The sequence below is a fragment of the Shimazuella kribbensis DSM 45090 genome, assembly GCF_000428065.1.
GTDB lineage: Bacteria > Bacillota > Bacilli > Thermoactinomycetales > Thermoactinomycetaceae > Shimazuella > Shimazuella kribbensis.
On sequence record NZ_ATZF01000010.1, the window covers coordinates 1 to 57,671 of the forward strand.

General features: G+C 38.3%; 54 protein-coding genes, 3 pseudogenes and 1 riboswitch (1 of these 58 running past the window's edge). Of the genes and pseudogenes, 26 read left to right on the forward strand and 31 right to left on the reverse strand.

The window, feature by feature from the left end:
- Positions 1-282 precede the first annotated feature (282 nt).
- Positions 283-417: pseudogene (locus tag A3GQ_RS28060) on the reverse strand (IS200/IS605 family transposase); the annotation flags it as partial.
- 240 nt (positions 418-657) lie between these two features.
- Between A3GQ_RS28060 and A3GQ_RS24385 the strand changes: the two are divergent.
- Positions 658-1,587: a lipase family protein gene (locus A3GQ_RS24385; protein WP_051271741.1), complete on the forward strand. Its 930-nt coding sequence runs from the start codon at positions 658-660 to the stop codon at positions 1,585-1,587.
- Here the strand turns inward: A3GQ_RS24385 and A3GQ_RS0112880 are convergent.
- Positions 1,502-2,734: an aspartate kinase gene (locus tag A3GQ_RS0112880; protein ID WP_028777389.1), complete on the reverse strand. Its 1,233-nt coding sequence runs from the start codon at positions 2,732-2,734 to the stop codon at positions 1,502-1,504. The two genes, A3GQ_RS24385 and A3GQ_RS0112880, sit on opposite strands and share 86 nt — an antisense overlap.
- Before the next feature lie 173 nt (positions 2,735-2,907).
- Positions 2,908-3,091, reverse strand: a riboswitch (Lysine riboswitch).
- A gap of 151 nt (positions 3,092-3,242) precedes the next feature.
- Positions 3,243-3,884: a helix-turn-helix transcriptional regulator gene (locus A3GQ_RS0112885; RefSeq protein ID WP_028777390.1), complete on the reverse strand. Its 642-nt coding sequence runs from the start codon at positions 3,882-3,884 to the stop codon at positions 3,243-3,245.
- Positions 3,885-4,134: 250 nt separating this feature from the next.
- On the opposite strand from A3GQ_RS0112885, the gene A3GQ_RS0112890 reads away from it, so the two are divergent.
- Positions 4,135-4,749 (forward strand): superoxide dismutase, encoded by a 615-nt coding sequence (locus tag A3GQ_RS0112890; RefSeq protein ID WP_028777391.1) that lies wholly within the window; start codon positions 4,135-4,137, stop codon positions 4,747-4,749.
- 26 nt (positions 4,750-4,775) lie between these two features.
- Positions 4,776-5,114 carry a luciferase domain-containing protein gene (locus A3GQ_RS24390; protein WP_083964228.1) on the forward strand — a complete coding sequence of 113 codons (339 nt, stop codon included), beginning with the start codon at positions 4,776-4,778 and terminating at the stop codon, positions 5,112-5,114.
- Positions 5,115-5,137: 23 nt separating this feature from the next.
- On the opposite strand, the gene tnpB is transcribed toward A3GQ_RS24390, so the two are convergent.
- Positions 5,138-6,271, reverse strand: coding sequence for an IS200/IS605 family element RNA-guided endonuclease TnpB (tnpB, locus tag A3GQ_RS0112900; RefSeq protein WP_028777392.1), 1,134 nt, complete (start codon positions 6,269-6,271; stop codon positions 5,138-5,140).
- A gap of 222 nt (positions 6,272-6,493) precedes the next feature.
- Between tnpB and A3GQ_RS0112910 the strand changes: the two genes are divergently transcribed.
- Complete coding sequence (locus A3GQ_RS0112910) at positions 6,494-7,117, forward strand: FMN-dependent NADH-azoreductase (RefSeq protein ID WP_028777394.1); 624 nt, start codon at positions 6,494-6,496, stop codon at positions 7,115-7,117.
- 49 nt (positions 7,118-7,166) lie between these two features.
- On the opposite strand, the gene A3GQ_RS24395 is transcribed toward A3GQ_RS0112910, so the two are convergent.
- From A3GQ_RS24395 to A3GQ_RS0112935, 4 genes are all read right to left on the reverse strand, one after another.
- Positions 7,167-8,663, reverse strand: a complete 1,497-nt coding sequence (locus tag A3GQ_RS24395; RefSeq protein WP_051271751.1) for a phytoene desaturase family protein — start codon at positions 8,661-8,663, stop codon at positions 7,167-7,169.
- 26 nt (positions 8,664-8,689) lie between these two features.
- Positions 8,690-9,346 carry a TetR/AcrR family transcriptional regulator gene (locus A3GQ_RS0112920; protein WP_028777395.1) on the reverse strand — a complete coding sequence of 219 codons (657 nt, stop codon included), beginning with the start codon at positions 9,344-9,346 and terminating at the stop codon, positions 8,690-8,692.
- Positions 9,347-9,916: 570 nt separating this feature from the next.
- Positions 9,917-11,683: an excinuclease ABC subunit UvrC gene (gene uvrC / locus A3GQ_RS0112930; RefSeq protein WP_028777396.1), complete on the reverse strand. Its 1,767-nt coding sequence runs from the start codon at positions 11,681-11,683 to the stop codon at positions 9,917-9,919.
- Positions 11,684-11,749: 66 nt separating this feature from the next.
- Positions 11,750-12,175 carry an HD domain-containing protein gene (locus A3GQ_RS0112935; protein WP_028777397.1) on the reverse strand — a complete coding sequence of 142 codons (426 nt, stop codon included), beginning with the start codon at positions 12,173-12,175 and terminating at the stop codon, positions 11,750-11,752.
- A gap of 242 nt (positions 12,176-12,417) precedes the next feature.
- Between A3GQ_RS0112935 and A3GQ_RS0112940 the strand changes: the two genes are divergently transcribed.
- Positions 12,418-12,999: a TetR/AcrR family transcriptional regulator gene (locus A3GQ_RS0112940; RefSeq protein ID WP_028777398.1), complete on the forward strand. Its 582-nt coding sequence runs from the start codon at positions 12,418-12,420 to the stop codon at positions 12,997-12,999.
- A gap of 24 nt (positions 13,000-13,023) precedes the next feature.
- Complete coding sequence (locus A3GQ_RS0112945) at positions 13,024-14,223, forward strand: MFS transporter (protein WP_028777399.1); 1,200 nt, start codon at positions 13,024-13,026, stop codon at positions 14,221-14,223.
- 91 nt (positions 14,224-14,314) lie between these two features.
- Here the strand turns inward: A3GQ_RS0112945 and trxA (A3GQ_RS0112950) are convergent, their stop codons facing one another.
- Complete coding sequence (gene trxA, locus A3GQ_RS0112950) at positions 14,315-14,638, reverse strand: thioredoxin (protein WP_028777400.1); 324 nt, start codon at positions 14,636-14,638, stop codon at positions 14,315-14,317.
- Between the two features lie 798 nt (positions 14,639-15,436).
- Between trxA (A3GQ_RS0112950) and A3GQ_RS24400 the strand changes: the two genes are divergently transcribed.
- The 5 genes and pseudogenes from A3GQ_RS24400 to A3GQ_RS0112970 all read left to right on the forward strand — a co-directional run bounded on the left by A3GQ_RS24400 (position 15,437) and on the right by A3GQ_RS0112970 (position 21,371).
- A complete protein-coding gene (locus tag A3GQ_RS24400; protein WP_051271753.1) occupies positions 15,437-16,453 on the forward strand; it encodes a hypothetical protein in 1,017 nt (338 codons plus the stop codon).
- A 218-nt stretch (positions 16,454-16,671) separates the two neighbouring features.
- Positions 16,672-16,824 (forward strand): annotated as a pseudogene (locus A3GQ_RS28250) (TetR/AcrR family transcriptional regulator); the annotation flags it as partial.
- Positions 16,825-16,863: 39 nt separating this feature from the next.
- Positions 16,864-17,307: a hypothetical protein gene (locus tag A3GQ_RS0112960; protein ID WP_245596791.1), complete on the forward strand. Its 444-nt coding sequence runs from the start codon at positions 16,864-16,866 to the stop codon at positions 17,305-17,307.
- A gap of 38 nt (positions 17,308-17,345) precedes the next feature.
- Positions 17,346-20,027 carry a phosphoenolpyruvate synthase gene (gene ppsA / locus A3GQ_RS0112965; RefSeq protein ID WP_028777402.1) on the forward strand — a complete coding sequence of 894 codons (2,682 nt, stop codon included), beginning with the start codon at positions 17,346-17,348 and terminating at the stop codon, positions 20,025-20,027.
- Between the two features lie 39 nt (positions 20,028-20,066).
- Positions 20,067-21,371, forward strand: coding sequence for an MFS transporter (locus A3GQ_RS0112970; protein ID WP_037464982.1), 1,305 nt, complete (start codon positions 20,067-20,069; stop codon positions 21,369-21,371).
- A gap of 177 nt (positions 21,372-21,548) precedes the next feature.
- Here A3GQ_RS0112970 and trxA (A3GQ_RS0112975) read toward each other — a convergent pair whose 3' ends face one another.
- The 4 genes from trxA (A3GQ_RS0112975) to A3GQ_RS0112990 all read right to left on the reverse strand — a co-directional run bounded on the left by trxA (A3GQ_RS0112975) (position 21,549) and on the right by A3GQ_RS0112990 (position 24,339).
- Positions 21,549-21,872: a thioredoxin gene (trxA, locus tag A3GQ_RS0112975; protein WP_028777404.1), complete on the reverse strand. Its 324-nt coding sequence runs from the start codon at positions 21,870-21,872 to the stop codon at positions 21,549-21,551.
- Positions 21,873-21,959: 87 nt separating this feature from the next.
- Positions 21,960-22,943: an electron transfer flavoprotein subunit alpha/FixB family protein gene (locus A3GQ_RS0112980; protein ID WP_028777405.1), complete on the reverse strand. Its 984-nt coding sequence runs from the start codon at positions 22,941-22,943 to the stop codon at positions 21,960-21,962.
- 17 nt (positions 22,944-22,960) lie between these two features.
- On the reverse strand, positions 22,961-23,740 hold the full coding sequence (locus A3GQ_RS0112985) for an electron transfer flavoprotein subunit beta/FixA family protein (RefSeq protein WP_028777406.1): 780 nt from the start codon (positions 23,738-23,740) through the stop codon (positions 22,961-22,963).
- Entirely contained in the window at positions 23,737-24,339 is a 603-nt protein-coding gene (locus A3GQ_RS0112990) for a fatty acid metabolism transcriptional regulator FadR (RefSeq protein WP_028777407.1), read from the reverse strand. The genes A3GQ_RS0112985 and A3GQ_RS0112990 overlap by 4 nt, the downstream gene beginning before the upstream one ends.
- Positions 24,340-24,531: 192 nt before the next feature.
- Between A3GQ_RS0112990 and A3GQ_RS0112995 the strand changes: the two genes are divergently transcribed.
- From A3GQ_RS0112995 to A3GQ_RS0113010, 4 genes are read left to right on the forward strand one after another with little or no spacing between them, the layout of a single operon-like run.
- Positions 24,532-26,007, forward strand: a complete 1,476-nt coding sequence (locus A3GQ_RS0112995) for a spore germination protein (RefSeq protein ID WP_028777408.1) — start codon at positions 24,532-24,534, stop codon at positions 26,005-26,007.
- 5 nt (positions 26,008-26,012) lie between these two features.
- Complete coding sequence (locus tag A3GQ_RS0113000; RefSeq protein ID WP_028777409.1) at positions 26,013-27,194, forward strand: Ger(x)C family spore germination protein; 1,182 nt, start codon at positions 26,013-26,015, stop codon at positions 27,192-27,194.
- Between the two features lie 4 nt (positions 27,195-27,198).
- Positions 27,199-28,302, forward strand: coding sequence for a GerAB/ArcD/ProY family transporter (locus A3GQ_RS0113005; RefSeq protein WP_028777410.1), 1,104 nt, complete (start codon positions 27,199-27,201; stop codon positions 28,300-28,302).
- A complete protein-coding gene (locus A3GQ_RS0113010; protein ID WP_028777411.1) occupies positions 28,299-28,505 on the forward strand; it encodes a hypothetical protein in 207 nt (68 codons plus the stop codon). Before A3GQ_RS0113005 ends, A3GQ_RS0113010 begins: the two co-directional genes overlap by 4 nt.
- A 54-nt stretch (positions 28,506-28,559) precedes the next feature.
- Here A3GQ_RS0113010 and A3GQ_RS0113015 read toward each other — a convergent pair whose 3' ends face one another.
- The 3 genes from A3GQ_RS0113015 to A3GQ_RS0113025 form a co-directional block, all read right to left on the reverse strand.
- Entirely contained in the window at positions 28,560-30,377 is a 1,818-nt protein-coding gene (locus A3GQ_RS0113015; RefSeq protein ID WP_342665003.1) for an ABC transporter ATP-binding protein, read from the reverse strand.
- Entirely contained in the window at positions 30,374-32,131 is a 1,758-nt protein-coding gene (locus A3GQ_RS0113020) for an ABC transporter ATP-binding protein (protein ID WP_028777413.1), read from the reverse strand. Before A3GQ_RS0113020 ends, A3GQ_RS0113015 begins: the two co-directional genes overlap by 4 nt.
- 122 nt (positions 32,132-32,253) lie before the next feature.
- Positions 32,254-33,081: a metallophosphoesterase gene (locus A3GQ_RS0113025; RefSeq protein ID WP_037464931.1), complete on the reverse strand. Its 828-nt coding sequence runs from the start codon at positions 33,079-33,081 to the stop codon at positions 32,254-32,256.
- A 245-nt stretch (positions 33,082-33,326) separates the two neighbouring features.
- On the opposite strand from A3GQ_RS0113025, the pseudogene A3GQ_RS28530 reads away from it, so the two are divergent.
- The 6 genes and pseudogenes from A3GQ_RS28530 to A3GQ_RS0113055 all read left to right on the forward strand — a co-directional run.
- Positions 33,327-33,542: pseudogene (locus A3GQ_RS28530) on the forward strand (ankyrin repeat domain-containing protein); the annotation flags it as partial.
- A gap of 366 nt (positions 33,543-33,908) precedes the next feature.
- Positions 33,909-34,289, forward strand: a complete 381-nt coding sequence (locus A3GQ_RS24405) for an ankyrin repeat domain-containing protein (protein WP_051271759.1) — start codon at positions 33,909-33,911, stop codon at positions 34,287-34,289.
- Positions 34,268-34,657, forward strand: coding sequence for an ankyrin repeat domain-containing protein (locus A3GQ_RS0113035; RefSeq protein WP_156877708.1), 390 nt, complete (start codon positions 34,268-34,270; stop codon positions 34,655-34,657). The genes A3GQ_RS24405 and A3GQ_RS0113035 overlap by 22 nt, the downstream gene beginning before the upstream one ends.
- Entirely contained in the window at positions 34,654-34,968 is a 315-nt protein-coding gene (locus A3GQ_RS0113040; RefSeq protein ID WP_156877709.1) for a hypothetical protein, read from the forward strand. The genes A3GQ_RS0113035 and A3GQ_RS0113040 overlap by 4 nt, the downstream gene beginning before the upstream one ends.
- A gap of 599 nt (positions 34,969-35,567) precedes the next feature.
- A complete protein-coding gene (locus tag A3GQ_RS0113050; protein WP_051271762.1) occupies positions 35,568-35,987 on the forward strand; it encodes a hypothetical protein in 420 nt (139 codons plus the stop codon).
- A 15-nt stretch (positions 35,988-36,002) separates the two neighbouring features.
- Positions 36,003-36,347, forward strand: a complete 345-nt coding sequence (locus A3GQ_RS0113055) for a hypothetical protein (protein WP_028777419.1) — start codon at positions 36,003-36,005, stop codon at positions 36,345-36,347.
- A 130-nt stretch (positions 36,348-36,477) separates the two neighbouring features.
- Here the strand turns inward: A3GQ_RS0113055 and A3GQ_RS0113060 are convergent, their stop codons facing one another.
- Positions 36,478-37,095: a YkyA family protein gene (locus tag A3GQ_RS0113060; protein WP_028777420.1), complete on the reverse strand. Its 618-nt coding sequence runs from the start codon at positions 37,093-37,095 to the stop codon at positions 36,478-36,480.
- 355 nt (positions 37,096-37,450) lie between these two features.
- Here A3GQ_RS0113060 and A3GQ_RS0113065 point away from each other — a divergent pair, with 355 nt between their 5' ends.
- Complete coding sequence (locus A3GQ_RS0113065; RefSeq protein ID WP_028777421.1) at positions 37,451-38,749, forward strand: CPBP family glutamic-type intramembrane protease; 1,299 nt, start codon at positions 37,451-37,453, stop codon at positions 38,747-38,749.
- 373 nt (positions 38,750-39,122) lie between these two features.
- Here A3GQ_RS0113065 and A3GQ_RS0113070 read toward each other — a convergent pair whose 3' ends face one another.
- The 4 genes from A3GQ_RS0113070 to A3GQ_RS0113085 all read right to left on the reverse strand — a co-directional run bounded on the left by A3GQ_RS0113070 (position 39,123) and on the right by A3GQ_RS0113085 (position 43,139).
- A complete protein-coding gene (locus A3GQ_RS0113070) occupies positions 39,123-39,473 on the reverse strand; it encodes an ArsR/SmtB family transcription factor (RefSeq protein WP_051271765.1) in 351 nt (116 codons plus the stop codon).
- A gap of 278 nt (positions 39,474-39,751) precedes the next feature.
- A complete protein-coding gene (locus tag A3GQ_RS27100) occupies positions 39,752-39,928 on the reverse strand; it encodes a hypothetical protein (protein ID WP_156877711.1) in 177 nt (58 codons plus the stop codon).
- A gap of 152 nt (positions 39,929-40,080) precedes the next feature.
- On the reverse strand, positions 40,081-41,751 hold the full coding sequence (locus A3GQ_RS0113080; protein WP_028777423.1) for an AMP-binding protein: 1,671 nt from the start codon (positions 41,749-41,751) through the stop codon (positions 40,081-40,083).
- Positions 41,752-41,870: 119 nt separating this feature from the next.
- Positions 41,871-43,139, reverse strand: a complete 1,269-nt coding sequence (locus A3GQ_RS0113085; RefSeq protein WP_028777424.1) for a purine/pyrimidine permease — start codon at positions 43,137-43,139, stop codon at positions 41,871-41,873.
- Between the two features lie 75 nt (positions 43,140-43,214).
- On the opposite strand from A3GQ_RS0113085, the gene A3GQ_RS0113090 reads away from it, so the two are divergent.
- The 3 genes from A3GQ_RS0113090 (at position 43,215) to A3GQ_RS0113100 (ending at position 45,543) form a co-directional block, all read left to right on the forward strand.
- Positions 43,215-44,591 carry an RsmB/NOP family class I SAM-dependent RNA methyltransferase gene (locus A3GQ_RS0113090; protein ID WP_028777425.1) on the forward strand — a complete coding sequence of 459 codons (1,377 nt, stop codon included), beginning with the start codon at positions 43,215-43,217 and terminating at the stop codon, positions 44,589-44,591.
- Between the two features lie 86 nt (positions 44,592-44,677).
- Complete coding sequence (locus A3GQ_RS27105; RefSeq protein WP_156877712.1) at positions 44,678-44,851, forward strand: hypothetical protein; 174 nt, start codon at positions 44,678-44,680, stop codon at positions 44,849-44,851.
- A gap of 122 nt (positions 44,852-44,973) precedes the next feature.
- On the forward strand, positions 44,974-45,543 hold the full coding sequence (locus A3GQ_RS0113100; protein WP_028777426.1) for a UbiX family flavin prenyltransferase: 570 nt from the start codon (positions 44,974-44,976) through the stop codon (positions 45,541-45,543).
- A 34-nt stretch (positions 45,544-45,577) separates the two neighbouring features.
- Here A3GQ_RS0113100 and A3GQ_RS0113105 read toward each other — a convergent pair whose 3' ends face one another.
- The 7 genes from A3GQ_RS0113105 to A3GQ_RS0113140 all read right to left on the reverse strand — a co-directional run bounded on the left by A3GQ_RS0113105 (position 45,578) and on the right by A3GQ_RS0113140 (position 54,271).
- Positions 45,578-46,846, reverse strand: a complete 1,269-nt coding sequence (locus A3GQ_RS0113105) for a phytoene desaturase family protein (RefSeq protein WP_028777427.1) — start codon at positions 46,844-46,846, stop codon at positions 45,578-45,580.
- 329 nt (positions 46,847-47,175) lie between these two features.
- Positions 47,176-47,610, reverse strand: a complete 435-nt coding sequence (locus tag A3GQ_RS0113110) for a DoxX family protein (protein WP_028777428.1) — start codon at positions 47,608-47,610, stop codon at positions 47,176-47,178.
- Positions 47,611-47,632: 22 nt separating this feature from the next.
- Positions 47,633-48,223 carry a TetR/AcrR family transcriptional regulator gene (locus A3GQ_RS0113115; protein ID WP_028777429.1) on the reverse strand — a complete coding sequence of 197 codons (591 nt, stop codon included), beginning with the start codon at positions 48,221-48,223 and terminating at the stop codon, positions 47,633-47,635.
- Positions 48,224-48,828: 605 nt separating this feature from the next.
- Positions 48,829-49,134: a hypothetical protein gene (locus A3GQ_RS0113125; RefSeq protein ID WP_028777430.1), complete on the reverse strand. Its 306-nt coding sequence runs from the start codon at positions 49,132-49,134 to the stop codon at positions 48,829-48,831.
- 48 nt (positions 49,135-49,182) lie between these two features.
- On the reverse strand, positions 49,183-50,751 hold the full coding sequence (locus tag A3GQ_RS0113130; protein ID WP_037464935.1) for a M2 family metallopeptidase: 1,569 nt from the start codon (positions 50,749-50,751) through the stop codon (positions 49,183-49,185).
- Between the two features lie 87 nt (positions 50,752-50,838).
- Complete coding sequence (locus tag A3GQ_RS0113135) at positions 50,839-51,780, reverse strand: aromatic acid exporter family protein (protein ID WP_028777432.1); 942 nt, start codon at positions 51,778-51,780, stop codon at positions 50,839-50,841.
- A gap of 139 nt (positions 51,781-51,919) precedes the next feature.
- Positions 51,920-54,271, reverse strand: a complete 2,352-nt coding sequence (locus A3GQ_RS0113140) for an endonuclease MutS2 (protein ID WP_028777433.1) — start codon at positions 54,269-54,271, stop codon at positions 51,920-51,922.
- A 74-nt stretch (positions 54,272-54,345) separates the two neighbouring features.
- On the opposite strand from A3GQ_RS0113140, the gene A3GQ_RS0113145 reads away from it, so the two are divergent.
- Positions 54,346-54,705, forward strand: coding sequence for a phage holin family protein (locus A3GQ_RS0113145; RefSeq protein WP_037464939.1), 360 nt, complete (start codon positions 54,346-54,348; stop codon positions 54,703-54,705).
- A gap of 82 nt (positions 54,706-54,787) precedes the next feature.
- On the opposite strand, the gene sleB is transcribed toward A3GQ_RS0113145, so the two are convergent.
- From sleB to pheT, 3 genes are all read right to left on the reverse strand, one after another.
- Complete coding sequence (gene sleB / locus A3GQ_RS0113150) at positions 54,788-55,498, reverse strand: spore cortex-lytic enzyme (RefSeq protein ID WP_028777435.1); 711 nt, start codon at positions 55,496-55,498, stop codon at positions 54,788-54,790.
- 469 nt (positions 55,499-55,967) lie between these two features.
- Positions 55,968-56,219: a cell division protein ZapA gene (zapA, locus tag A3GQ_RS0113160; RefSeq protein WP_028777436.1), complete on the reverse strand. Its 252-nt coding sequence runs from the start codon at positions 56,217-56,219 to the stop codon at positions 55,968-55,970.
- 10 nt (positions 56,220-56,229) lie between these two features.
- Positions 56,230-57,671, reverse strand: partial view of a phenylalanine--tRNA ligase subunit beta gene (pheT, locus tag A3GQ_RS0113165; protein WP_028777437.1) — the 3' portion only. It continues 985 nt past the right edge of the window; the window shows 1,442 of its 2,427 coding nt (coding positions 986-2,427); the start codon falls outside the window, past its right edge — the gene reads right to left on this strand; it ends in the stop codon at positions 56,230-56,232.

Genomic DNA, 57,671 nt, shown 5'->3' on the forward strand with positions numbered 1-57,671 from the left:
ATGGGCGGAACGCCTGTTACCAGCGTTCTAGTCCTCTTCCTGCCTCTAATGGTTTTACTCGGTAGGAGACCGATCCATTTGCTACCGAAACCCTATACCATTACATTTTCAAAGAACAAACCTACTAGCTGTAGGATGATCACCGATCATGTGTTCTAATATACAAAATATTCGTTGCTCTTGCAACCCCTTTTTTGGGGTTTGGAGCAACGCCGTCTTTCATCCCACGATTCAAACCGTGGGCTTTCAGTCGGCAAAAATCTGTAATGTGATGTTGTATCACTCACCAATATCCATAAACATCTGCTTTGCTTTCTCAGATACAGCTCTGTTGATTACCTTTCGACGCTACTTAATCACTAGTACGAGATGATCATTTAAATTGAATATTGAGTGGTTATTACTGTCTAATTTCATGCAAAATCAATCCTTTTGACTATTGTAACTGAGTAAAAAACAAGAACCAAAAAAGGCAAATGTTAGAATAAATGCCTTTCGGCTACCGCCGAACCGAAATTTACTACCCACTTAGTTGACACTTGAAGTGGGAGTACTCTTTCGGAAAAAAGGATAGAAAGATGTGATCTAGACAAATAGGAAAACCTTTATTCTAACACCTGCATAAGATAATTAAAGTAGCTGTGAGGGGGAAATCAGATGGGAAAACGGGTCAATCAACATACTTTAGAAAATTCCCTTTTTTTACTCGCTTGTTGTGGACAAACGCGAAATTTGAATAATCGACTTCGTTTTGTAGTTCCTAAAAATCTAGGTTATCAATTGGTTCAAGTCTTTTGTTTACCAAAGGAATATGGGCGTGAAGCTTTTGGATATTTATTGGAAAGCAAAAAAAACTTTGTCCTTGCTTTTAAAGGGACAAGTATAAGGGTGTTCGACCTATCCGTTGATCTCAACTTGTATCAAACAACATATCCTTTTGTTCGAGGTGCCGGAAAAACGCACGAAGGATTTACGTATTTGTACCATTGTTTACGTGAATCTATTATTCGAACCTGTTTTCTCCTTGCCAAACAGCAAAAAAGAGACCTATATATCACTGGTTATAGCTTAGGGGGGGCAATTGCAACTTTAGCTGCATTAGATATCGCTGTACACACACCTTTTCGCCACCCAAAAGTATATACTTTCGGTGCTCCACGAGTAGGGAATTCAACCTTTGCTCTCACTTATGACTTAAAAATCAAAGAAAGTGTTCGAATCGTAAACGTACATGATTATATTCCACTCGAGCCTCAAGCGGAAATAAAACCCCCATTCACCAAAAAAGGATTAATCTATCAACATGTAAAAGGGTACTTCCCTATTTCCTTTCAATGCAAAAAAGGGAACCATCCACTCCAGTTCCCCTTGTTAAAAAATCATCAATTGGATACGTACTTCTCTGCTCTAGGTAAATTTGCCCCTGATTATATCCAACGAATTTGCCGACTAAACCCTCGGTTTTGTCCACTTTTCAGAAGAGACATGCAAGTTAATCATGTTATACAGAAACTTTCGAATCCGCGCCAAGACCAAAATAGCGATGAAGACTCTGGGTTGCCTCAATTGCTTTATCTCGTTCAATGACACAAGATAATTTAATCTCTGATGTGGATACCATTTTGACTGTGATATTTGCTTCACTAAGACATGCAAACATATTTGCAGCTACACCAGGTCGAGTCATCATCCCAACACCTACTGCAGATACTTTAGCTAATCCACCTTCAAATAACATGTCTTGAAAACCTAGGATAGATTGTTTAGCTAGTAAAACTTTTTGTGCAGCCTCAGCTTCTGCTTCCGAAATACTAAACGCTACACTCATTTGATCAACCTGATGTTCACTTTGCACAATGATATCGACATTGATGTGTGCATCTGCTAATGCAGTAAATAGTTCTGCTAAAATATTTTGTCTATTAGGTAAACCCAATAATTTAATTCTCGCAACATCCATATCATGGGCAATTCCTCTTACTTGCAAGCTTTCTTCCATCTGATCTTGCTCCTTTATCCAAGTTCCTGGTACTTTTTCAAAACTGGATCGTACAACTAGCTTTACCTTATGTGAAAGTGCACACTCCACTGATCGAGGATGAAGTACACCTGCGCCTAATCGTGCTAATTCTAGCATTTCCTCATAGGAAATTTCCTCTATCTTTTGTGCTTGTTTTACCACTCTTGGATCAGCAGTATATACTCCTGTTACATCAGTATAAATCTCACAATATTCTGCTTGCAGTGCTGCTGCAAGAGTTACCGCAGTTGTATCAGATCCTCCTCTTCCTAATGTTGTGATTTCTCCCTTATCTGTCACACCTTGAAATCCAGCTACGACAGCTACTTCACCTTTTTCTAAGGATTCCAGTAGTGCATCCGTTTTCACTTCATGAACGACAGCTTTTCCATGTACTTTATCTGTGACAATACCTGCTTGCCAACCTGTAAACGATCGTGCTTCTATATTCTTCTGATGTAATGCAACACTCAATAATGCAATACTAATTTGCTCACCAGTTGTAAGTAACATATCCATTTCTCTTGGTGATGGTTGTTCGTTTAATTCTTTGGCTAGATGAACCAATTGATCTGTCGTTTTCCCCATTGCTGAAAGTACTACAACACATTTGTAACCAGCGTTTACTTTCTCTTCTACTCTCTTAGCAACTTCTTGGATTCTCTTTGTACTTCCTACAGAAGTTCCACCAAACTTCATAACAATGATATTCAACAGTATGTCTCTCCCTTTTTTAGCAGATAAGAACATAGAAATGTAGCTTATCTTATTAGTGCAACTAAGCCTCCGTCTATGCCTTAAAGGCTTGCCATCGGCAAGTTTTCTTTACAAAACAAAAAGACCACAGCAGAGAGAAACACAGGCTGTCGTCTATAAGCGACTTCTCTCTGTGAGATAGTACTCCACAAGAAATTTTTCTTGTGACAGTGCCGCATCTATTTGATAACGACCCCAGTCTGTCATTCGTATGGGTGAATGACAATCTTCGGCGATGGAAGCCTTTCCCCACTTTTCTTCGGACCCAAATCCTCCAAATGAGTACTTTTCTTCCTCGCAACCTCTACTACACAGGTAATGTGAAATTTTATATATCTTAGCATATGTTTTACTAAAATGACAATCTATTTTTAAAATGGCAGTACTAGCATTTTTAATAACAAGCTACATCACTTGAATAGAATACCATATAATACAAAAAAAATAACCCTCTTATTACAAAAGGCTAAGATAAAGACTCACTAGACTTGATGATGTATCGACAACGATGATCTCCATCCGACATACAATTTGTACGTTCAACAAAATCCGTGCCTAATAGATTTTTAAACAAAGATAACTCACAATCACAAGCTTTTTTATACTTATTTGCAATTTCAAATATAGGACAATTGTATTCAATAAACTCAATCTCTTGATCGTTTATCTCTTCACTTTCGACCATATAACCGTTCTCTATTTGAATTTTTTCTAACTCTGCTACTTTCTCTTTAAACGTACTCTTCTCTGCTATACGTTGCTTGTAATTTTGTTGAAGCCGCTCTTGACGTTTTTCAAATAAGGTATGGACTTTTTCTTTCCCATCTATTTCTTCCAAATCTTCTAGAAGGCCAACTGTCATCGTTCCATAATTTTGCGGGAACAGTTCTTTGCCTTCTTTGGTCAATCGATATAAAGTAACAGGTCTTCCTACTGCTTGTTTTACTTGCGTAGGAGTTATCCATTGTTCTTTTTCTAATTTATTCAAATGCTTGCGAACAGCCATATGAGTAATCTTTAATTCATCTGATAAAAAGTTGACACAGACTTGATCATTTTTTTTAATCAACTCTAAGATTTGATTGGCCGTTTCATTCAGGTGAGGCATTTTTTTCACCTACTTTCTTCCTTCTTCAATGATGTATCATACATTTTTTATACCATAAAGTATAAAAAATTGACAACCCCAGTATATCGAAAAATTACATATATATAGGAAAATTTCAATCTCTAAAAAATATAAAATGATCTTACGAAAAAACTATTGCTTATTTTTTTACATTGGTGTTTAATAACCATATATCACTTTTTTATACTTTAAGGTTTAAAAAGTATAAAAATATAAGGAGCGAATACACATGTCTACTTTTACATTACCATCTTTACCATTTTCAACGAATGCTCTAGAACCCCATATCGATAAAGCAACCATGGAAATTCATCATGGCAAACACCATCAAACCTATGTCGATAAACTAAACGAAGCTTTATCTAATCACCCAGAGTTGTCCAATCAAACATTGGAAGAACTATTGCAAAATTTGAACACTCTACCTAAATCCATTCAAACTGCGGTGCAAAATAATGGCGGCGGGCACTATAACCATAGCTTATTTTGGGAAATTTTGACTCCTGGTGGATCAAACAAACCTGTTGGAGACATCGCAAAAGCAATAACCAAGCAGTTTTCTAGCTTCGAAACGTTTAAAAATGAATTTACCAAAGCAGCTCTTGGTCGGTTTGGATCTGGATGGGTATGGTTGGTAGTAGACGGAGATCAGCTCGAGATTGTACATACCCCTAATCAAGACAATCCAGTGATGGCTGGAAAACAAGTTATATTAGGTTTAGACGTTTGGGAACATGCCTATTATCTTCGCTACCAAAACAAAAGACAAGATTATGTTGCTGCTTTCTTCCAAGTGATTAACTGGGATGTGGTAGGCGAAAAATTTAATCAAGCTCGTAAATAAAATCCCTGTAAATGGAGATGAATTCCATGGTCCTCGAAGCGCTACGAAAAGAATTGCTTGCTTTAGAAGGCGTTACAGAGCAACCCCATCGATTTGGCGGGATCGAATTTCGTTATCACTCCAAAGAACTTGGGCATCTTCATGGAGAAAAATTAGCTGATCTACCTTTTCCTAAAAAAATACGAGATGAACTCATACAAACTAACACAGTAAAACCTCATCATGTTTTGCCAGACTCTGGTTGGGTTAGTTTCCCTATTCGGAGTGAAAATGATATTCCGATATTAATAAAGTTATTCCATATGCAATATGACCGTTTGACACTCCACACGGCTAAAGCCGTGGGATTCTTGGGTAATCCTTAGTACCCCAAGGAAATTTACCAAGCTTAGACCGCAAGCCCTGCGGCAATGAATCGTAAACCTTCTTGCACTATATTTTTTGCTGCGTTGATGTCTCGATCATGATGTTCCTGACACGAAGGACATGTCCATTCGCGCAAGTTTAGATCTTTTACTTCTTTGTTTTTGTATCGACAGTCTGGGTTGGAACAACGTTGGCTAGAGGGGAATGTTTTCCCTACCTTTACGATTGTTCTTCCATACCACGCAGCTTTGTATGTTAACATCGTAACAAACTCCGACCAGGAAGCATCCGTAATCGATTTGGCTAAGTTGTGATTTTTTATCATGTTTCCTGTTTGCAGACTCTCGGTACTGATCACTTGGTTTTCGTGTACCAGTTGGGTAGAGAGTTTATGAAGGAAATCATGACGTTTATTCCCAGTCTTTTCGTGAATCCGAGCTACTTTTATCCGAGCTTTATGCCAATTGGAGCCGCCTTTCGTGCGTTGTGATAGGATTCGCTGTGCTTTCGCCAATTTTTCTTCGTAGCAACGAAAGAAACGACTTGGATTGATTTTCGTTCCATCATCAAAAATCGCAAAATCCTTTAATCCCAGATCCATGCCAACAGCTTCCTTTTGTGCAGGAACAGATCGGAGATAGCAGCCTTCGCAGAGGACCGAAACTTGATATTTGCCCGATGGGGTACGACGAATCGTAGCTGACAAGATGCGACCACTGATTTCACGGGTTTTGACAAACTTTACCCAGCCTAATTTTGGTAGCTTGATTTTGTTTTTCACGATTTCGATCGTTGGTCTCCCTTGTTTGGGATGGTTACACTGACTTGTATAGGTTTGAACGCGATTTCGCTTGCTTTTTAAACGAGGGGCATCGTTTTGCTTTTGGAAAAAACGAGAAAACCCATCGGCTAGGTGTTTTAAGGTATTTTGCAAAGAAGTGGAGTCGACTTCTTTTAACCAAGTTAGCTCGCGTTTTTTTGCGGTTAGTAGTTGAGAACATTTGGGATAGCTTAGACCTTTGCCTGTTTCTTGATAGCTTTCGTTCCATTTTCTTAGGAAATGATTGAAAACAAAACGACTGCATCCGATCGATTTATGCATGAGGATACGTTGTTTTGTTGTGGGACGAAGCCGAAATTGGAAGGCTTTGTGCATCGATTTCACCTCCTTAAATGGGATTTTGCGGATATTATAGAACGTACGTTTTTATATGTCAAGGATTTCAAAAAAATTAGTCAGACGAGAGATGATCTCTGCCATCTCTCGTCTGATGCTCGCTTTCATCCCACGATTGAAACCGTGGGTTTTCTCGCTCACGAATCTATAAGTATTAAACATAAAAAATAAATATATGAATACCAAAGGGGTATGATTAATATGTCAAAAGTTCTATTTGTAAAAGCAAACAATCGTCCAAGTGATCAATCCATTAGCGTAAAAATGTACGAAGCTTTTCTAAAAAGTTATCAAGAAACTCATCCAAATGATGAAATCACAGAATTAGATTTATTCCAAGAACACTTACCTTACTTAGATAATGTGATGCTAACTGGTATATTTAAATCCGCACAAGGATATGAACTAACTTCAGAAGAAAATACCGCATTAGAAGTAGCTGACAAGTATTTAAATCAATATTTAGCGGCTGAAAAAATAGTTTTCGCTTTTCCATTATGGAATCAAACCGTACCTGGAGTACTACACACATACTTAGATTACCTTAACCGTGCAGGATCTACCTTCCGTTTTACTGCTGAGGGAGCAATCGGTTTAACACCAGATAAAAAAGCAGCAATCTTAAACGCTCGTGGCGGAGATTATTCAGGAGAGCGAAACACTGCTGAAATGGCTGTAAACTTGGTACTTGCAAATTTACAACTCTTTGGTGTTACTGATATTACTTCCGTCATTATTGAGGGTCACAATCAATATCCTGATCGCAGCAAAGCGATTATCGATCAAGGAATCGAAAAATCTATCAAAGCAGCACAACTATTCTAATTAATAAAAAGGAGCAGGGTTGCTATCAAAGCAATCTTGCTCCTTTTTATTAATAATCCAATAAAACACTGGACCACAGTCTATCTTTTTTGGTGAGATCTTCCTCGATTAAATGTACGGTATTTAGCGCATTAATCACAGACATAGCAATACTTCCACCAATATGCGTACTGCTATCTGTATAATACAATCCTTCCACTCGTTTATCTTTGATATTGGGTTGAAAGAAACTACTAGCATTTACCCGATCAATGATGACATGCTTGGTGCCAATCAGTTCTTCTAATTCTTTTGGTCCATAAATTTTTTGAGTCACAATCGATTTCTCAAGATCGACCAATCCTAGCTTCGTTTCTAACCAGTGAACAATAAAATTTCGATATGCTTCGTAATATGAAGCTTGATGTAAACGATTATTATGATTATAAGAAGGTACATTGACGTGAATAGCAAGGTTACTACCTCTATTTGCACGCTTCGATTCGGAATGACCAGAATAAGAAACATGTAGTGTAGGAGATAGGGACCACTCTCCTTGCTCAAAAATATCTACATATTCTCGGCTATGATCTAACGGATAGAAATAGTTATGATGTTGCAAATGCTTATATTGCTTATCAATTCCAAGTAAACAAAGAAACCCAGAAGAACTTAGTTGTAAATGAGATGTTTTTGGCTGCTTCTGCTTTTTTTTCATTAGATTGCGAAAAGTAGCTATATCTACGCTAGAAATTACAAAATCAGCATCCCATAAATATTTCTCTGTTTTGACTTCGAAACGATTATCAGCTTTGACAATGATCTGCTCTGCTGGTGTTTCATGGAAAATATGCACATTTACCTCAGAAGCCAATCGTTCAAAAGCCTCAATCAAACGGTAATTTCCACCTTCGACATAGTAAACACCTTGTACCATTTCCAAATAAGCAAAAAAGCCTAGAGCGGCTGGTGCTTTATAAGGGGATGAACCTACATATGTCGCATATCGATTCATCATCGCAAGTAAACGTGGATCATCAAAAAAACGTTTATGAAAGGCATCCATGGTTAGATGGGGATAAACAGATAAAAAAGCTTTCAACCAAGGGAAAGAAACAAAGTCAGACCAATTTAAGCTAGGATTCTCAAAAAAATTAGCATCTGCTACTTCATACAATCTAGCTGACTCCATTAAATAATCAATAAATCCTTGCCTATTTTCAGGTGAAAATGCACGCAACTGTTCCATCATATAATCCGGGTCAGATGTAAGATCGATCACTGTACCACTTTCAAAAAAATTCCGGCTATTTACTGCCAATGGAATAAACCGAAGCTTTGGATCAATTGTCTTTCCTGCTTCACGAAATACTCGTTCAAAAATCCAAGGCATTGTAATCATAGAAGGTTCAAAATCAAAATGATACCCTTCTATTTTCACTTCTTGTAATTTCCCACCAAGCGTTGGTTGTTTCTCTAACAACACGATATCATGTCCACGGGCGGATAGAATAGCGGCTGAAACCAAACCCGATATTCCCCCGCCAATCACCACTCCTCTAGCCATCTCGTTCCCCCTCACAGAAGCTGTTTTTAAGCTACTCCGTCTAAAAATACAGAAACTACCGTTAAACTGAGTTGTGTAAGTGCTGCTTCATCTTGTTTTTTAGCAAAAGCTTTTTGGGACAACGAGTCGAGCAAACCAAGCCATATATCCGCAAGTACCTCTACTTGATCAAATTGATTTTGTATTTCTCCTTTTTTCATACCTATTCTGATCATACTTCGGTGTGGCTCCACAATGTATTGCTCATATGCAAGATGCACTTTACGAACAAGTCCTTCTGATAAATGTTCATCTACATCTCTCATGAGCGTAGACATACACATAGAGGCATATCTAAAAAAACCATATGACAAAGAAAAAAGTTTTTCTCGTATGCTTACATTGCTCTCTATATTTTTCAAGATCTCTACACTAACTCGCTCTAAGCGTTCACATAGCACTGCCGCATATAAGTGTTCTTTATCTGGAAAATAATGATATAAAGTAGGTTTTGTTATTCCTACTGCACCAGTAATAGCACTTATCGAAACTGCTGCATAGCCGCTTTTTGTAAACAAACAACCTGCTTGATATAAAATCATTTTCTCTGTATCTTTTAAATCACTATTGTTGGTTTTTTTAGGTCTGCCAGGTGGACGCTTGGAATTTGTTTGAGGAATAATAATAATCCCTCCTTCACTCATAAAATCACAATAATATTAATTATAGTTGATAGCGAAAAGAGTGGCAAATAGAGGATTTAGACTTATAGACAAGCTAGAAAATAATTATGAATAGGTAAAAATGTATTTTTGTAAATATGTCATTTTTTAACCCTAAAAAGATTAAATATGATAATTTTCGTAAATATCATAATGATTTAAAACAATATCAAAATATTATATTTCGTTAACATAATAATACAAAATTTTGCGTATAGAGAAACATCACAAAACAACCCCACCTATTTAGGTGAGGTTTGAATATGCAGTTCTTTTTTGCGTTAGCTCTCTTCCTTTATTTGATGCAATGATCTGTATGAGATAAGATTCAACTACAGAGTCTGTTATTTCGCTATTCTTGTATAAACATTTCCATCCATTTAAAATTCTTTTGACCTTCTGGTGTAAAATACAGCTCCATAACATGACGATTATTTATTTTCAATCTTAATAACGGTTCTCCTATCTACTTTTTTCCCTGTGGTCTGTTTTCCTAACACAATCCTTGGTCTGTCAAAGAACGGATCATAGTAAATGATTCTTTAAACCTTGTTACTTATCCGATAGATGTGCTAGTATATTTTCTGCTAACTTCGTATTTATGCCTGCTTTTTGGAATTCTTCTATACTTGCTTCTTTTATTTTTTCAATAGAACCAAAATAACGATACAATTGCTGTTTTCTTTTTTCCCCTACACCAGGAATATTATCGAGTGTTGATTGTAGAAAACTTTTGCTCCTTGTTTGGCGATGAAAAGATAAGGCAAAACGGTGGACCTCATCTTGAATACGTTGCAACAAATAAAATCCATCTGTTCCTCTTTTTAATGGTACTTCTACAGGAGGTTCTCCCATTATCAAAGTAGCAGTTTGGTGTTTTTCATTCTTTGCCATACCACCAACGGGTATAGTGATACCTAACTCGTTTTCTAAAACATCAAGTGCAGCAGCTAATTGTCCTTTGCCACCATCAATTAAGATCAAATCTGGGAGAGGTAGATTTTCCTTTAACACACGAGCATACCTGCGACGCACTACTTCCCGCATGGTTTCATAGTCATCAGCACCTATGACAGTACGAATTTTATACTTACGATATTCTTTTTTTGCTGGTTTACCGTCTATAAACACTACCATAGCAGATACCGGATCTATTCCTTGAATATTCGAATTATCAAATGCTTCGATTCGCTTTGGTAGATCCATTTCTATTGCATCTGCGAGTTGTGTTAATGATAAAGTTGTTTTGCTCTCATCACGTTCCATGAGTCGGAGTCTTTCCGTAAGAGCTATACGGGCATTTTCCGTTGCCATATCTACTAGTTTTCGTTTTGTTCCTCTCTGTGGAAACACAATTTTCCCATTAGGAATCAATCCTGCTACCAAGTTTTCATCGATACCCATTGGTAACACAATTTCTTTTGGAAGTGCAGGAGTATCATAATAAAATTGCCCAACAAAACTGAGAAAATCTTCTTCCGGTTCTTGAAAATGTGGAGATATGGATACATTTCGTTCTAACAACTTTCCTTGACGAACAAAAAAGACTTGAACACAGATATATCCTTTCTCCACATAATAGCCAAATACATCACGATCGATCTGATCAGCCAAAGAGACATGTTGCTTTTCCATCAAAGTGTCAATATCCATGATTAGATCACGTAATTCTTTTGCCTTTTCAAACTCCAGTGCTTCTGAAGCTTCTTGCATCTGACCCATTAATTCTTTTTTCACCTCAGGATGATTTCCACTTAAAAAACGTGTGATTTTTTGGGTCAATTCCTCGTACTTCTCTTCCGACACTTCATATTCACAAGGTGCCAAACACTGTCCTAAGTGATAATACAAACAAACACGCTTTGGCAATGTGGTACACTTGCGAAGAGGGAAGAGGCGATCAAGCAACTTTTTTGTTTGCCCTGCTGCACCAGCATTGGGATAGGGCCCAAAATATTTCGAGCCGTCTTTGACCAATTTTCTTGTAACTAGCAATCTAGGATGTATCTCTTTTGTTAGTTGTATATAGGGGTAAGATTTATCATCTTTCAGCATGATATTGTAATGTGGATGATGTTTTTTTATCAAATTGGATTCTAAAATAAGTGCTTCTAAATCACTAGAAGTGACGATGTATTCAAAATCAACAATATCCATTACCAAACGCGTTGTCTTGGCATCATGGGAACCGGAAAAATAAGAACGAACTCGATTACGTAGATTTTTCGCTTTCCCTACATATATAATTTGTCCTTCATTGTTCTTCATTAAGTAACAACCTGGTTGATTTGGTAGTAAGCTCAATTTCTCTTTTAACATCTATTTCTCCCCCACATGGTCTCCTCTCTATTGTACGATACCAGAGCAAGTCTCTCTACTAAGACATTATATCTTGTCTGTTAACATTCGATATGCACGTTGGTACTTTTGTACCCTCTCTTGATCTCTGTTGCTTGGGTTTGGTATACGTTGCAGATTCATATTTTCCTCTAAATCAGCTATTTTCACTTGTTTGGCTAATGGGTTGTTCGAAATACGTTCAATATAAGTAAAATAATCTTCCTTAGGGTCATGAGTGAGTAAACAGAGTGGATCTAAGATGTAATGCGGGAAGTCTTCCGCTTTTAATTGCTCCAAAGTTATAGGCGTATCTTCTATTACATCATGAAGAACTCCTACTATTTTTGCTTCTATCGATGAAAGACGAGACATAACAGCTAATGGATGCAGAATATAAGGATTTCCCCCTTTATCCACTTGGCCTTTATGTGCATTTGTCGCGATTAAAATAGCTTTTTCCAATAAATGCATGCATATCTCTCCTGTTTCTGTTCCATTATATCAGCTCTTCTCCTAGCTTCTACTGCAGTTATCCTCAATATTAAGATCTGTTAAAACAAATTTCTCCCGTTGCATGGCAACATATTGACCTCTATAGTCCTTCAGTAAAATGATGTCTCATTCTCAGAATGGAAAGAACAACTGACTTGCAAATGTCGATTTTATCTGTTACGATAACTGACGAACGTTCGTTAGATACGGAGTGATACCTATTGAAAAGTAATGAAATCAAAGAGGCAGCCCTAAAATTTTTCACCATTCATGGTTATGAAGGTGCTTCCCTTTCTCAAATAGCTAAAGAAGTCGGCATGAAAAAGCAATCCATTTATGCTCATTTTAAAGGTAAGGATGATCTTTTCATGCAAGTTTTACGCGATGCGAAAGAGGCGGAATTATCTTCCAAACTCCACTATATTAGCAAAATGGATTCCCACAGTCCAAAAAAGGATTTATACGGATTCTTGCAGCTGGTTATTGATCTTTTCCAAAAAAAAGAACAGTTAAAATTTTGGCTACGTATATCTTTTTTTCCGCCAGCACATCTAGCAGAAGCAATCGAAAAGGAAGTCTTGGATATGGAAGAAAAGGTTCAACTGATACTCGAGAGTAAATTTCAGGATTGGATCCATACACAAACAATAATCGGGCAAGCAGCCAAAATACCGACTCTCGCATTCTTGGGGGTAGTTGATTCCATTTTATTGGAACTGGTATACGGCAATGATGAGAAAAGACTGAAAGACAAATTAGAAGCCTCTTGGGCAGTTTTTTGGAGAGGCATTTCACTGCATTGATTCTTACAGCAAGGGTGTTGATATATGCAGAAAACCATCAATGTACAAAATTCGGTAATGCTTATTTTGCTAAGCAACGTGTTTATTGCATTTCTAGGAATTGGTCTCATCATCCCTGTTATGCCTTCTTTTATGGATATCATGGATTTATCTGGAAAAACAATGGGTTATCTAGTCGCAGTATTTGCATTAGCTCAACTAATCATGTCCCCGTTTGCAGGTCGTTGGGTTGATCAATATGGGAGAAAAAAAATCATCCTAATCGGGTTATTCCTTTTTGGTACTTCTGAGCTTATTTTTGGGTTGGGTACACATGTATCTGTGCTTTATATATCAAGGATTTTAGGGGGAATTAGTTCCGCCTTTATTATGCCAGGTGTTACTGCATATCTTGCAGATATCACTTCCGTTCAGGATCGATCTAAAGCTATGGGCTATATGTCCGCTGCCATAAGTACTGGTTTTATAATTGGACCTGGAATTGGCGGGTTTATTGCAGAGTTCGGCGTACGCATCCCTTTCTACTCTGCTGCTGTCTTCGCTTTTTTAGCATGTCTTTTATCCATATTTATCTTAAAAGAACCATTAACAAAGGAACAACTTGCAGAAATTGCTGCTAACACAAAACAAGTAAACTTTATAAGTGATTTAAAAAGATCCTTTCATCCGCTTTACTTTATTGCGTTTATTATTGTATTCGTACTCGCTTTTGGTTTATCAGCATACGAAACGATATTTAGTCTCTTTTCTGATCGTAAATTTGGTTTCACCGCAAAGGACATCGCATCTATTATTACCATAAGCTCTATCTTCGGCGTAATTGTACAGGTATTTATGTTTGGAAAATTGGTAGATATGCTTGGAGAAAAAAAACTGATCCAATTATGCTTGATTGTTGGCGCAGGATTGGCTTTTATATCTACTATGATTTCCAGCTTTCTAGCAGTACTGGTCGTAACTAGTTTCATTTTCCTTGCTTTTGATTTACTCCGTCCAGCTTTGACGACATTTTTATCCATAACTGCTGGAAAAGAACAAGGATTTATAGCTGGTATGAATTCTACGTATACAAGCCTTGGAAATATCGTCGGACCAGCAATGGGCGGTATATTATTTGATGTAAACATCCACTTTCCGTATCTTTTTGCAGCTGTTATTTTACTGATTGGTCTTAGCATTACGCTCGTGTGGAAAGAAAATTCAGTGGAAAGACTAGCTAAATAATCAAACGAAATAGATAAACCTGCACCTTAGATGAAGGTTATGCCTTGTTCAAATAAAAAACAAAAGGGCCCATTCAGGCCCTTTTGTTCTTTTACATATACTCTTCTAACCATTGAACCAATTGTTCTTCTGACTGTAAACCAATCTTTTTGGATTTCATTTCACCATTTTGAAATACGATTAAAGTAGGAATACTCATTACACCAAATTTCATTGCTGATTCTGGATTATCATCCACATTAATTTTTGAGATCGTTATTTTATCGCCAATTAATTTATCTACATTATTTACAATAGGTCCAAGAATCTTACAAGGAGGACACCAAGGAGCCCAAAAATATACAAGAACTGTACCGCTATCTACACCCTCTACATCATTCACAAAAGTTTTATCTGTTCCTTCTATAATTGTCAATTTTTATTCCTCCTGAGTAAAGCTTATACATCAAAAAGTAGTATATCACGTTAATAGAGAAAATAATTATTTTAAAAGAGGGACGATTCCGCTAAAAAAGAAGAGTTTTTTACTATTGTCACAAATATGCCAAATACAGATTTAAATCTACTAATATTTGTATACTCATCCTATTCGTTTTTTTAATTATTTTTATACTTATTTGATATAAAAAATCAGATCTAAAATGTGTTTTAATGTTTATTTTCTTCTTTGTTTGCAATGGCCTCCATTAATCTATTACTTCTTAGGGTTTCATTCTAAATATCCCCCTTTTAAAACCTTTCTGTCAGATGAGCCGTTTCCTCCTTTTTTACTCAGGTGGTTCCGTTTAACAACAAATATCGGTCTTTTTATGTTCTCCCTTCTTTTAATCCGTTCCATCATTGCAGTTCATTTGAATAGTGAATTAGTACTATTGGGGCTGTAAACAAATTATATTCCTTTGTAGCCTCAACAAAAAGAACACAAAAACTCAGAAATTTAGCGAATGTCAAGTTTCCCTCTTAATAGGGATTTTTCATTCTGAAAAATCTTCAAAAAATTATATTGACTAACGGTCAGGAAAATCTTATAATCATGCTAACCACTGGTCAATATAAGTGATAAGGAGGCGCAACCGATTGCTTTACAATTGCATGAAAATGAACAAATTTTAGATGCTTAAATATATCGTCATTCCACTTGCATCACTATCAAATAAAAAATGCTATCTGCTGGGTTGCCAAACAACTCACATATATAGCACAGGAGGTTCTTATGGTATCCACATCTCAAACGACAGAAAAAATTCATCCTCATCATGAATCGCTCCCACAACGTGAAGGGTTTCAGCTCTTCCGTTGGCTTCGCAAAGGATGGGCTCTGAATAAATCGCTGACCATGCTGGGATTGATGCTAGTCATCACACTGCTGGCAACATGCGTGGGTTTGCTCGTTGAACATCGAGTGATTGCTGGTGCTCCTGCGTGGGCCAAGCCAGCCAAGTTTGCCATTTCATTTAGTTTCTATTGTTTTACGTTCGTCTGGCTCCTCTCTTATCTACAACGGTGGAAAAAAACTGCCATGACGCTTACTATCATAACCTTTGTTGGAGTATTCATAGATATGGCTCTGATAGTTTTGCAAGTGTTCAGAGGTGTTCAAAGTCATTTTAATGTGGCAACTCCCTTTGACGATATGGTATATAGAATCATGGGTCTTGGCTCAACGATGATTTTTATAGCTTCCCTTGTGACTGGCATCTTCCTTCTGTTTAAGCGTAATATCGACCTTGCTTTGATCTGGTCTTTGCGCTTAGGTCTCGTGATTATGATACTTGGCATGTCTGTTGGTTTCCTGATGACACAAGCAACCCAAGAACAGCTAGCAGTCTTTACTGCTGGACAAATGCCCCCGATTTTTGGTGCTCACAGCGTTGGCGTTCCAGATGGTGGTCCTGGTTTACCCTTTCTGGGGTGGAGTACTACTGGTGGTGATCTGCGCATCGCCCATTTTGTTGGGTTACATGCTCTCCAAGTGCTGCCTTTTCTCGGTTGGTTTCTCTCAGCTCAGCGTTTCCCAAGGTTCTCCACAAGGCAGCGTATCGCTTTAGTTTGGATCATCGGCCTAGGTTATGCTGGTCTAGTTGGTTCGCTTCTCTGGCAAGCATTACGGGGCCAATCTTTGATCGCACCTGATGGTTTGACATGGCTCACCTGGGGGTTAATAATTGGTGTCACCCTTATCTTGAGTGGAGCTATCATTCTACGTGCTCGATTGAGCAAAATTCAATAACTGGGCTTCAGAAAAAGTTTACAGAAAGTCGGAAAAGTATACTTTCCCACTCCTTTTTATCCCAGTTACAGGTGAAGTAGGAGTAGGTGTCCGTAACGAAATCAATTCTTTTGTTCCTAGATAAGGAATTTTTTCTTGGGATTATATTGACCGATAGTTAGTAAAATCTTATAATTATGTTGATCGTCGGTTAGGATAAAAATAATGAGGTGAAACCTATGCCTTTACAACTTTATGAAAAAGAACGAATTTTGGACGCTTGTTTTACGGTGTTTGCCTGTCATGGATATGCGAACACCTCAACTGCAATGCTAGCAGAGGCGGCTGGCATATCCAAGGCACTCATTTTTCATCATTTCAAGAGCAAGAAAAAACTTTATTTCAGTGTTTTGAAACGATGTATCAAAAAAATGGCAACAGAAGTTGGTGATGACTCTCAGTCGGATTATCAGGACTTTTTTGAAGCTTGGGGAAAAAGAGGTCTACTCAAATTTGACTACTTAAAAAAGAATCCAAATGTAAATAAAGTGTTATTTGAAGCCTTTTATGCAACACCAAATGAAATAAAGGCAGATTTAAATCAATTTATGATAGATATTGAGGAAAAGTATGGATCAACTGACAGAAATAAGTGGAGGAATCAGCTGTTTGATAAAGTCCCTCTCAGAGAGGGAGTAGATAGGGAAGAGGCTCTTGAACTGATTCAAGTCACAATGGATTATTTCGAAAAAGTTTATTTATCGCAATTGACAAATGAAGGCGAATTAGATGAAGCGCTTTGGCAAAACATTTTTGATAAAAGGATCAATTTCCTAAATATGATTCGTTATGGCATCGAAGAGAAAAGAGATTAGCATATCTCATTTTCATTACTTAAGGGAGGGCTACAGATATGAACTCATATGTGCTTGGTTTCCAGGAAATCGATAAGGATAAGCTCATGGCTGTTGGGGGAAAAGGTGCTAACCTAGGGGAATTGTCAAGAATCGTAGGGATACAGGTACCAGAAGGTTTTTGCGTAACCACCGATGCGTACAAAAAAGTGATCGGACATAACGAGGAGTTAAATACCTTGTTTGATCAACTCTCACTACTAAAGGCGAACAATCAGGACAGGATCAAGATAATCAGCGTAAAGATCCGTGAGATCATCGAAGGGATAAAAATACCTAAAGATATAGAGGAAGCGGTAACTGGTCATCTGGCAAAACTAGGTGAGGGCAGCGCCTATGCCGTGCGCTCCAGCGCCACAGCGGAGGATTTACCACATGCCTCCTTTGCTGGCCAGCAGGATACGTATCTGAACATCATAGGAAAGGATTCGATCCTAAAACATATCAGCAAGTGCTGGGCTTCCTTATTTACCGATCGTGCCGTGAGCTACCGTATCCAAAACGGCTTTGACCACCGTCAGGTCTATTTATCGGTCGCCATCCAGAGGATGATTTTTCCTCAAGCCTCAGGAATTGTGTTTACAGCTGATCCCATCACCTCCAACAGAAAGGTCCTTTCCATCGATGCAAGTCTTGGACTCGGTGAGGCTTTGGTTTCCGGCTTGGTGAACCCTGATATTTACAAGGTTCGAGATGGAAGCATCATGGATAAAAAGATATCTGCCAAGAATTTAGCTATTTATGCATCTAAAGATGGCGGTACAACAGAACGGAAAATCGAATCCGAGCAGCAGAATGTGCAGACGTTAACAGACGAGCAGATTTTACAGCTTGAGCGCATGAGTAGAAAAATCGAGGCGTATTTTGGTTGTCCACAAGATATCGAATGGTGCCTAAGTTTGGGACATTCTTCTGATTCTAGTGATCTTCTTTCGAAAAAGGATCGCACACTCGCGGCGGATGGTACATTCTTTATTGTTCAGAGTCGCCCTATCACCACCTTATACCCCCTACCAGAGGTGAAGGATGGGAAGAATCATGTGTACATGTCGGCGGGTCATATGCAGATGATGACGGATGCCATTAAACCGCTAGGTATGTCCTTCTTCCAATTTGTATCCGGCGATATTTCAACTTCTACAGCTGGTGGAAGGTTGTATGTCGATTTAACACACGACTTGGCATCTTCCTTTGGAAGAAAGATTGTTCTAGCATTCGTGAAAAATGATCCTCTGCTTTACAATGCTATTTTGAGTTTAACGAAGCGAAACGCGTTTATGAAATCATTGCCAAAAGGAAAAAGAATTTATAGCATGCGCACAGAAGGACTATCTTTGGCCTCTTTTGTTCAGGCCATCAAGCTCTATCGTAAAAACGATCCTTCGATTATTCAGCAGCTTATTTCTAAAAGCGAGAGATCCATTAGGGAGCTAGAACAAAGGATTAGTAACATAGCTGGAGAGGATTTGTTCCCCTTCATTTTACAGGATCTGAAGCAACAGAAAGCAGATTTGGTTGTTCCACAAAGCATGGGCACGCTTATGGCAGGGATGTATGTGTCAAACTGGATCAATAAAAAAATGGAAAAGTGGTTGGGTGAAAAGAACGTAGCCGACACGCTTTCCCGATCAGTTGCTAATAATGTTACCTCCGAAATGGGACTTGCACTGTTAGATGTAGCAGACGTGGTTCGACCATATCCGGCAGTGATGGAATATTTTCATCATGCTAATGATGAAACCTTTTTTGAGGATCTAGCCAAGCTAGAAGGTGGCGATGCTGTTAGCCATTCCATAAAGGCATATTTAAAAAAATATGGCATGCGTTGCCCTGGTGAAATCGACATTACCAAGCCTCGCTGGAATGAACAGCCAACCGCGCTCATTCCTATGATCCTTAGCAATATCAAAATTTTTGCGCCTAATGCTCATGTTATTAGAATGGAGCAGGGACGGCAAGAGGCGGAGCAGAAGGAACAAGAGCTTATCAGTCGTTTAGAGCAACTGACTGGTGGAAAACAAAAGGCCAAAAAGACAAAGAAGATGATTAGCGTTTTACGCAATTATATTGGCTATCGGGAATATCCAAAATATGCTTTCATTCAACATTTCAACATTTATAAGCAAGCCTTGCTGAAGGAGGCTGCCGTACTTGTACAAAAGGGGCTCATCCGGGATAAAGAGGATATCTACTACCTGTCCTTTGATGAATTTCGCAATGTTATGAATACAAATCAGCTGGATTACCATATCATAATCAAACGAAAAGAGGAATTCCCATTATATGAAAAAATGACTCCGCCGCGGGTTATGACCTCCGAGGGAGAGATCATATCCGGTGCATATGACACTGGGACTATCCCCCAAGGTGCTTTGCCTGGGATACCCGTTTCATCTGGTATCGTCGAAGGACGGGCACGGGTCGTTTTAAAGATGGAAGACTCCCATATAGAGGAAGGCGATATTTTGGTCACTACTTTCACAGATCCCAGCTGGACGCCGGTGTTTGTTTCCGTCAAAGGTCTGGTGACAGAAGTAGGCGGACAAATGACCCACGGCGCTGTCATTGCGCGCGAATACGGCCTTCCCGCAGTCGTAGGTGTGGAAAATGCCACGAAGAGGATCAAAGACGGGCAGCGAATCCGTATAAATGGAACGGAAGGGTATATAGAGATATTGTGACCAGGGAATTCCCGGATGGAGGAAGGATTAAATGTGGGCATGAAACTGTTTTCAAAAAAAAAGAATGGGCGAGTTTTTAATCGTAACTTTATATTATTTCTTATTGGAAAATCGATATCCGACGTGGGAACCAGCTTGCAAATGGCGATTATGCCTCTTTATATCATCGATGCAGGTGGTTCTGCGGCTACTATAGGACTTTTTTCCTTCCTGTCGTTACTGCCGGCTCTTCTTGTCTATCCCTTTGCCGGAGTCCTTGGAGACAGGATGAATCGAAAAACAATTATGGTTGTAACAGAATTTGTTAGTGCAGGGGTAATATTGGGGATGGCTTATCTATCATATTTCGATAGCATGAGCCTTACTTTGTTGCTGTCGGTGCAAGTAATCATATCTTTATTGTATGGTTTGTTTGATCCTGCTACAAAAGGAATGCTGCCCCGGCTTGTGGAGCCGGATAATTTAACCCGAGCCAACTCTATCGTTTCATCCCTGCGAACAATGTCCGTTTTGGCAGGGCCTGTCATTGGTGCTGTACTGTACGTAAAATTTGGTATTACCATCTTATTCTTTATGAATGGAATATCATTTTTGTTGGCAGGAATCTGTGAAATGATGATTCGATATACCCATGCTAAACGGGAAGCGTCAGCGGGCATATTGGGTATAATTTCTGACTTATCCGAAGGCTTCACATTCATTCGGGCAAATACAATCATCCGTAAGCTATGCTATTTTTTCCTTGTAACTTTTGTTTTTGTACAACCAATTTTCACAGTTGTTTTGCCACTATTTTTTAAAACTCGTTTGGAATACTCCGACACACAGTACGGTTATTTACAATCTATACTCATATTGGGAATGTTAGTCGGTAGCATTCTTGTTGGTTTTTTTTTCAAAAAAAAGAATGGTGTGCTGAAACCATTGAAGTTTGGTTTAGGTCTCCTTTTGGTTAGCATGATAGTATTTTCAATTCTTATGTTCCCTGAGAATCTATCTATATTAGGGAATGATTCCATCCTATACTTTGTGCTACTGTCCATTGCACTAGGCTTGTGTAGTACTGCTATCATGTTTATCCAAATTCCAGTACAAACCTTTATCCAAAGGGAAACACCTAACGAATACATGTCTCGGATTTTTTCCTTAGTCGGCATGATTTCCCAAGGTGGCTTGCCGTTTGGCGCATTGGTATATGGACTTATTCTGGAGAGAGTTGAGGTACATTGGATTGTACTGTCAGCTGCCCTATTGATGCTGTTGATTTACGTGGTGTTTCTGGCCTCGTTCTTAAAAACGAAAGAAAAATTCACCTTAAAAACAAAGCTTGATTTAAAAAATTAACGAATCACATGTGTTTCCCAATGCGATCCAATATCCCTACTAATATTGTTTTTGAGTAGATCCATACAAAAAACCCAATCCAAACTACTTAGTGTAGTGAAAATCGGGTTTTTGGTATTTCTGAATTCTATGCTATTCGCATTTTTTGTTGGAACCGACTTTAGATACTTTTTCTTCTTACATATATTCTCCTAACCATTGAACCAACTGTTCCTTTGGTTGAATACCTACTAACTTGGATTTCATCTGACCATTCTGGAAAACCATTAAAGTAGGAATACTCATTACACCATATTTGCTGGCTGATTCTGGGTTGTTATCTACGTTTAGTTTTGCAATGGTTACTTTCTCACCAATCTCATCGTTTACTTCTTCTAAGATAGGAGCAATAATTTTACATGGTCCACACCAAGGAGCCCAAAAATCAACCAAAACAAGGCCACTATTTGCACCTTCCACAGATGTGCCAAAGTTTTTATCTGATACTTCTACTATTGCCATTTATTATTCCTCCTAAGTGTTACTTACAATTCATAAGTTAGTATACCACTTTTTAACGAAAAATCAACAATTTAGCGAATCGAAATTCTAGGAGGACGGAAGAAGCTTTTTGAGTTCTTTTGTTAACAAAGGAACAACTTCAAATAAATCGCCCACTATTCCATAGTCCGAGATTTGAAAAATAGGGGCATCTGGATCTTTGTTAATGGCTACGATAACTTTAGAACTAGACATCCCTGCTACATGTTGAATTGCTCCAGAAATCCCGCACGCAATGTACAAGTCTGGAGTAACTACTTTACCAGTTTGCCCAATTTGCAACGCGTAATCACAATAACCAGCATCACAAGCTCCTCTAGACGCTCCCACTGCTGCACCCAATACATCGGCTAATTCTTGCAGAGGTTTAAATCCTTCCTCACTTTTCACTCCCCGACCACCTGAAACGACAATCCTCGCTTCTGATAAATCAATCCCAGACGTAGCTTTTTTAACTACTTGAGTGACGAGGGTTCGCAACAAATCATCTTTCATTTGAAAAGAGATTTTCTCCGTTGTTGCGGAACGAGATGCATCAGGAGGAGAGAGAGAAATATTATTTGGACGGATGGTAGCAAATTGAACGCCAGAGGGAATGACTTTTTTGATAAATGCTTTCCCAGCATATATAGGACGTGTGTATATAATTTCGTGGTTTTCCAAATCAATAGAGGTACAATCGGAAATTAAACCAAGACCATAATGGGCAGCAATTCGGGGAGCAACATCTTTTCCCACAGTTGTATGGCCAGTGAGAATACAGTCTGGTTGGACAAGATCAATTACATGTTGCCATGCCAAAACATAGGCATCTGTCGTATAAGTATCCAAATAATCTTCTTCCATTAAAAGGATATGATCTGCACCATACGCCGTCAAAATGTCCACTTCTTTTTGAGCATTGGTACCTAAAACAGCTACAACCACTTTTTCCCCTTCTGCAATCAATCTAGCTGCGGCTAAACTTTCCAAGGTAACTTGCCTTAGATCCCCATCTCTTCGATCCGCAAAAACAAGTACTTTTTTGCCCATTCCTATCCATCTCCCTTCTAGAGTACTTTTGCTTCTTTATACAACTTCTCCACTAAAGACGCGACTTGTTCTTCTGTACTTCCAGTTAACAATTGACCAGCTGTCTTTTTTGGAGGCAAGAAAACTTCTTTTTGCGTTGTTTTGGATTGGAAATCATCCTCATTAAGCGGCAAATCCTCTACTTCAAAACGAGAAAGCGGCTTCCGTTTGGCTTTCATAATACCAGGAATAGTAGGGTATCTTGGTTCATTTAAGCCTTGTTGTGTAGTTACCAAAAGCGGTAGCTTGGTTTGAATATGCTCTACATCACCCTCAATATCTTTTTCAATGGTCACATCTTTCTCATTTAATGTTATCTTTGTAATGGTAGAAACATGAGGAATTTGAAGCAACTGTGCTAGTCTAGGACCAATTTGAGCTGAACCACCATCAACAGCCATATATCCACATAAAATGAGATCATAAGTAATTGCTTGTTCTTGTAAAACAGCATAAATAAGTTGAGAAATGCTATGTTCATCTAACTCTTCTTCAAGATCATCCGTTTCTACTAAAATAGCTTTATCTGCCCCCATGGCAAGAGCGGATCGAAGGGCTTGTTCGGCACGATCAGGGCCAATAGTAAGCACCGTAATCTCCCCGCCATGCAATTCTTTTAAGCGTATTGCTTCTTCCACCGCATACTCATCATACGGATTGATCACGAACTCTACTCCATCATCACTAATTACACCATTTTTGAGCACCAATTTTTCTTCCGTATCGAAAGTTTGCTTTAAACAAACTAAAAAATTCATGCTTCTCCTCCTTTTTCGCTTGTAATCCCATTTACAAACATTTGGTAAACTGGTTTTGATAGCGCTTGCAAGGAATATTTTTGTTGATGTAAAACCCATGAAGTCACTAGATCATCAAGTGTTCCAAAAATCATTTTTCTTGCTAACCTCGTATCTAGATTTTCACGAAATTCCCCTGACAACTTGCCTTGTTCCATTACATGCTCAATTAAAGTCAAGTATGCTTGCATCAGCTCTCCAATTTCTTTTCTTACCTGTGGATCAGACTGACGTACTTCCATCTGAACGACAACAGCTAATGCAGGATTCGTTTCTAGGTAACGCAGATGCAAAGCTATAATATGAAATAATTTCTGTTTTGCATCAGAAACAGACTTTAGGTTACGTTGTGCTTTTTGTACAAAATGGCCGATTTTCTCCCGAAAAATCGATATCAATAAATCTTCCTTATTTTCGAAATACAAATAAATAGTACCATCTGCAACACCTGCTTCCTTGGCTATCTTGGACACTTGCGCTCGATGATAACCATATTTAGCAAATATTTGAATAGCTGCTTCTAAGATGGCTTCGTATTTCTTGTTTATTCGTTTTGCCATCCGCCTCTATTCCCTTCGTTACTGAATGGTGATTCATTTTCTATTTCAATTTTATTAATACATGATTTTATTGTCAAACAAAAAAAGAAAGCAATGTAAATAATATGTTTTTACAAGATAAATCGCATAGCCCTTGCCATGGATTGGCATAATACAAAAAACTTCTCCTCCATGTAACAAAGGAGTTAACTAATGACACTTACAACAGCTAATTTCATGAATAATGAGACCTTCGATACAGAATCATTTGTTCAATCCATAAAAAATACACTACACACCCCCCCAGATTTAATAAGTCAATCATTCACCTTATCCTCTACGATGAAGGGATCTTGTGTATTTATTGAATCATTAGTGAACAAAGAGAAAATAGAGAACTTTCTTAGAAATAGTTTTGATAAAAAATTTGTTTTATCCGAGCATGAAGACCATCTATTGGAGTCATTAATAGATAGAATTCCATTTTCACCCGTGACATCCACTTCTGATTTTCGTTCCTGTATAAACAATTTACTAGAAGGTAAATGTTTGCTCCTTTTTCCTAACTGTAAAAAAGTCGTCTTGGTTGATGTCCTACAAATCGTTCATCGTGGAGTAAAAGAACCTCAGAGCGAATTGACTGTACGAGGACCACAAGAAGCATTTACCGAACCGATCCATCTGAATATTTCCTTGATAAGACAACGCCTGCAAAATGCTAATCTTCGAATTGAACAAGTAATTCTAGGTAAAAACACACAAACAAAAGTCATGATTCTTTCTATTCAGGACATAGCAAATGAGCAAGTAGTGAAAGAATTTCGTAAAAGAGTAACATCTATTCAAATAGACAGTGTACTAGATAGCTCTTATATAGAAGAATCAATACAAGATAAGACTTTTTCCCCATTTCCAACTTTATCTAATTCTGAACGTCCTGATGTAGCTATCTCTCATTTACTAGAAGGTAGAATTGTGATCATTGTTGATGGTTGTCCCAATGTACTTATCGGTCCTGTTACATTTTTTCAATTTTTTTCTGCACCTGAAGATCATTTTGAGCGAGCAGATATCGCGTCGATTCTTCGCTGGTTGCGGATCTTTTCCTTTTTATTAGCTGTATTTGTACCATCTTTGTACATTTCCATTATTTCCTATCACCATGAACTACTTCCAGACCCACTTTTGATCAATATTGCTGCGCAAAGAGAAGGAGTTCCTTTTCCAGCAGTGATCGAAGCACTTGTGATGTTAATCATATTTGAAGTTCTTCGAGAAGCAGGTTTTCGAATGCCTCGTATTGCAGGCCAAGCCATTTCTATTGTTGGAGCACTAGTTTTAGGACAAGCAGCTGTTGAAGCTGGGCTTGTATCGGCTCTTATGGTGATTATAGTTGCAACAACGGCTATTTCTAACTTTGTTTCTCCATCTTTTAATTTTGGGATTGCTCAAAGATTTTTACAAATTTTTTATATTGTACTTGGGAGTTTTATGGGCTTGTTTGGTATTTTGTGTGGAACCCTTTTTACAATTGTACATCTAGCATCCATCCGTTCATTTGGAGTTCCCTATCTTGCTCCAATCGCACCACTTTCCATTTCTGATTGGAAAGATGTATTAGTGAGAGTACCACGGCCTTGGATGAAAAAAATGCCTGAAATGAATGAAACGAAGCAAAAGAATAGGTGAAATAGATGCGTGTCAAAAAAATGATAGTGGTAATCATCGTTTGTTGTCTAACCTATTGCTTGTCAGGATGTTGGGATATGGTTGAAATCAATCAACTTGCCATCATTAATATGACAGGTATCGATTTTGATCCAAAAACAAAAAAATTGAAAGTTTACTATCATATCATTAATCCAAAAGGTATAACTGCGAAGCCAGGTGTTGATCGAGCTCCATTTTATTCTTTTCACGTGGAAGGTTCTAACACTTCGCAGATCATTTCCAAAGCAAATAATGTGATCGGAAGAAATTTATTTCCTGACCATTATCAAGCTATTGTTGTGACAGACAGATTTGCCAAAGCAGGAATCAAAAACACTATTAACTTTCACGAAAGACAAGTAGAACGGCGATCTTTCATCCATCTTTTTGTCACGGAATCTCCGCTTGAAAAAATAATGAAAACCTATATGACTTTAGACAAATTAGAAGGTACCGCACTTCGAGCTCTTGCTGAGAACCAAGCAAAAGAGTTTGGCACAGTAAGTAAGTTCTCTCGGATGAAAGATATAGCTGAAAACATGGAGACATCCGCTACAACATTCCTTCCGATTGTAGGTATTCAAGATTCCAATCAACCCAATGCAAAACGATATGAGGAGATTAATGCCAATTTGGGCAACCTAGTATTAACGGGTGGTGCAATTATGAAGAAAGATCAGATGATTGGAAGATTAGGATTATCCGATATGAAATCCACTCTGATCCTAAGAGGAGAAAACGAAAGGTTTTACAACACCCTCCATAGCAATGGAAAAATGATGGATATCCAAAGCATAAATACAAAAGTAAATAAAAAACTCACAATTGAAGATGGAACCCCCATTTGGAAAGTGAATTTATATACGGAATTACGAATACTAGACAATAATTTAGACGAACCACTTACTTTGCAAAACCAAAATAAAGTAAAAGAACGTTATAAAAAGTTTTTGATCAAACAATTAATCGCTATATATGAAAAAGGAAAAAAACAAAATTGGGATCTGTTTGATTTGGAAGCAACACTACAGAGAAGCCAAGGCAAGGAATGGAAAAACATGCATAAGAAAGACTCATGGAAAAAAATTAAATTAGATTTAGAAGTGAATTGTAAATTTATAGATGTTGGAGAAATTATTGACCCTTATAAGGGAAAAGGGAGTTAAAGCAATGGAGCGACCCCAGTTAAGTAGTTGGCAATTTTTTTTATTAACCATCTCACATTTAATCGGCAGCGCTTTTTTTTACATACCAAGCACACTTGTGGGAACATCCAAGCAAATATCGTGGATTTTGCCTTTGATTGCTGGAGCATTCACCATAATCATTGCATGTCTTTGGCTGCATCTAGCCTCGCAATATCCCAAACATAGTTTGATCCAAATTTGTTTAAAAGTTGGAGGCAAGTATGTTGGTTGTTTCTTCGCCTTGCTGTATATTTGGTATTGCCTGCAAATCACAAGCTGGGTTACTCGTGATATCGGTAATTTCGCAAAAATGACATTACTACCACATACCCCTATTACCATGTTTCATATCATGTTTCTACTCATCATCTGCTATGCATCAATAAAAGGAATAGATACCATTGCACGAACGAATGAATTGTTATTACCAATTGTAATAATAACGCTTTTTATCTTATTCCTTCTAACTATACCTGATTGGAAATGGGAACGTTTCGAGCCTTTATTACCATTTGATTGGAATGCATCGGTAAAGAACACTAGTAATTTAATGGCTTTTCCCTTTTTTGAATCGTTTACGTTAATGATAATCATTCCATATGTAAAAAACAAAGCTAAAAAAAATTTCTTGTTAGGGATGGGTTGTTACACCTTATTGTTAAGCATGGTTACTTTTTTTATTATTGGAACACTCGGGGTTGTTCGGTCTTCTCACGCCATTTACCCCTTATATACGATCATGCAAGAAATTCAGATTTCACCATTAATTGAACACCTAGAATCAACGATTTCCATGATACTTTTAACAACTATTTTCGTAAAAATAAGCATTACTTATTATTGTTGCGTTTTAGGTATTTGTCAATTGTTCCAACTAAAAGATCGAACATGGGTATCTATTCCTCTTATTTTATTAGTCTCTGGGATAGCAATGGCCTTTGAAGATATAGTAGAAGATGTTGATTGGTACAATAAATATGCTTTTGCCAATGGAGCATTATATGGAATTATCTTACCTCTCATTCTATTAGCGGTAAGTGGTATACGTAAGTTCAGTAACAGACAAAAGGAGAATATCGCCAAGTGATAACATTTCTTCTTTTCTTTTTGATTTCTTTTACGATTTGCCTTATTATTCTATTTAAAAATAAAAAACCTCGAAAAGAAATCATCTTATTTATCACCATTGCTATGCTTGGATTTGCAGATTGGATAAGTATTATCACACGCCATAATTTTAATCCGAATAAATGGATTGGTATCATCATTGATCAAATCAGCTTTTGGTAATACTAATGGTTGTCACTACAAGAATACCCAGCTATGAACTGGGTAAGATGTTTTCTAAATGTCAAATTGACTAGTGTACAATCCATGATAAAAGCCTTGTTGCTTCATCAATTCCTCATGTTTTCCTTGTTCTAATATCTCCCCTTGATTGACAACTAAAATTTTATCCGCATTTTCAATTGTTTTTAAACGATGGGCAATAACAAAGCTCGTACGACCTGCCATCAAATTTTTAAGACCTCGTTGAATATGTAATTCTGTTCGAGTATCAATATTAGAAGTAGCTTCATCGAGAATAAGAATATCTGAATCCATCAAGATTGCTCTAGCAATTGCAATCAATTGACGTTGACCATGGCTGAGATTCGTTCCACCTGACACAATTCTGGATTGATATTGTTCAGGTAAATGCTTGATAAAGTAATGTGCCCATGCCATTTTCGCAGCATTTTTCACTTCTTCTTCTGTTGCAGACTGACGACCATAACGAATATTATCCATTATGGTTCCTGAAAAAAGATACGTATCTTGTAAAACAATGCTTATGCGCTTTCGCAAATCATCGATTCGATACTCTTTTATATTGCGATCATCGATCAAAATTTGTCCTGCTTGAATATCATAAAATCGGGTCAACAAATTTATAATAGTAGTTTTTCCTGAGCCTGTAGGACCAACAAAAGCAATTGTTTCACCAGGTTTAGCATGTACTTGAATATTTTTTAATACGAGTTGACCTGCTGTGTATCCAAAGGATACATGTTCAAAATCTACTTTACCTCGAAATGATTGGACAGCAATTGCATTTTGTTTATCGGTAATTTCGGGTACTTCATCCATGATTTCAAATACCCGTTCACCACCAGCTATTGCAGATTGAATCGTGTTTAATAATGTAGCGATTTGACTGATTGGACGAGAAAACTGCCTCGAATAACTCACGAAAGAAGCGATGATACCAACAGTCATCTCACCCTTCAAAACTAACAAAGCACCAGCGCCTATCACCAAACCCAATCCTAAGTTATTAATAAAATTTATGATGGGATTGATAAACCCAGAAAAAGTATCTGCTTGTCTTCCAGATGCCCGTAATCGCTCATTGATTTCGTGAAATTCTTCTATTGTTTGTTCTTCTTTTCCATAAAGGGTAACAATTTCTGCACCTTGAATTTTCTCTTCTACAAAACCATTTAATTCCCCAATATCTCTTTGTCGTTTGATAAAACTGCTGCTACTATACTGATATATTTTTTTTGTGGACAAAACCATCAACGGGACAATAAAAAGTGTTATAACCGCTAACATCCAATTTAATGAAAACATTGCAATCATAACACCTGCTATAGATATAAAAGAAGATAGTACTTGTGTCACACTATGAGAAAGAGCACTATTCAGGTTATCAATATCATTCGTTACCCTGCTCATTAAATCGCCATGAGGCCTGTTATCAAAAAAACGAAGGGATAAAGTCTGTAGTTTGACAAATAAATCATTTCTCATTTGATTAATTGTCTTTTGAGCGATATGGATCATAATAAAAGTCTGCAACCATGAAAGTAACGTTGTTATAAAATATATTCCTGCAAGGAACACGATCATCCGTACTGCTCCTGAAACATCTTGAGGAATAATGTATTTATCAATAATAACACCTATATAATAGGGCCCCAGTAATCCAAGGAAGGATGTAAATAAGACTAGCACAATCGCAGTGACCAAATGAACTCTTTGCTTACCAAGATACTTGCCTATTCGTTTTACCGTATTTATTGCATCTTTTGGTTTCTCCATTTGAGCACCAAAACGACCTCCGCCACCACGAAAACCTAATCTCACTGATGGAGAACGTGTTTGATTTAAGCTCATTGTATCCCTCTTCCTGTCTCTGCTACAGATTCGGTGTGGCCACCTTGCGACAAATAAATTTCTCGATATACATCACAAGTCTCCAATAACTGGTGATGTGTTCCTCTTCCTACTAATTCCCCATCTTCTAGCACCAAAATATGATCTGCATCTAGGATGGATGATATTTTAGATGCAATGATGAAAATCGTTTTATCTTTTTCCTTACGCAGTGCAGATTGAATCATCTCCTCTGATTTGGCATCAACTGCGGATGTCGAATCGTCGAGGATTAGTATGGGAGCAGGACGTATAAGGGCTCTTGCCAGTGATAAACGTTGCTTTTGACCACCAGATAAATTCATTGCACCTTGTGTCAATTCATGATTGTATCCTTGTTCCAAACGATGAATAAACTCTACCGCACAAGCATCCCTAGAAGCAGTTTCGATAGCTGCTTCATCAGCTGAACTATTGCCATATCGAATATTTTCAGCGATTGTCCCTGAAAACAAAGTAGCTTTTTGTGTAACAAAACCGATAGAAGATCGGAGAATGGATAAGTCGATTTGTTTGATATTCACTCCATCCACTAATATTTCTCCAGCATCAACATCATATAAACGAGCAATGAGCTTTACCAGTGTAGATTTCCCACTACCTGTGGAACCAATTATCCCAATTTTTTTAGTAGCATCTACACGAAAAGAGACATGTTTTAATACTTGTTCTTCATTTTTACTATAACTGAATGAAACATCTCGAAACTCTATTTGTCCAAAAATTTGTTCAGGTCGGAAACCATCTGTAGACCTCATAATATTCACCTTTTGTTCCAATACCTCTTGTACACGTTCTACCGAAGGAAAAGCTCGAGTAATAAGAATAGAAACCATACTAATCGACATAAGAGACATTAAAATAAGCATCAAATAGTTGATAAAAGCCAAAATCTCCCCTACTTCGATACTATTATTAGCTACATTGAAACTACCCAGCCACAATGTCCCGATTATTCCGCCATTGATTACTAACATGATTACCGGCATCATAATAGAGTTAACTTGAACCGCAGAACGATTGGCTTTTGTCCACCCATCATTGACCTGTCTAAACTTTTCTATCTCTTGTTTTTGCTGGACATATGCTTTGATCACTCGCATACCTGCTAGATTCTCTTGAAGCTTGGTGTTTACTTTATCTATGGATTCTTGTACTTTTTTAAACAATCGACCAGATCGACTTACAATGAGAAAAATCGAAAACAACAAAATTGGCACAACAACAAACAAAATAGGGTATAGTCCGTTTCCGGAAAATAAAACAATCCCCATACTCCCAATAAATAAAAGCGGCCCTCTGACTAAAATGCGCAGTGTCATATTGAGAGCGGTTTGAATCGTTATGATATCGCTGGTAACAATCGTAATGAGTTTACCGGAACCAAAATATTCTCTATCTTCTCCTGAAAAAGTCATAATTTTATTTAACACTGTTTTTCTTATATCAGCTGAAAAATGAACGGCTGTTTTAGTAGAGAAGTAAATACAACCAAGCCCGCCTACCAAGCCAATTAATGCCGCTATAACCATAAACATCCCCATCTGAATTACATAGTCGTTATCATGATTGGCAATACCATAGTCAATAATTTTTTGCATAATAATCGGCTGGAGCAAATCCATTGTTACCTCTAATACCATTAATAACGGACCTAAAAACGCAATTCCTTTATAGGGTTTTAAAAACTTCCCCAAAATACGAAAAGACCGCAATGTATCTCCTCCCTATCCGGATCATTTACGCCAGTGAGAATTTTATATTATATTTATATACTTAGCAAACCGAAAAGCAATCAATCTTTCATTTTCGATATACTTGTATATTTCCCATCTTTCTATTTGCGATAAAGTCGCAAAACGGAAATTTGCGGCCGACATAAAAATCGAAATGGTAAAATGGTAGTTCCTAATCCCCTATTTACATATACATTTGTTTTCTCCAGGGTGTAAAAATCGTCTATATACTTTTTTGCTCCAGGAGGAGTAATCACAGCTCCTACTATAGGAAACCGTATCTGCCCTCCATGGCTGTGTCCTGAAATTTGCAGATCAACTTGATCCTGTGAAATCTCATCTGCAAAATCTGGACAATGAGAAAGAAGTAACGTACATGTATCTGGAGCACCTTCTAATGCTTGATTCAAATCAGCATTTCCCATTAATAAATCTTCTACACCAGCAATCACCAATGAATCATTTTTTTTCTTAATGGTATGGTGGGAATTACGTAAAACCGTAAAGCCTGCATCTTTTAGACTTGGGGCAACTAAATCTCCGTAATAATCATGATTTCCAAGTACTGCAAATTTACCATACGAAGCATCTAGTTCTTGAAGATAAGGTAAAACAGGAGGAATTACATCTTGCTTACCATCAACGAAGTCGCCCGTAAAAAGCAGAATCTCAGGCTTTAACTGCTTAATTTTATCCACAGTATGCAGAACATCTCTTTCATTCATATGAAAACCTACATGTAGATCCCCAAATACTACGATTTGAATACCTTCAAATGTCTTTGGTAATTTGGAAAGAAAAATCTTTCGTTCTACTACCTCGATCCATCTAGGTTCCACACCATAACTATAACCTGCGGTCAAAGGTATTAGAGTTGCTAATCCGATGAGCGAGCGCTTTAAAAAAGTACGACGGCTTAGCTGTTCCATGATTACTCCTTCTGAGTGAAAATATATCTTTATCATGATGTTAGAATTTACTACTCTTCTCAAGCCAAAATAATAAAATAGATAAAGTAATACATTTACATTTTTAGTAATAATTATTATTTCTCCATAACTACTAACTTTCCTGCTACTTTAAAGATAGAGCCCTTAAAAGCATCATAATATTTATCAACAATCCGATCGTGAATAATTTATGATATTTATAAAACTATTTTTATAGAGAAAGGAAACATGTTCTTCATATGGCCGCATCTAGCGGAACTCCTGAGATGATAGAATACTTGATCAAACAAGGCTTAGCGGTAAACTGTCAAGATAAAGATGGAAACACTCCCCTTCATTTTGCAGAGTGTTATTTGATTATATGTATAAACATATGGATCACTTTCCCGAAATGCTTCTTGAAAAATAGTTATATCATTTTCCATGACGATCGTAGATAACTGATGAAAACGTTTATGGTGACTCCTAATGTTTTGCAGATGAGGGAGGTCTCTACCTCTCATAATTCTGGCAAAATTTTCAAAAAAATACTTTACAAACATACATTCTGTTGTTAAATATCGACAGTTGCTCTTTGAAAAGAGGATAGGATATAGGGTTGTGCAAACCAATCGTTTTGCACGTAAAATGCTATGCGTACCGAAAAATGGCTAGACGGAAATGCGAAAACCAAGCAGTAAGTCTATGCTATGACGTAGCAACAAAAGCTCTGTTCAACCGTGGGACTCACGGAGTTAGCTTGGTAATGAAGTAGTCAGAAGGCTACCGTCCCAAGAATCCCACGGCTGAAGCCATGTGGAGTGTCAATGAATCATCATAGTCATCAAGTAGAGTTCAGACTTCCCCTTCACATCGCTATAGATAAAAAAAATCTAGAACTTGTAGCCTTACTATTAGAGAAAGGCGCTAATCCAAACTATCCTAACTTATTTATTCATGTCCCTTTGGAAAATGCGATAAAAACTAGAAACACCGAAATAGTACGATTGCTTTTACAATATGGCGCTAGCCCAAATCACGAAATTTCCACTACCTCTCTTCTACACTATGCTACTAGAACCAATAAATTGGATATTCTAGAACTATTATTACAACATGGCGCTAATCCTGAAGTTCAAGTGAAAGGACATTATTTTATGATCCGCCACTTCGTGACGCAAGATCAGTGGAAGCTATCCACTTATTGATTCGATATGGAGCAAAGACGGATAACTTAAAAGGTTTTTTGATCTGGCCCATGGGGCGAGGAGATATAGAAGTAACCAGAGAATTTATTCGTCTTGGTTCGCCAATAGATGACGCAAATTTATGGAATGAAAGTATTCGCGGCACCCAGGATCAAATGATACCTATGTGCCAATTATTACTAGAAGCTGGATTAGATGTAAATGTATCCATCCATTACTATGGTTCACCTCTTCTACGTGCGATTCACTATCAAAGTTTGGAATTGGTAAAGCTTTTTTTGGACAACGGAGCAGATATTATGGTCCATGATCCAGATTCAGGTTTGACACCATATGAACTTGCTATCACACAATTAAATAAAAAATGAGTAGTCTATTAATTGATCACATGCAAAAAAGAGAGATTCCTATACCCACTTTCCAAGAGGCTCCTGCATTAAATCAGATACATAATGCATGGAAGGAAGATCATTCTGACCTTGTTCAACTTAGCTTATATGATTGTAATGCATCCAACCATTTTGATCAGTTTCATACCCTTAAAAACATCACGGGATATGCTTCAAATGCACTTCCTTTTGTATACAAAGTAATGAAGAGGATGAAGACTATGAGCCACCATTATCCGATTATCGTGTTATCTTCCATCCATCCGATCCATGGTGTTTTATACTGTTAGTCTGTTGGTATGATGATTTTCTCTACACTACCATCTATCATCTTCATGTTCGATGTGACAAAAAATATGAAACGGAAATCCTACCATTATTTCAAAATTGGTTTGAGTCAACAGAAGACAGAGATTCGGAAATGATAGATCACTATAAACTAGGTGTATATCATGTTGATTGGAAAGAACAAGATCAGTCGGAGGATAGGAATGAGAGAATAAAAGAAGCAACGGACTTTTATATATCATCAGTAGAAGCCATTCATCAAAGCAATTTAAAATTCTACAAACGAACAAAATATAAACAACTTAAAATATTTCAAATTTGAATAGAATTCATTTGTTTATTAATTGCAATTCTTTTCCTGCGATCTATTTCTTTACCTTTTCGGCCACATGATTTAAAATTTATTCTGTAAGTGCTCTTTTCAAGATGTTATGGCTGTTTGGATAATTAGCATTTCTCTTGATACAGGGCTTTTCAAATTTTTAAAAATATTACTTTATTCGTTACAAAAAAATTAGGTTTCATATCATGTCGTAGATGGGCTAACCGAAGCTAGACTATTCCCTACTACAAAAAACACTTTACAGCAGGAGGAAACAAAATGTTAGTAGGAAAAAATGCAGTACGTGAGTTGTGTAATGAAATTGACAAGGTGGTTCGTGATATCGACCAGATTACACAGTCTAAAATTGACCGTACATCTGACAAGATTGACGCAGAACTGAATTCCTGTGGACGCGAATTGACCAATGCTCAAAACACATTAGAACAAATCAAACCGCTGGTAGATCGTCTTGTACAACAAGTAGGACAAAACGCTCCTGACCACGTACAGGTATTAGTTGGTTCTATTTGTACAGAAGTCATGTCTAAGGTAACTGGTGTTACTAGCAACCTTACAGAGGTTCAAAAGAACATCAAGGATGTTGATAAATTTACAAATGAAATTGACGGACTAACAAACGAAATTGATAAGCTAACAAACAAAATCGACGACATTACAGACAGTTATCAGAAATAAGGGGAGGTTTTTAGGGTGAGTGACTATACACCAAAACCAACACCAAACTATATGTCATCGGATTGGGGTAGTAATCAAACGAAATTAGCAACTTTAAACATTGATCATATTGCCGATAAAGCAAAATTTGCAATCGAAATTTTAGAGGCATCTGTAAAAGCATTTGACTCTCTCGAAAAGGAAATTGTAGATGCTTCTCATGCTACGAATCCAATCACTCGCGAAGGATTGCGTGCATTTTCATACCGTATTGATACCCAACAACAGCAATTGATTCAGGGTTTGCAACACTTGAAGCAGATGATGGATGATATCGACAAGACAACAGACTCCATTCAAAAACAAAAAACGAATTGGTAATACTTTTATTGCTCAGGTCAAAACCTGAGCTATTCTATTGTATTGGGGTTAAAACCTCCTATTCATGGTGGGCAGGTCGAAAAAAGGCATAATAAAAGCCTTGTCTTTCGAGAGACGAGGCTTTTAGTTTTTACGGTTTCTCTAGTTCTTGTCCAGCTTTTTGAACAAGCTTTTCCCATTGACTATTAAAAGCATCAATAGAATTATTCATCTTCTGAAAAACATCATTGTATACCGTAATATCTTGATTTAATTGGTCAAACTCAGCATCGGTAGGTATTTCACCCTTTTGCAACTTTTGAAAATATGATTTTTGCAGTTCACTCGATTTTTTCACTTCAGCAATATAAGCTAATTTGGCATCCAGCATCTTTCCAAAACTCTGAATGGTTTCATTCCCCAATTGTTTTATTTCTTTTGAAGGAATCTTCTCCATATATTTTTCCAAGGTTTTGAGATTCGCTTTTACTTGTTTGATCGTATTTTCAAAAGGTGGGATTAATTTCGTGTCAAGACGCTGAAAATCTGTAATCGCCTGAGCAATTTTCTTTTGATCCGTAATATTTGGATCAACAGACAAAATTTTATCGATTTCAATTTGATTTTTCATCTGTGATTCAGCTTTATCTAGTTCTTTTTGTATTTGGTCAGATAGAGAAGATGCAGTATACATGTTTTGAACCTCTGTACAACCAACTAACACCATAAAACAAAGTACAAAAACCGCAATTCCTATTCTTTTATTCAAGTCCATTCTCCTGATTCTAATCATAGTTACCTACAGAATTTAAATTATATATAATTCCATTTTTGTTATCTAGATCAAAAGCATAAAAACATACCCATAATAAAAGAATTACATTGGAAATTTGATACTTATTAAGTTCAAGATATAATCTGAGCTTTTTATTTAAATATTAGAATAAAAATTTGATTTTGTTCCCTCAAAAAGCAATTTTCACTTCAACTTAATTCATCCCATTCTTATAGACTGGATACTACAGGTCAACATCCTCATTGACGATTAAACAAATATAATTATATTATTAAGATAGTTGTTACAAACCACTCCTTGAAAGGAAAATCAGGTGTTCCATTTCGGAATGCTCCAGGCAAATGCCCCGCTGATGTCCGTCGGCTCACAGCCGATTCGTCAGCAGGACCGGCAGAAGCAGTATGGCATCTGGACCATGTTCGGTACGTGGGCTCTGCTGTTCACCTACGCGATCAGCACCCACGGATTCGCGGATGTCGCATGGATCCTCTCCCATCTGTACGATGTGGAGGCGGTACGATCGCATGATTCGCTCATGCGCATGGCTCCGACGATCGCAGCAACGGTGGTACTGGTCCTCCCCGTGATCATTCTGTTCGTCATGCCGATCGTTCGGTGGCGCCACAGGATGAAGGGCGAGCACGCGAACACGAATCTGTTCGCAGCCGCCACTCCCAAGGAGCAGTTCAAGATCATCATGATCACGCTTCTGGGTGAAGAGATTCTCGCACGGCTCATCTTCTTGGGATTTGGTACACAGATTCCTGGGATGGATGGATTCTTCGGATTCATCGTGCTCTTCGTGCTGGGTAACGGTGTTTGGGCCGTCATCCATCTCGGCAACATGAAGAGCAAGGAGGACCGGAAGTACATCATGGTTCTGCCTCAGTTCGCCGCCGGGTTCTTCTTCACCCTGATCTACCTGTCCTATGGGATCTTCGGCGCCCTGATGGCCCATGTCATCTACGACATGATCCTCTTCGCCGCTGACCGCAAGGATGTCTGGAACCTTGGCGAATTCCTGCTGATGATTTACCACCTCGTTGGTTTCGGTCTGGCTGCCTACGTGTTCTACGGCAAGGGCAACCAGTCCCTGATGGATATGAAGCACTGGTTCGATGAGAATGGTTCTGGAGGCTTCGCACTTCCCGGATGGACCTTCATTGACTACCTGTCGGTGACGATCATGCTCACCGCTGCTCTCACCCTTCTCATGGAACTTCTCCTGTTCGACCGTGAAGGTGGAGAGTCGAAGGAGGATGTGAAGGCTGATCTGACCCGGATCTTCTTCTTCAACTGCGCGTGCTTCGTCATCGTTCCGTTCATGGAGCACTTCGCTCCTGGTAACACGAACAACGCACTGATCAAGGTGTTCGTCATCGCGATCATCGGCTCGTTCGCCATCAAGTCTGCCAGTGGTTCTGGTGTGGCGCGAGTGTTCTGGGAGAGCATGCTGATTGCTCCGGTAGTCATCGGATGCATGCTTGCCATGGAGGACTACATGGCGCCTGTGCTGATTCTCGTCTATGTGGGTTACCTTACGATCGACCGGGTAATCCGCTTCAAGGATACGGACGAGCTTCCGGCTTCCTCCAAGGAGGAGATTTCCGCGATCAGCGGAACGTAACACAACCCCGCAGTGGTACGATGTCAGACTCCATGACATCGCCTCACTGCGGGGCACGTTTTTTTAGGAGAACAAACATTCACCCCCATCTATTTGAATGAATTCAATGGATTCCTCCTCTTTCCCCATTCATATAATTTAAATATTCAATGTATTTAAAACGCAGGATTCATTGTTTTACAAAAGCATTTCTATAATGGTAATTTCACCTAGAACCTAATCTTCCGCTCATCATTGATTGTTAAAATGGACCACTTTCCTATTTTTTATTTAAAAATCAAAATAGAACAATATTATAAATCATTTTTTATTAGTATCCCATTTATTCTCTGATGAAAGCAACTAAAGTATTTATTCCTTTGGAATATGAGTGCTATATATCATGTGTCTTGCCTTTCTTTTCTGTTAAATAATATTCTGCAATGGATTCTTGATAAGTTCGAAGTGTGTTGGTGTTAATAGCATAAAAGTTCCTTTTGCCTTGTTTTGTTTCCTTTAGTAATTCTGCTTGTTTAAGCTCTTTCAGATGATAGGAAATTTTTGATTGAGGCATGTTTAACGCATCTTGGATATCACAAACACATATTCCTCCGCTTTGGCAAGTATCGGAAGGGGAGATCGGTAATTGTTCATATCCTATTTTTACGAGATTTAAGATGCGTAGACGGATTGGGTCACTTAAAGCATTGGAAATAATAGCGATTTTTTCCATGGTAAAAGGCATCCATTTTCCCTCCTATCTGGTTTATTGTAACGAAGTAATAACGGATCATATTCTACAGTTTCCATCTTTTTTGTTTAAAAACACTTTTTGTTATCTGTACTACTCATAGTAATAGAATGATCCTACAAGAACTCTAATCCCTTTTAAATGAAAAAAAGACAAATTTGTCTTTTGGTTGATTTTATGTATTTGTATTAAAAAACATCGTAAAACCAGTCAATCTAAGGTCCAGTAAATAGTATAACATAAATGATGAGTATCATTCTTGTCACTCCTTATCATGTGCTAAAGGAATTGGTACCACAAGCCTGTTGTGGACAAACATGTTGTTTTCGACGCTGAATGAGAGTAGCAAACCAATTACCTTTTGGTGATGAAGTTCGATGATGAAGTTCTTCTGTAGTACTACGTTGACTGATTTTTACCATTTGTTGGAATTCATAATAGCTTTGCATTTCCTTCACCTCATATCAACTTTTCTTGATTTGATTATATATCAAAAAAAATTGATAGGTCAATACATATATCAAATTTTTTTGATGTTTTTTAATCCATAAATAAACTACTTTTTGAATCCCACAAACAAAAAAGCTCAGTTTCCACTGAGCTAATTTTTATTCGTATTTTTCCCTTCCTCTTGCAACACTCTTCTTAAAATCTTGCCTATCGCTGACTTTGGTAATTCATCTCGAAACTCATAAAGACGAGGTACTTTAAAGCTTGCTAGATTTTCCCGACAATGTTTATCAAGCTCAGAAGAAGTAACCGACATACCTTTTTTGAGTACGATATAAGCTTTAGTCGTCTCTCCTCGGTACGCATCTGGTACACCAATCACCACAACTTCATCAATAGCAGGATGTTCATACAATACTTCTTCGACTTCTCTGGGGTAAATATTAAACCCACCTGCAATGATCAAATCTTTGCGGCGATCGACAATATAGAAATAGCCTTCCTCATCCATCTTCGCCATATCTCCAGTAGCCAACCAACCATCTTTGATCACTTTGGCAGTTTCTTCTGGACGATTCCAATATCCTCTCATCACTTGCGGACCACGTATATGAAGCTCTCCGATCAATCCAGGTGCTAGTTCTTCCCCTGTTTCCATTGATACGATTTTACATTCCGTATCAGGCCATGGTAACCCAATCGTTGAACTTTTTTTCCGATCCCAGATCAAGTTCGCATGAGTAACAGGAGATGTTTCCGTTAGCCCATATCCTTCCACCAAGCGACCGCCTGTGAGTTTTTCAAATTTATCTTGGATCTCGACAGGCAATGGAGCAGAACCGCTAATACAAGCATCAATGGAGTGAAGGGCAAATCGATGAATTCGGGGATGATTGATAAGCGATACATACATAGTAGGAGCACCTGGAAAAATAGTAGGTTTTTCTTTGACGATTGTTTTGAGGATTTGATCACGATCAAATTTCGGAAGCAAAATCATCGTTGCTCCTAGTTTAAGTGCTAAGTTCATTACTACTGTCATTCCATATACATGAAAAAAAGGAAGAGCTCCGAGAATTTTTTCTTGTCCTTCTCGTGTTTTATACATCCAAGCTGCGGATTGATAGGCATTCACAATGAGATTCCGATGTGTAAGCATGGTACCTTTTGCTAAACCAGTTGTTCCACCTGTGTATTGCAGCAAAGCCAAATCATCAGCATTCTTAACTTCTTGTATTGGAATAGCGACAGGAATAAGATGCATCAAATTTGGAAAGAGGAATACATGGTCTTCACGAGGAATTTTGGGTATTTTTTTTTGGGTCAAAGGATAGAGCACTTTTTTGCGTAGTGGGAGGTATTGTGCAACACTTGTCACAACAATATGCTGTATATTCGTATGTGATTTGACTTTTTCCACTTTTTCAAATTGAATATCCAAACAAACTATCGTACTTGCACCCGAATCAGTTAACAAATGAGTCAATTCTCTGTTGGAGTACATAGGATTTACTTGTACAACAATAGCACCGAGGAACAAACTGGCGTAGTACGCTATTACGGCCTGTGGAATGTTAGGTAACATGATAGCAATGCGATCATCAGCCTTTACCCCAATTTGTCTCAATGCTGCTGCAAAACGATATGTTTCCTCCAATAAAAAAGAATAAGAAAGCTTCTTACCTAAAAAATGTATGGCTTCTCGCTCCGGATACTGTTTTACTGCATCAGTAAGCAATGCTGTAAGTGGTACATCTGGATAAGTTAATGTTTTTGGGATTTGAGGTGGGTATTGTTTTAGCCATGGTTTTGACAGTGTCATCCAGGCTCCCTCCTAAGGTGAATAAAATCACCACACAAATTAATAACTACTATCTTTATTGTATCCAACTATACCTAAAGTTTGCATCTTTTCTTTTTGACTTTTCACGCATTTTGTGCCTATTTTTTATTCTTTACGTTTTCTCTCCATATTTGATCAAGTAAGATGACAATCCCTACACCCACCAACAAGCCATTTCCAAAAATATATTGAATAATAGACGGGAATTTTTGGAATACCGGAAGAGGCAAGAACATCACCCCGATCCCCAATGATACAGATAAACTAAAAATCGTGATCCTTCTATCATCTAGTGTGGATTGAATCAATGTACGAATCCCGATTGCTAACATTTGAGCAAAGGAGGGCAAAATAGCTGCATAAGCAATTTGACTTGGTAACTGAGATAAAAAAGACATAACTGGTGGAAAACAGGATAAAACAATCAAAGCGATACATGCGACTTTTAATACATTTGTTTTGGTTTGGTTGGTGATCTTGACAAATCCAGCAGAAACAGTAAGGGAAACCATGCCAATAGTGGAGAAAATAGCTGAGATGATATGAGAGATACCACCTACCCAACCCGATTGATTTAATTTTTTCTTATCTGCTTTTTGCTCTTCTGGCACTACCTGATTGACTGCGGTAATACTTGCGACTGTATTAGACAACAGCACGATACCTATGAGTATCCCAGATATAATGCCACCCGCATCAAAGCGTGGTATACCCCAAGCAAAAACATGCGGTGCAGAAAAAAATGCATCGACATGCATGCTAGGACTATGTAAACCGATCCATAAAAAACAAATCCATCCAAGCCCAATTCCGATGAGTACATTATAAGTTTTCATCCACCCTTTTCCCCACATGGATAGTGCAAATACCAATACAAAGATAAAAACGGCTACTAGAGCTTCTTTTAGTGGAAAATAAGTGATATCAGATTGAATTCCCAACATCCCTTTGAGAAATACACCACTGAGCTGCAAAGATAATAAAACCAAGAATGTACTTGTCACCAAAGAAGTAAAAACGACCAACATTTTACTAAGCAGTCCTGTTAAACCAAAAATCACCATCACGATTCCTGCAACAATCAACATACCAATAAGTGAATTTAAAGTTGCTTTCGTAGCAGCGATCTGTCCCATAACAACAAATATACCAAGCCATATGCCTGCTGGACCGTCTATCAGAGGCAGACGATGGCCAAATGCTACTTGTAGAAACGTACTAATCCCAATGACAAAAAACGAGCGTTGGATGAATTCCGCTACTTCCACTGGCGATAAATGATACAATTGTCCAACAACAATGGGTACAGCAAGTCCATTTGCAATGAGAAAGATAAACCATTGTAAGGATCGTAAAGAATAACCCATTTCGTAACCTCCGATTTTTCTAGTAATATATATTTGGTAAATGAAAATGATTTTTACTTATAGGAGATATATGAGATGAATAAGTTGCCTGAAGATTTCATAGTACAAATGAAAGCAGAGCTACAATCAAACTTTCCTGCCTTTCTCGCTTCCTACGACAAAGAAGCGGTGAAGAGCCTTCGAACCAATATAATGAAAGTTTCACCCAAAACGCTGCAAAACATGATGCCTTTCTCACTGGAAGTTATCCCTTGGTGTTCAGATGGATATTATTTCCCATTACATACTCGCCCAGGAAAACACGTTTATCATGCAGCAGGTCTTTATTATATCCAAGAAGCAAGTGCGATGGCTCCTGTCGAAGCACTTGAACCGCAACCTGGCGAAAAAGTGCTGGACTTATGTGCAGCTCCAGGGGGGAAAACTACCCAAATCGCTGCAAAAATGAATGGAGAAGGGCTTTTGGTAGCAAATGAAGTGGATAACAAACGGTGTAAAGTACTTATCCAAAATTTAGAACGCTTTGGTGTAACAAATGCGGTAGTGTTAAACGAACAACCACATCGTTTTAGCGATCGCTTTTCTGCATTTTTTGATCGTATCTTGGTAGATGCACCATGTTCTGGCGAAGGTATGTTCCGAAAAGACGCTGAAGCATGTGAACATTGGAGCATAAAAAACAGTGAAAAATGCGCCGAACTTCAACAGTACATCTTGATCGAAGCAGCCAAAATGTTAAAACCTGGTGGTCGTCTTGTGTACTCTACCTGCACTTTTAATCAACGAGAAAATGAATCTACATTGGAACAATTTCTCCAATCCTTTCCTGATTTCCATCTTGTAAATGTCCCTAATCAGGAACATTTCCAGCCTGGACTAACTCCTTCAACCGTCCAATCTGCTCGTTTGTGGCCTCATCTACTTCATGGTGAAGGGCATTTCGTCGCTGTTTTGCAAAAAAAGGAAGCATCCTCAGAAGAAATAGGAAAAACAAAAAAAGCAAAAAAACAGCCCCGTATTCCGAAACAAATTGCGGCAGCTCTGGATACTTTTATGAAAGATACTTTCCTAGAACCTATTTCATTTGCTGGACATCTGATTCTTTATGGTGACCATTTATATGAAACTCCTCTTGGAATCCCATCTTTGGATCAATGTAAAGTAGCTCAGCCAGGAAGATATCTGGGAGAGATTCGTAAAGGTCGATTTTTGCCATCCCATGCATGGGCAATGACACTTTCACCTCGTAATCTCAAGCATGTACAAGCTTATACAAGTGCGGAACCAGAACTTTATAAATTTCTACAGGGTGAAACTGTATCAACTTCTCATCAAGCATGGACGTTGGTAACTGTTGACGGATATGCCCTTGGTTGGGGAAAAGGAGCTGGCGGAATCTTAAAAAATCATTACCCAAAATGGTTACGTTTTGTTTATGACCAACCAAAATAATGTTCATCTACCCAAGCTTTTTTACATATATTGCTAAGGCATATAGAACTTATGTAGATAAAAAAGCAATAAGGGAAAATAATAACATGACGTTAAAAGAACCAGCAAGCCATAAGTATTGGATAGCACTTGGTATGATTCAACCCGAATGGATTTATATGAGCCACTTTTTAGAAGAGGAAGAAGCGATAGAAGATTTATCACCTATTCCTCCCCCTACAGAAGTAAAGATTATCTTTCATCCTAGAATGGATTCATAAAAGCATTGCCATTGTGGTGATGCTTTTTCCTATAATTATGTTAACAAAACGTAAACTCATCTCCTTTTGTAAAGATTGTTATACTATCTATATACGAATTACGAAAATGAAAGAGGATAAACATGAGCAAACAAAAAAGATTAATAGTTGGAATCAGTGGAGCAACTGGTGTAATATATGGCATTCGTATATTGGAAGTCTTAAAAAAACTAGAAATCGAAAGTCACTTGGTTCTCTCCAAAGCAGCAGAGATGACATTACACTATGAAACAGATATGACAGTGAAAGAGCTAAGAAAATTAGCTGATATAAATTATGGGATCCAAGATGTAGGCGCTGCTATCTCAAGCGGTTCTTTTCATAACATGGGAATGATTGTAGCCCCATGTTCGATCAAAACCATGTCTGCAATCGCTCATACCATTACAGATAATCTTTTAACTCGCGCAGCTGATGTAGCTTTAAAAGAAAGAAGAAAATTGGTACTCCTTTTGAGGGAAACACCATTAACTGCGACACATATCAAAAATATGCTCGCTGTTACAGAAAGCGGCGGAATTATTGCCCCGCCAGTACCTGCTTTTTATATAAGACCAAATACATTAGAAGATATCGTTAATCATACTGTTGGACGAGCATTGGATCTATTTGGGATCGATACGGGTACAGTAGAACGATGGGGAGAAAAATAGACAAAGAGCATCTTTTCATAGATGCTCTTTTCATTCATTGTGCAAGTATTTGCTCCGTTGCAAGCTTTGCGCTAGCCATAGAACAATCAGCAAGTCTCCCCTCTTGTCCAACCCAGTCTCCAGCTACATACAATCCTTTTATTTCCGGTACCGATGGATGAGGAGCTGATCCTGCTCCATTATGGGCGGCCGTGTGAGTATCATTAGCTACTAAAATCTTAGGTAAGAATCGAGTAGCAACCACTTCTTGTTCCCAGCCAGGTTGTAATAATTCTAATAGTTCCATGAGTTCTTTTTTATCCATTTTAGCATCTGTTTTCACTTTATCGTCGTTATATTTTAATACATGCAACACATGAGATCCATTGTTACTGAGAGAAACAGAAAGCGAGTGAACTCCGAAATAGAAAGGTTGATCTAATCCAATTGCAAATACTTGATCGGAACGTGGAAGTTGTTTTAGTGCAACATCCAGACATGCCGCGTAGAGGGGGCGAGACTGTTCTTTCCAAGAACCTAAACTCATCTCGTCTGATCCTGGTACTAATCGACTTGCTTCATTTGGCCCTAGAGCAATTACTACATTTGAAGTGGATATGTTTGTACCATCTGCAAAATTCACCCCATGAACCACACCATCTTGATGATAGACATGTTCCACTTTGCAATTCGTTTGAATTTCCACTCCTAGCTGCACTGCTTTCTCAGCTAATATTTGGACAACAGTCTGCCAACCTTTCTCTACATACCGCACACCATTTCCTGCAAGTTGGCCTTGTCGGATAACATATCCAGCACTTAAGACTGTAGAATCATCACAATAGGCCCATTGTCTGCACATACCATAGAAAAATTCTTTTACTCGGCTATGTTTTATCTTTTCCTCTGTCCATTGTCTAATACTTATTCCATTTATAGCTTCTACATCAATGTTTTGTAATCCGCCCATTAGATTTACCCATTCTTGATTCTCATCATCCGTCAAATCAGTAGGAATATGTACGATTTCCCCTTGCTTTATCCCAATAAGCCCACTATTTGTCTTTTTGGCATACCCACCAGGAGGCAAACAATCCATTTCCGCTAATATTTGAAGTGCTGCCCCGCCTTCATACATCGCATGAGGGCCAAAGTTGAACAATGCTCCGTTTTTCTCTGTCGTTTGTGCATAGCCCCCTAATTGAGCTGCTTTCTCAAGCAGAATGACTGATTTCTCAGCTTTTGCTAAATAAATGGCAGCAGTTAATCCTGCAAGTCCACCACCAACGACTACTGCATCATAAGAATTCTTCTGCGTTTTCATTTACACAACCACCTTTAGTATAATTATTATAGAATCAGTTTTTGGAAAAATAAAAAGGACACTATTCTTGTAATTGTTTTGACTTTTATATTATAGATAACATATGTCTATAATATATCCAATAAGTATTTATGTCAAGAATAGTATCACTCTATATAGTTTTTTATTTTATTTTTCATATACAATCCATTTTAAAAAAATAGAATTATATCAATATTTCAATTGTTCTTTTACCATTTTATTTTTTTATACGAAGATGGTTACCTATTACATATCTGGAAATTCACTAGAAAGGTATTTGATATGCTTACTATCGTAAATTGATGGAACTAAGCCGCCAAAATAACCACTGTTAAAAAAAAGATTTGCAAAATAGTTCGTGGTACCAATTTTGGTGTTGGTTTTCCTCCAATTGTCAATCCTTCTTTCGCTGCTCTTATATTCGCAGGAAACATCCCTATCAACATAATGGTGAGACCTAATGAGGCGTATAGAGATGTTTGTGGAAAGACTAATCCTATAGCCCCTATGACTTCCAATATACCTGTTACTGTTACAAGTATATCTGGTCTAGGAAAAGAAGTTGGGATCATTCGGATTAGATCCTCTCTCCGTTTACCCCAATGAGCAGAAGCTGTGAGCAAAAACATGATGGCAACGGATACTTGTAATGAGGTATGCCACTCATCAAAGTAAGCTACTCCTGCAAGGCCTAAACCTCGAAATAACAAAAATGCTCCTACCAATACATAGAACGGTATCATTCTTACTCCTCCTTCAAATTAATTACTTTTTTGATAATTGATCCTGAATAAACAAGGAAAAATCTTTGCTGTCAAAGTTATTTTCTTTTCTTGGAATAACGGATCGAAGTCTTAGACCAAATGAGATCAATACAAACATCTCTGCCCATTTTTCAGCATCTAACGTTTTAGATATAACACTATGTCTTTGACCCGTTTTAATCCACTCAATGGAATTGGTATAAGACTGCTCATAAAAATGAGTTAATACATTTTCAACTATGGGCTGCTGAGCTTTACTAAGCAAATACATCAATACTTGATTCGTTATATCATGCTGATCTTCTAATGCACTGAAACTTTCCGCGATCTGTAGCATGGGCTGATCAAAATTAGGATTTTGCGCTACTTGTTGAAAAAAATTTTTGTTGATCATATCCAAACGATCTTGCAGAACCCATGCAAAGAGCTCATCTTTGCTTTTTACATAATGAAAGATAGCCCCTTTGGACAGCCCGGATTCCTGCATAATATCTGCCATCCTAATAGCATCGCATCCCTTTTCTAGAATAAGTTTTTTTATCGTATCCAATAATAATTTTTGAGTCTGCAAACGACGTTCTTCTTGTTTCATATTCATGCCTCCTAAAGATAACTCCATTATATATACCGACCAACGGTTTGTAAATAGAAAATGTTTATTTCTTTATCATTTTCAAATTGAATTGATTTTAAAACTAGAAGTGCTGTTAGAATGGCAAATTAATTTCACAATTATGGGATGTTATCTTTATCAAAATAAATTAATATTTAATTTGTTGGCTTCAAATACCAACACCTGTCACTCAACCTAGAAGGGACACCCCATGGCTGAAGAAGAGCAGAGTGTGCCCGCAGGCGACGATGTCAGTCCGGGCTCTCCGGATCAGTCGCAGGCCGAGCACGAGGAGGCTCTCCGTCAGTATCGAGGCTAGGAACTCCTAGTCCTCTCCGGTTGAAAACTGGTGCGGCATCGCAAATCGCAATGCCGCACCAGCCACAATAATATAGATAGAAAATATAAAAAAGAGTCAGACGCTAAAATGCGCTGGCTCTTTTTACAGGCTTCCATAGAATAATATGCATGTATTGGAACATTCAAAAATAAGTTAAAAAGCCTAAGATTAAACATCCTAGACTGTGTTTTATGTACTCCGAGTGGCGCTAGAGCACCACTCGGAAGCAGGGATCATGCAGTCATTACTTCATGTCAGGCTTTACTTCAGTGGCGCGGATCCTTACTGTTGACTTTGAAATGGCCTTGTAACTGTGGAGATTATCACCCATCTCTACTGCACCATCCATACCGAGGGTAAAGCAGATCTCTTCTTCATTTTCTGAAGAAAATGGAGTGATTCCCTCCTGAGCACTGCTCACCGTCAAGGAGATGCCATTATCACTCTGTCCAGAGTGAAGTGGAATCGATGATGAATTTACATACATCTTCCACTCACCAAAGACCGTGAACTTCTGCTGGGTAGGCATCTTAACATGAACAACAGACATGATACCCCTTGCTATGAGTAAAGGTTTCTATTTTTTCTCTCCGTCGCATTATAACACAAATTGTTTGACAAAATACGATGGATTTAAAGGTTCACCTGTAGCTCCTTGAATCAAACCTCTCCAATCCGTTCGATCTCCTGGCTGAAATATCTTTTGAATAAAGAATTGCCCTGTTTTCTCGGTGAAAATTTCAGATGAAACGTGTTGGAGAATATAATTGTTCATTTGTGATGCCATCAATTCTCCAAGCAAGTAGTTTTGATAATAAACAGGGGCGATCGTGAAATGAATTTTAGCCGCCCAATGGGGGTAATCTTGGTCTTTTGGCGGTTCAACACCTTGAATTTCCTTCACCAACTTCCACCAAAGACGATTTAAATCTTGATCTGGATTGCGATACAATTCTCTTTCGAAAAATACAAAAGTAATGATCCATCGTGCCATGATCAGCATTTTTCGTTGTTGCATCTTTTGTTGAAGAGGCATCCATGTAGTTAACTCATCTTTGGAAAGTCCCATAAATTTATGTAGCCATTCTTCCTCTTTCGCCATACGACCAAAAAACATGGCAACTGCTTCTGTTGTAAATATATGAGCATGAGTACGAATGAGAAAAGGAAGATCTCGATCAACATATTTATCATAGACGGCATGCCCAAATTCATGAAGCATCGTCTCAAGCCAATATTGATTGGATTGAATATTGCACAATACACGAACATCACCTTGACGATCCATATCCAAACAGAAAGCATGCTGGTTTTTGTTTGGGCGCTCATATAAGTCACTCTTTGCAAGCAGGTCACGAATTTCCATGCCAAGCGAAGAGAAAGTGTCAATCGTTAGCTGTTCAATATTTTTTCCTTGGAGATGCGGTGTTAAATCGGTACCTGGTACAGATGGAGCTTCTTGAAAGAATGGGTCGTGGTAATGCCAAGGGTAGAGCTCTTTATCTGCGATACCATATTGCTTTCTTAATTCATCGTCTAACTCCGCTTTTACACGCTGAAATGGTTCATTTGTTTGTTTGACGAGATCTTCAAATACAGCAAAAACTTCGGCTAAATCAAGCTCTGCAAGTTCAAATGACATCTCATAGTGATCTTTGTAGCCTAGAGATTGTGCAGCTTTATTACGAAGCTTGACTAATTGTAACAGCCCAGACTCTACTTCTTTGCCAATTTGTTTGCTCGCATGCCAAATTTTTTCTCGTTCCGTCACATCGGTACTATTTAATAAAGCTTCTCTTATTTCGTTTTCTGTTACTGCCTTTCCATCAACTTTTGCACGAAACGTATTAAATTGATTACTCAATGTAGAAGAAAGCTCAACTAGCTCATGAATAATCTCAGACGAAAGCTGGTTAGAGAAAGCATCCTGATAAAGACGTTCTATTTGTCTAGCTTCTAGGCTGTTTGACTTAACCTCTTGTTTCAATGCTTGTATTTTTTCAAAACGATGGGCATCCGAAACATACTGACGATAAGCCTTTTCTGCTTCCATTTCGGTAATTTGCCATTTTTGCTCACCTGTTGTATTTACATTCCACATTGCTTCACTCAATGTTTGCAACATGGCACTTAACTTTTTATTTTCATCACGAAGAAATGAATCCATTGACCGTTCCCCCCTGTTTTGCCTTCTAATATCTATCTTATGGTGTAGACGGTAATATAATTTACAGCAGCGCTCTCTTCGCCTAGCTTACTTTGCTAATCTTTTTTTAATCGTAAGATAACGACGTATTTCATTCATAATCAGAAAGAGTGTTGCCCTCATATCAAACTCTTCTTCTGTCCGTGGCAGTGGCATTTTACGATATTTTTCACTCATTTTATCAAGCTGGTCTAAATACAGATCCGCCGTATTTCCCGGATGAATACCTTCCGCTATCTGATCTAAGAAATCGGCTAGCTTCTCTCCAAGGTCCGTATGGGGATGAAAACGGACCAAATGCGGCAAGAGGTGATCCAGTACATCAAACTGTTTATCCCGCATCTGGAAGTATCGATAAAATTTTAATTCCTCTTCATCAAAGCGATTTTCTACATTGTGAATCGCTCTTTCTTTTGCTTCTTTCAATAACCTGTTGGTCTCAACAATCTCTATTCCGCTCCAATCATGATCTCCTTCTCGTAAATAACGAGACATTTCATGAAAAATAATACCAAAGTTCTCTTCAATTTTTTGTTGGTAACGACGCAACTCTTGATCTGCACTTGGCATAAACAGATTCAATATGAGACCAACACTAATACCAATTACCATAAGAGCAAGTTCATTCACGATAAACTGCCATGTGATATGCTTCATCACATATAAATGAAAAATAAAAACAGAGCTTGCAATCACACTTTCTTTAGCCTTGAAACGAATCATCAAAGGAATACTGATAAGCAAAATAAGGGTGATCGTCCATGGATTGTAACCGACGAACGTAAACATCATTGCTGCAACACTTAGACCGATCAGACACGCTAAAAAACGTTGCCACGCAATTTCATATGATTTTTTTCTTGTTCTTTGGATACATAACATAGTAACGGTACCAGCAGATGCGTAAAAAGTGAGCTGAAATGCTTGGGCAACTGCAATGGAAATAGCCGCTCCGATAGCTGTTTTTAGGATTCTAGAACCAATTTTCACTACGAGTCACCCTCAATGTGCTGTGTGTCTTTGTCGTTTCGTTTATGTTGCGTAAAAATAAAACCATAGGATACCGACGATCAAAAAGAGCAGGGACACCCCACCTAAAATGGGAGGTAAATATTTCATTATTCTTCCCTCACTTTAATTCTACTACTGTAACTCCTAAACCGCCCTCGCTATATTCTCCATTCCGATAAGAAGCAACACGGCGATGTTTTGCTAAATAAGTATGAACTCCTTTGCGCAGAGCCCCAGTACCTTTTCCATGAATAAGATGAATTTGTTTAAACCCAGCAAGGATTGCATCATCCAAATACTTTTCAATATCCAACAATGCTTCTTCGACAAGTTTGCCTCTTAAATCTATTTCCGATTTAACAAAAGAACGACTACGTACAGAAGTGATTGGTTTGGTAGTGGAAACAGTCGATTTTAGTTTGGTAAGTCCAGTGCGATTCAATACCAACTTCAGTGAACCTACCTGGACACGATATTGATTATCTGTAAGTATTTCTACTACTGTACCCTTTTGACCAAAACTTTTTGCCTTTACTTCATCCCCTACTGATAAAAGTTCCGTTTCAGGTGCAAATGTTTCAACTGGAGCAACCAGTGTAACACCTGGATTTGCTTGTTCTAATTTGCTCCTTGCTTCGGTAAGTTTATGTTCTTTTATATCTTGAGGCCTCTCTTTTGCCCAAGCCCGAAGTTCCGTCAATACTTCCTCTGCTTCTCTTGTAGCTTTGTTGACAATGGAACGAGCCTCTTGTCTTGCTTTTTCATGCAATTGATGCTTTTCTTCTTCCCAATGTTGCCATTTCCCCCGTACATCTTGATACAACTTTTCAGCTTCTTCTCTCAGGTGTAATGCTCGTGTACCTTCTTCCTCTGCTTCCCGTTTCGCTTTGGCTAAGGAAGTGATCACTTCTTCCAATCTGCTCTCTTCTTGTGAAATTTCTTCTTTCGCCGCCTCGATGATTGCATCTGACAAACCTAATCGCTTGGCGATGGAAAACGCATTGGATTCACCAGGAACTCCTACTTCCAACTTATATGTGGGTCGCAGTGTTTCGACATCAAATTGGACACTTGCATTTACAGCATTGGGGTGAGTATGAGCAAACACTTTTAATTCACTATAGTGGGTTGTCGCTACAATCGAGCAACCCTTCTTCAGCACATGATTTAAGATAGCGACTGCCATCGCAGCACCTTCTGTAGGGTCAGTACCAGCACCCAATTCATCAAAGAGAACCAAACCGCGATGATCGATTTTATCTAGAATTCGAATGATTTTAGTCATATGGCTGGAAAATGTACTTAAACTTTGTTCGATACTTTGCTCATCCCCAATATCTGCAAAGATACCACTAAATACAGGCATCACGGTACCTTCTAATACAGGGATAGGAAAGCCACTTTGCGTCATCAAAGCAAGTAATCCTACCGTTTTTAACGTTACGGTTTTTCCACCTGTATTTGGACCTGTAATAATAATAGCTTGTGTATCCTTACCAAGCATCAAGTCAATCGGTACAGCCGTTTCTCTTGCTAACAAAGGATGACGAGCTTGTTTTAAAACGAGCGGTCCCTTATTTGTCAGTTTTGGCACCATTGCTCGCTGTATTCTGGCAAATTCAGCTTTGGCAAATAGACCATCTAACTCACCAAGGATGGCTATATTTTGTGTTAATTCATTGGTAACTTCCGCTACTAAATCAGACAAAGCTGATAATATTTTATCGATTTCTCTGGATTCATCTAACTCCCATGTTCTCAGTTGGTTGTTCAAAGCTACTACGGATGCAGGTTCCACATACAAAGTAGCACCTGAGGCCGATTGATCATGAACAATTCCAGCGAGTGACCCACGATACTCTGCTTTAATCGGAATCACGTAACGATCGTTACGTATCGTAATTAACGATTCTTGTAGCATCTTTTGAATCCGAGTAGAACGTAACATCTGGTGCAATGTCTCTTGAATTCGTTGTCTGCCTGACACTAACTTCTGTCGAATAGAACGCAGCTCAACACTCGCAGCGCTTTTCACATCGAGATCTTCCCCAATACAACGTTTAATCTCTTCTTCTAGCTCATCCAAACTCGCTATTTGTTCGCAGTTTTTTCGCAAATACGTCAATGGGACATTTTCTTCGGGAAGTTGCCGCATGGAAGATTTGATTTGTCTTCCTGCATGGATGGTCGTTGCAATATCCCAACACTCTTCTATCTGCAAGATACTTCCTTTTGTTACGCGTTTTAATGCATTTCGAATATCTTCTAATCCGTAAAGCGAAACTTCCCCTCTCAAGCGTAAGAAGTCCATCGCTTCTGCGGTTATTTGAAGTTGATGTTCTACTTGGTGAAAATTTGCAGAAGGCTCTACTTTTTCTATTTCTTCTTTTCCAAGTGAAGTCACCGTTAAATTTTTAATCATTTCTTTGATTTGTGTATATTCCAATGCATTCCAAGACGAATGTTCCACTATGTTACACCTCCGTGCTACAAACATTCTTATTATACCATTATAGGAGTAAAAAACGGCAATGGATGCAGACTATGTCTAGGAGGTGGATTATTTTGCGCCATGTTATTCGCTTTATCGTTTCTGCTATCGTCTTAGCCTTAGTCGCTTTTTTGATTCCTGGATTCTCCATCGCAGGTTTTGGATCTGTCTTGTTAGCAGCTCTGGCTATTATGGTGGTGGGTTGGTTGGTCGAAGCACTTACACGCAATCGCATCACACCCTATGGCAGGGGAGTAGTAGGATTTTTAGTAAGTGCAGGTATCTTATACGTGATTCAATTTATCATTCCTGGTTATCGAATTGGCTTTTTCTCTGCGTTAGTGGCATCAATGCTCATCGGAATCATCGATATTTTTGTACCCACTACGCGATCCAAGGCTCCAATTGAATAAACCATTCTTCTTATCCATCAGAAAGGACAGCATAAAGAAAAGGTTACTGAATTTACAACAGTAACCTTTTTTTTCTAAGCTTTTATTTACAAAAAATATGTTTACCAATCTTTTTGATCTGCGGTCTTCCCCATATCCACTTTGAAGTTGCGGTAACTGGATTGAAATAATACGTCGCTCCACTGGAAGGGTCCCATCCATTAATCGCATCCGATACTGCTTTTCTAGCTGTAGCGTTGGGAGTAAGCCATATCTGCCCATCTGCAACTGCCGTAAAAGCCAATGGTTCAAAAAGTATACCTGAAATAGTGTTGGGGAAATTGGAACTTTCCAAACGATTGAGTATTACTGCTGCAACTGCTACTTGCCCTGTATATGGCTCTCCTCTTGCTTCTCCATAAACAGCTTGGGATAACAATTTTAGATCTTGGGCTGAAAATCCACTAGATGATTGTACCGGTTTGGAAGTTGTGCCACTTGGCCTCCAAGCCTTGGTCGCTCCCCATAATTTTAATTTTGTTTTTCCGCCTACTACGCCATCGGACTTAAGACCAAATTTCCATTGAAACCAAGTTACTGCATTTTTTGTTTTCGCTCCAAATGAACCGTCTATTTTTCCAGCATAGTACCCTAGATGCTTCAATCTGCCTTGCAGTTCATAGACATCTCCTCCACTCGATCCATAACGGAGAGTGGTCTTACCAAATGCATTTGCCTCTACTTTCCCACTCCCCAAGAAAAAGGGAACAAACAAAACAAAAAGCAGGGTTAACACAACCCATTTCTTTCTCAACTGTCCTACACAACCTTTCTCTTAGGTTGGAATTTAACAGTATTATTCCTCTTTCTAAGATACCTATTCATATGGATTTATCTTTTAGAGAAAACCAAAACTACTATTCTTATTATTCATAAATAATCCATCATTCTTATTACATTTTCTTACTTTATCGTTTATGCTTATATCAGAGGTCTGGACAAGGAAAGTCTTTGTCTTCAACACCTCTGGAGTTCATATGTTCCTAGCTCTGGCATCTGAGGATCCGGCGGACATCTGGGTCGGAGGTATCTTCATCGGTATCTTCTTGATCTATGGTCTCTTCGCTGTGCTACGGAGGCTGAAGCGGAAGTGAGCTCATTGTGCAGTCGGGGACCTCAGGGGACCCGGCTGCACACGAGAAAATGTACATATACTTTTATTCTATAAACCAATAAAAAAACCCACTTCCGCGAATAAGAAGTGGGTTTTTGGTCGTTCCATACTAGATGGTTTCATCTTCAACAAGGTGCATCAGTTCATCAAACTCTTGTTTTAGTCGCAAAAATTCGTCAGCTATGTTACAAGCAGATAATACAGCTAATTTGGTGGTGTCTAAACGTGGGTTCATCTCCGCAAGTTCACGCATCTTGTGATCCACAAGACTAGCCACCTCACGCATATGTGCTGGGTTAGCTTTGCTGACTATGGGGTAAGATTGACCATATATTTCGACAGACATTTTGTTTTTGCTCATAGAACCACCATTATTGTCTCAATTTTGCCTCGAATGTCTCCACCAGATACTCTACCACTCTGTCATGTGCCTTCTGAACTTCTTTATCTTTTAATGTGCGATCATCTGAGCGATATACGAGATTAAAGGCAATACTTTTCTTTCCGGCCTCTACTTGCTCACCTGTAAATACATCAAATAAAGTCACTGATTTGAGTAATTCTCCAGCAACCGCTCGAATCCCTGCTTCGATTTGACTAACTGGAACGGATTCATCAATTAAAAGAGCCAAATCACGGGTAATTCCTGGATAACGAGGAATAGCTTGATAAGTTAACTGATCTGTAGATGTCAGCAATAAGTTTTCCAAATCAAACTGACAAACAACCGTATCATCCAAATCATATTTCTGACTCAGCACAGGGTGCAACTGCCCTAATACTCCAATCACTTGGTTATCATGCTTGATAATCGCAGTACGACCAGGATGAAATCCTTCCATCGAGATAACTTCATATTCCAAACCTGTTATCCGAAGACGTTCTAGCAAAGTAGTCAGAACTCCTTTGGCAGTAAAGAAATCTCCGCCTTTTTGTGCAGCAGTTTCCCAGTTTGCAGGATGGTAATTCCCCGTCATCAAAAATGCAAGTTGGAAACGCTCCTCTGGTAGGGTATGTTGGTTATCATCGCTTGCTAAGTATACTTTAGCCAATTCATAGATGGACACGTCAGAGACACCATGATTTCGGTTACGTGCAGCGACTTGTACCAATTGAGGCAACAGGTTGGTCCGCAAAATTGCATGTTCGTTGCTCATCGGCATGGCGATCGGAATAGGCATATAGGGAACCGTTAAAGGATACGCAATTTCTTGTTCCAAAGCATCGGAAGTAAGACTATACGTGATAACTTCATTCAACCCAAGGTCCCGCAAGGTATGACGAATAGCTTGGCGTTTTTGTTGAATCCATGTTCTTCCTCCAGCTTGCTGTTGTCCCCAAGGAAGAGAGGTGGGAATACGATCATATCCATAAAGACGAGCAACCTCTTCAATCAAATCGACTTCCAAATTGATATCAGGTCTGCGTACTGGGACTGTTATTTGATATACACCTTCTTCAACAAATACCGGAAATTGGAGGCGTTCGAATATAGACAATACCTCTTCTTGCTCAATGGGTACTCCCATTACTGTAGTAAGACGATCATGGCGAAGATTTACTTGAACTTCTTCTACTTCTCCGAAACCCGCTACTGCCATCTCTGATGCCACTTCACCATACGCAAACTCGTATAACAACTGTACTGCACGTGCCAATGCAGGTTGTACACGCTCTGGATTTACTCCTCGTTCGAAACGATGATTCGCTTCCGAGCGAAGACCCAACTTGCGTGATGTTCTACGTACCATTTGCGGATCAAAATAAGCAGATTCTAATAATATGGTAGTGGTAGCATGTGTTACTTCACTTG

Bases quoted from the DNA above. Each gene is read 5' to 3' on its own strand.
- A3GQ_RS24385 (WP_051271741.1), top strand. From the start codon at position 658: ATGGGAAAACGGGTCAATCAACATACTTTAGAAAATTCCCTTTTTTTA.
- A3GQ_RS0112885 (WP_028777390.1), bottom strand. From the start codon at position 3,884: ATGCCTCACCTGAATGAAACGGCCAATCAAATCTTAGAGTTGATTAAA.
- A3GQ_RS0112890 (WP_028777391.1), top strand. From the start codon at position 4,135: ATGTCTACTTTTACATTACCATCTTTACCATTTTCAACGAATGCTCTA.
- A3GQ_RS24390 (WP_083964228.1), top strand. From the start codon at position 4,776: ATGGTCCTCGAAGCGCTACGAAAAGAATTGCTTGCTTTAGAAGGCGTT.
- tnpB (WP_028777392.1), bottom strand. From the start codon at position 6,271: ATGCACAAAGCCTTCCAATTTCGGCTTCGTCCCACAACAAAACAACGT.
- A3GQ_RS0112910 (WP_028777394.1), top strand. From the start codon at position 6,494: ATGTCAAAAGTTCTATTTGTAAAAGCAAACAATCGTCCAAGTGATCAA.
- A3GQ_RS24395 (WP_051271751.1), bottom strand. From the start codon at position 8,663: ATGGCTAGAGGAGTGGTGATTGGCGGGGGAATATCGGGTTTGGTTTCA.
- A3GQ_RS0112920 (WP_028777395.1), bottom strand. From the start codon at position 9,346: ATGAGTGAAGGAGGGATTATTATTATTCCTCAAACAAATTCCAAGCGT.
- uvrC (WP_028777396.1), bottom strand. From the start codon at position 11,683: ATGTTAAAAGAGAAATTGAGCTTACTACCAAATCAACCAGGTTGTTAC.
- A3GQ_RS0112935 (WP_028777397.1), bottom strand. From the start codon at position 12,175: ATGCATTTATTGGAAAAAGCTATTTTAATCGCGACAAATGCACATAAA.
- A3GQ_RS0112945 (WP_028777399.1), top strand. From the start codon at position 13,024: ATGCAGAAAACCATCAATGTACAAAATTCGGTAATGCTTATTTTGCTA.
- A3GQ_RS24400 (WP_051271753.1), top strand. From the start codon at position 15,437: ATGGTATCCACATCTCAAACGACAGAAAAAATTCATCCTCATCATGAA.
- A3GQ_RS0112960 (WP_245596791.1), top strand. From the start codon at position 16,864: ATGGCAACAGAAGTTGGTGATGACTCTCAGTCGGATTATCAGGACTTT.
- ppsA (WP_028777402.1), top strand. From the start codon at position 17,346: ATGAACTCATATGTGCTTGGTTTCCAGGAAATCGATAAGGATAAGCTC.
- A3GQ_RS0112970 (WP_037464982.1), top strand. From the start codon at position 20,067: ATGAAACTGTTTTCAAAAAAAAAGAATGGGCGAGTTTTTAATCGTAAC.
- trxA (WP_028777404.1), bottom strand. From the start codon at position 21,872: ATGGCAATAGTAGAAGTATCAGATAAAAACTTTGGCACATCTGTGGAA.
- A3GQ_RS0112980 (WP_028777405.1), bottom strand. From the start codon at position 22,943: ATGGGCAAAAAAGTACTTGTTTTTGCGGATCGAAGAGATGGGGATCTA.
- A3GQ_RS0112985 (WP_028777406.1), bottom strand. From the start codon at position 23,740: ATGAATTTTTTAGTTTGTTTAAAGCAAACTTTCGATACGGAAGAAAAA.
- A3GQ_RS0112990 (WP_028777407.1), bottom strand. From the start codon at position 24,339: ATGGCAAAACGAATAAACAAGAAATACGAAGCCATCTTAGAAGCAGCT.
- A3GQ_RS0112995 (WP_028777408.1), top strand. From the start codon at position 24,532: ATGACACTTACAACAGCTAATTTCATGAATAATGAGACCTTCGATACA.
- A3GQ_RS0113000 (WP_028777409.1), top strand. From the start codon at position 26,013: ATGCGTGTCAAAAAAATGATAGTGGTAATCATCGTTTGTTGTCTAACC.
- A3GQ_RS0113005 (WP_028777410.1), top strand. From the start codon at position 27,199: ATGGAGCGACCCCAGTTAAGTAGTTGGCAATTTTTTTTATTAACCATC.
- A3GQ_RS0113015 (WP_342665003.1), bottom strand. From the start codon at position 30,377: ATGAGCTTAAATCAAACACGTTCTCCATCAGTGAGATTAGGTTTTCGT.
- A3GQ_RS0113025 (WP_037464931.1), bottom strand. From the start codon at position 33,081: ATGGAACAGCTAAGCCGTCGTACTTTTTTAAAGCGCTCGCTCATCGGA.
- A3GQ_RS24405 (WP_051271759.1), top strand. From the start codon at position 33,909: ATGAATCATCATAGTCATCAAGTAGAGTTCAGACTTCCCCTTCACATC.
- A3GQ_RS0113040 (WP_156877709.1), top strand. From the start codon at position 34,654: ATGAGTAGTCTATTAATTGATCACATGCAAAAAAGAGAGATTCCTATA.
- A3GQ_RS0113050 (WP_051271762.1), top strand. From the start codon at position 35,568: ATGTTAGTAGGAAAAAATGCAGTACGTGAGTTGTGTAATGAAATTGAC.
- A3GQ_RS0113065 (WP_028777421.1), top strand. From the start codon at position 37,451: ATGCTCCAGGCAAATGCCCCGCTGATGTCCGTCGGCTCACAGCCGATT.
- A3GQ_RS0113070 (WP_051271765.1), bottom strand. From the start codon at position 39,473: ATGCCTTTTACCATGGAAAAAATCGCTATTATTTCCAATGCTTTAAGT.
- A3GQ_RS27100 (WP_156877711.1), bottom strand. From the start codon at position 39,928: ATGCAAAGCTATTATGAATTCCAACAAATGGTAAAAATCAGTCAACGT.
- A3GQ_RS0113080 (WP_028777423.1), bottom strand. From the start codon at position 41,751: ATGACACTGTCAAAACCATGGCTAAAACAATACCCACCTCAAATCCCA.
- A3GQ_RS0113085 (WP_028777424.1), bottom strand. From the start codon at position 43,139: ATGGGTTATTCTTTACGATCCTTACAATGGTTTATCTTTCTCATTGCA.
- A3GQ_RS0113090 (WP_028777425.1), top strand. From the start codon at position 43,215: ATGAATAAGTTGCCTGAAGATTTCATAGTACAAATGAAAGCAGAGCTA.
- A3GQ_RS27105 (WP_156877712.1), top strand. From the start codon at position 44,678: ATGACGTTAAAAGAACCAGCAAGCCATAAGTATTGGATAGCACTTGGT.
- A3GQ_RS0113100 (WP_028777426.1), top strand. From the start codon at position 44,974: ATGAGCAAACAAAAAAGATTAATAGTTGGAATCAGTGGAGCAACTGGT.
- A3GQ_RS0113105 (WP_028777427.1), bottom strand. From the start codon at position 46,846: ATGAAAACGCAGAAGAATTCTTATGATGCAGTAGTCGTTGGTGGTGGA.
- A3GQ_RS0113110 (WP_028777428.1), bottom strand. From the start codon at position 47,610: ATGATACCGTTCTATGTATTGGTAGGAGCATTTTTGTTATTTCGAGGT.
- A3GQ_RS0113115 (WP_028777429.1), bottom strand. From the start codon at position 48,223: ATGAAACAAGAAGAACGTCGTTTGCAGACTCAAAAATTATTATTGGAT.
- A3GQ_RS0113125 (WP_028777430.1), bottom strand. From the start codon at position 49,134: ATGTCTGTTGTTCATGTTAAGATGCCTACCCAGCAGAAGTTCACGGTC.
- A3GQ_RS0113130 (WP_037464935.1), bottom strand. From the start codon at position 50,751: ATGGATTCATTTCTTCGTGATGAAAATAAAAAGTTAAGTGCCATGTTG.
- A3GQ_RS0113145 (WP_037464939.1), top strand. From the start codon at position 54,346: ATGTCTAGGAGGTGGATTATTTTGCGCCATGTTATTCGCTTTATCGTT.
- zapA (WP_028777436.1), bottom strand. From the start codon at position 56,219: ATGAGCAAAAACAAAATGTCTGTCGAAATATATGGTCAATCTTACCCC.